At 73.9% G+C, this 45,452-nt stretch carries 46 protein-coding genes and 1 pseudogene; 22 read left to right on the forward strand and 25 right to left on the reverse strand.

The annotated features are described in order from the left end of the window. Positions 1–323 precede the first annotated feature (323 nt). Positions 324–1,727, forward strand: coding sequence for a cytochrome P450 (locus tag ACFP3V_RS24760; protein WP_380587551.1), 1,404 nt, complete (start codon positions 324–326; stop codon positions 1,725–1,727). Positions 1,728–1,975: 248 nt separating this feature from the next. Here ACFP3V_RS24760 and ACFP3V_RS24765 read toward each other — a convergent pair. Next, a pseudogene (locus tag ACFP3V_RS24765) lies at positions 1,976–2,305 on the reverse strand (amidase family protein); the annotation flags it as partial. A gap of 147 nt (positions 2,306–2,452) precedes the next feature. On the opposite strand from ACFP3V_RS24765, the gene ACFP3V_RS24770 reads away from it, so the two are divergent. Beyond that, entirely contained in the window at positions 2,453–3,091 is a 639-nt protein-coding gene (locus tag ACFP3V_RS24770; RefSeq protein ID WP_380587554.1) for a hypothetical protein, read from the forward strand. A 142-nt stretch (positions 3,092–3,233) separates the two neighbouring features. Here ACFP3V_RS24770 and ACFP3V_RS24775 read toward each other — a convergent pair whose 3' ends face one another. Then, positions 3,234–3,389, reverse strand: a complete 156-nt coding sequence (locus ACFP3V_RS24775; protein ID WP_380587557.1) for a DUF6131 family protein — start codon at positions 3,387–3,389, stop codon at positions 3,234–3,236. Between the two features lie 293 nt (positions 3,390–3,682). Here ACFP3V_RS24775 and ACFP3V_RS24780 point away from each other — a divergent pair, with 293 nt between their 5' ends. Next, positions 3,683–3,868: a hypothetical protein gene (locus ACFP3V_RS24780; protein ID WP_380587560.1), complete on the forward strand. Its 186-nt coding sequence runs from the start codon at positions 3,683–3,685 to the stop codon at positions 3,866–3,868. Between the two features lie 58 nt (positions 3,869–3,926). Further along, a complete protein-coding gene (locus ACFP3V_RS24785) occupies positions 3,927–4,130 on the forward strand; it encodes a hypothetical protein (RefSeq protein ID WP_380587563.1) in 204 nt (67 codons plus the stop codon). Between the two features lie 333 nt (positions 4,131–4,463). Here the strand turns inward: ACFP3V_RS24785 and ACFP3V_RS24790 are convergent, their stop codons facing one another. From ACFP3V_RS24790 to ACFP3V_RS24800, 3 genes are read right to left on the reverse strand one after another with little or no spacing between them, the layout of a single operon-like run. Then, positions 4,464–5,219, reverse strand: a complete 756-nt coding sequence (locus ACFP3V_RS24790; protein WP_380587566.1) for a polysaccharide deacetylase family protein — start codon at positions 5,217–5,219, stop codon at positions 4,464–4,466. Then, positions 5,210–6,202, reverse strand: a complete 993-nt coding sequence (locus tag ACFP3V_RS24795) for a DMT family transporter (RefSeq protein WP_380587568.1) — start codon at positions 6,200–6,202, stop codon at positions 5,210–5,212. The genes ACFP3V_RS24790 and ACFP3V_RS24795 overlap by 10 nt, the downstream gene beginning before the upstream one ends. 12 nt (positions 6,203–6,214) lie before the next feature. Next, positions 6,215–7,021 carry an SDR family NAD(P)-dependent oxidoreductase gene (locus ACFP3V_RS24800; RefSeq protein WP_380587572.1) on the reverse strand — a complete coding sequence of 269 codons (807 nt, stop codon included), beginning with the start codon at positions 7,019–7,021 and terminating at the stop codon, positions 6,215–6,217. Positions 7,022–7,201: 180 nt separating this feature from the next. Here ACFP3V_RS24800 and ACFP3V_RS24805 point away from each other — a divergent pair, with 180 nt between their 5' ends. Further along, on the forward strand, positions 7,202–8,287 hold the full coding sequence (locus ACFP3V_RS24805; RefSeq protein WP_380587574.1) for an MGDG synthase family glycosyltransferase: 1,086 nt from the start codon (positions 7,202–7,204) through the stop codon (positions 8,285–8,287). A 137-nt stretch (positions 8,288–8,424) separates the two neighbouring features. Further along, positions 8,425–9,210 (forward strand): universal stress protein, encoded by a 786-nt coding sequence (locus ACFP3V_RS24810; protein WP_380587577.1) that lies wholly within the window; start codon positions 8,425–8,427, stop codon positions 9,208–9,210. Positions 9,211–9,404: 194 nt separating this feature from the next. Here ACFP3V_RS24810 and ACFP3V_RS24815 read toward each other — a convergent pair whose 3' ends face one another. Next, the gene (locus ACFP3V_RS24815) at positions 9,405–11,579 is read right to left on the reverse strand and encodes a SpoIIE family protein phosphatase (RefSeq protein WP_380587580.1); all 2,175 of its coding nucleotides are present in this window, start codon (positions 11,577–11,579) and stop codon (positions 9,405–9,407) included. Positions 11,580–11,732: 153 nt separating this feature from the next. On the opposite strand from ACFP3V_RS24815, the gene ACFP3V_RS24820 reads away from it, so the two are divergent. Further along, the gene (locus ACFP3V_RS24820; protein ID WP_380587583.1) at positions 11,733–12,395 is read left to right on the forward strand and encodes a TOPRIM nucleotidyl transferase/hydrolase domain-containing protein; all 663 of its coding nucleotides are present in this window, start codon (positions 11,733–11,735) and stop codon (positions 12,393–12,395) included. A 109-nt stretch (positions 12,396–12,504) separates the two neighbouring features. On the opposite strand, the gene ACFP3V_RS24825 is transcribed toward ACFP3V_RS24820, so the two are convergent. Both ACFP3V_RS24825 and ACFP3V_RS24830 read right to left on the reverse strand, forming a co-directional pair. After that, entirely contained in the window at positions 12,505–13,071 is a 567-nt protein-coding gene (locus ACFP3V_RS24825) for a dihydrofolate reductase family protein (protein WP_380587586.1), read from the reverse strand. A gap of 118 nt (positions 13,072–13,189) precedes the next feature. After that, positions 13,190–13,588 (reverse strand): winged helix-turn-helix transcriptional regulator, encoded by a 399-nt coding sequence (locus tag ACFP3V_RS24830; protein WP_380587589.1) that lies wholly within the window; start codon positions 13,586–13,588, stop codon positions 13,190–13,192. 86 nt (positions 13,589–13,674) lie between these two features. Between ACFP3V_RS24830 and ACFP3V_RS24835 the strand changes: the two genes are divergently transcribed. After that, positions 13,675–14,250 carry a flavodoxin family protein gene (locus tag ACFP3V_RS24835; RefSeq protein WP_380587592.1) on the forward strand — a complete coding sequence of 192 codons (576 nt, stop codon included), beginning with the start codon at positions 13,675–13,677 and terminating at the stop codon, positions 14,248–14,250. Positions 14,251–14,450: 200 nt separating this feature from the next. Here the strand turns inward: ACFP3V_RS24835 and ACFP3V_RS24840 are convergent, their stop codons facing one another. The 3 genes from ACFP3V_RS24840 to ACFP3V_RS24850 form a co-directional block, all read right to left on the reverse strand. Continuing rightward, on the reverse strand, positions 14,451–15,020 hold the full coding sequence (locus ACFP3V_RS24840; RefSeq protein WP_380587595.1) for a hypothetical protein: 570 nt from the start codon (positions 15,018–15,020) through the stop codon (positions 14,451–14,453). A gap of 196 nt (positions 15,021–15,216) precedes the next feature. After that, entirely contained in the window at positions 15,217–15,906 is a 690-nt protein-coding gene (locus ACFP3V_RS24845; protein WP_380587598.1) for a response regulator transcription factor, read from the reverse strand. After that, complete coding sequence (locus ACFP3V_RS24850; RefSeq protein WP_380587600.1) at positions 15,903–17,645, reverse strand: ATP-binding protein; 1,743 nt, start codon at positions 17,643–17,645, stop codon at positions 15,903–15,905. The genes ACFP3V_RS24845 and ACFP3V_RS24850 overlap by 4 nt, the downstream gene beginning before the upstream one ends. Before the next feature lie 444 nt (positions 17,646–18,089). Here ACFP3V_RS24850 and ACFP3V_RS24855 point away from each other — a divergent pair, with 444 nt between their 5' ends. Beyond that, on the forward strand, positions 18,090–18,302 hold the full coding sequence (locus ACFP3V_RS24855) for a hypothetical protein (protein ID WP_380587603.1): 213 nt from the start codon (positions 18,090–18,092) through the stop codon (positions 18,300–18,302). A 99-nt stretch (positions 18,303–18,401) separates the two neighbouring features. Here the strand turns inward: ACFP3V_RS24855 and ACFP3V_RS24860 are convergent, their stop codons facing one another. From ACFP3V_RS24860 to ACFP3V_RS24870, 3 genes are all read right to left on the reverse strand, one after another. Continuing rightward, on the reverse strand, positions 18,402–20,042 hold the full coding sequence (locus ACFP3V_RS24860; protein WP_380587605.1) for a multicopper oxidase family protein: 1,641 nt from the start codon (positions 20,040–20,042) through the stop codon (positions 18,402–18,404). 110 nt (positions 20,043–20,152) lie between these two features. Further along, positions 20,153–20,566, reverse strand: coding sequence for a hypothetical protein (locus ACFP3V_RS24865; protein WP_380587607.1), 414 nt, complete (start codon positions 20,564–20,566; stop codon positions 20,153–20,155). A gap of 132 nt (positions 20,567–20,698) precedes the next feature. Continuing rightward, positions 20,699–21,220 carry an AAA family ATPase gene (locus ACFP3V_RS24870; RefSeq protein ID WP_380587609.1) on the reverse strand — a complete coding sequence of 174 codons (522 nt, stop codon included), beginning with the start codon at positions 21,218–21,220 and terminating at the stop codon, positions 20,699–20,701. A 276-nt stretch (positions 21,221–21,496) separates the two neighbouring features. Here ACFP3V_RS24870 and ACFP3V_RS24875 point away from each other — a divergent pair, with 276 nt between their 5' ends. From ACFP3V_RS24875 to ACFP3V_RS24890, 4 genes are all read left to right on the forward strand, one after another. Continuing rightward, entirely contained in the window at positions 21,497–21,754 is a 258-nt protein-coding gene (locus ACFP3V_RS24875) for an amphi-Trp domain-containing protein (protein WP_380587612.1), read from the forward strand. A 79-nt stretch (positions 21,755–21,833) separates the two neighbouring features. Further along, positions 21,834–23,117, forward strand: coding sequence for a hypothetical protein (locus ACFP3V_RS24880; protein ID WP_380587614.1), 1,284 nt, complete (start codon positions 21,834–21,836; stop codon positions 23,115–23,117). A 154-nt stretch (positions 23,118–23,271) separates the two neighbouring features. Beyond that, entirely contained in the window at positions 23,272–23,424 is a 153-nt protein-coding gene (locus tag ACFP3V_RS24885; RefSeq protein ID WP_380587617.1) for a hypothetical protein, read from the forward strand. Between the two features lie 241 nt (positions 23,425–23,665). After that, a complete protein-coding gene (locus tag ACFP3V_RS24890; protein WP_380587619.1) occupies positions 23,666–23,791 on the forward strand; it encodes a hypothetical protein in 126 nt (41 codons plus the stop codon). A 28-nt stretch (positions 23,792–23,819) separates the two neighbouring features. On the opposite strand, the gene ACFP3V_RS24895 is transcribed toward ACFP3V_RS24890, so the two are convergent. The 4 genes from ACFP3V_RS24895 to ACFP3V_RS24910 form a co-directional block, all read right to left on the reverse strand. Next, entirely contained in the window at positions 23,820–25,226 is a 1,407-nt protein-coding gene (locus tag ACFP3V_RS24895) for an MFS transporter (RefSeq protein ID WP_380587622.1), read from the reverse strand. Continuing rightward, positions 25,223–25,732, reverse strand: a complete 510-nt coding sequence (locus ACFP3V_RS24900) for a DUF7144 family membrane protein (protein ID WP_380587625.1) — start codon at positions 25,730–25,732, stop codon at positions 25,223–25,225. Before ACFP3V_RS24900 ends, ACFP3V_RS24895 begins: the two co-directional genes overlap by 4 nt. Further along, positions 25,729–27,057 carry a DUF2252 domain-containing protein gene (locus ACFP3V_RS24905; protein ID WP_380587628.1) on the reverse strand — a complete coding sequence of 443 codons (1,329 nt, stop codon included), beginning with the start codon at positions 27,055–27,057 and terminating at the stop codon, positions 25,729–25,731. Before ACFP3V_RS24905 ends, ACFP3V_RS24900 begins: the two co-directional genes overlap by 4 nt. Before the next feature lie 81 nt (positions 27,058–27,138). After that, the gene (locus ACFP3V_RS24910) at positions 27,139–28,968 is read right to left on the reverse strand and encodes a glycoside hydrolase family 15 protein (RefSeq protein ID WP_380587631.1); all 1,830 of its coding nucleotides are present in this window, start codon (positions 28,966–28,968) and stop codon (positions 27,139–27,141) included. 214 nt (positions 28,969–29,182) lie between these two features. Here ACFP3V_RS24910 and ACFP3V_RS24915 point away from each other — a divergent pair, with 214 nt between their 5' ends. After that, on the forward strand, positions 29,183–29,383 hold the full coding sequence (locus ACFP3V_RS24915; RefSeq protein WP_380587633.1) for a hypothetical protein: 201 nt from the start codon (positions 29,183–29,185) through the stop codon (positions 29,381–29,383). A gap of 12 nt (positions 29,384–29,395) precedes the next feature. Here the strand turns inward: ACFP3V_RS24915 and ACFP3V_RS24920 are convergent, their stop codons facing one another. Then, positions 29,396–32,080 carry a winged helix-turn-helix domain-containing protein gene (locus ACFP3V_RS24920; RefSeq protein ID WP_380587635.1) on the reverse strand — a complete coding sequence of 895 codons (2,685 nt, stop codon included), beginning with the start codon at positions 32,078–32,080 and terminating at the stop codon, positions 29,396–29,398. Positions 32,081–32,349: 269 nt separating this feature from the next. On the opposite strand from ACFP3V_RS24920, the gene ACFP3V_RS24925 reads away from it, so the two are divergent. The 4 genes from ACFP3V_RS24925 (at position 32,350) to ACFP3V_RS24940 (ending at position 36,221) form a co-directional block, all read left to right on the forward strand. Beyond that, complete coding sequence (locus ACFP3V_RS24925) at positions 32,350–32,883, forward strand: hypothetical protein (RefSeq protein WP_380587638.1); 534 nt, start codon at positions 32,350–32,352, stop codon at positions 32,881–32,883. A gap of 116 nt (positions 32,884–32,999) precedes the next feature. Next, entirely contained in the window at positions 33,000–33,398 is a 399-nt protein-coding gene (locus tag ACFP3V_RS24930) for an SHOCT domain-containing protein (RefSeq protein ID WP_380587674.1), read from the forward strand. Positions 33,399–33,460: 62 nt separating this feature from the next. After that, complete coding sequence (locus ACFP3V_RS24935; RefSeq protein WP_380587641.1) at positions 33,461–33,922, forward strand: DUF7144 family membrane protein; 462 nt, start codon at positions 33,461–33,463, stop codon at positions 33,920–33,922. Between the two features lie 415 nt (positions 33,923–34,337). Next, the gene (locus ACFP3V_RS24940) at positions 34,338–36,221 is read left to right on the forward strand and encodes a SpoIIE family protein phosphatase (protein WP_380587644.1); all 1,884 of its coding nucleotides are present in this window, start codon (positions 34,338–34,340) and stop codon (positions 36,219–36,221) included. A gap of 87 nt (positions 36,222–36,308) precedes the next feature. Here ACFP3V_RS24940 and ACFP3V_RS24945 read toward each other — a convergent pair whose 3' ends face one another. The 3 genes from ACFP3V_RS24945 to ACFP3V_RS24955 are packed head-to-tail and all read right to left on the reverse strand — an operon-like array spanning position 36,309 to position 38,026. Then, entirely contained in the window at positions 36,309–37,172 is an 864-nt protein-coding gene (locus ACFP3V_RS24945) for a class II glutamine amidotransferase (RefSeq protein WP_380587647.1), read from the reverse strand. Between the two features lie 50 nt (positions 37,173–37,222). Further along, the gene (locus ACFP3V_RS24950) at positions 37,223–37,507 is read right to left on the reverse strand and encodes an SHOCT domain-containing protein (protein WP_380587650.1); all 285 of its coding nucleotides are present in this window, start codon (positions 37,505–37,507) and stop codon (positions 37,223–37,225) included. Positions 37,508–37,543: 36 nt separating this feature from the next. Next, a complete protein-coding gene (locus ACFP3V_RS24955; RefSeq protein WP_380587653.1) occupies positions 37,544–38,026 on the reverse strand; it encodes a DUF6325 family protein in 483 nt (160 codons plus the stop codon). Between the two features lie 291 nt (positions 38,027–38,317). Between ACFP3V_RS24955 and ACFP3V_RS24960 the strand changes: the two genes are divergently transcribed. Next, positions 38,318–39,031 (forward strand): alpha/beta fold hydrolase, encoded by a 714-nt coding sequence (locus tag ACFP3V_RS24960; RefSeq protein ID WP_380587656.1) that lies wholly within the window; start codon positions 38,318–38,320, stop codon positions 39,029–39,031. A 195-nt stretch (positions 39,032–39,226) separates the two neighbouring features. On the opposite strand, the gene ACFP3V_RS24965 is transcribed toward ACFP3V_RS24960, so the two are convergent. Both ACFP3V_RS24965 and ACFP3V_RS24970 read right to left on the reverse strand, forming a co-directional pair. Then, positions 39,227–39,865: a carbonic anhydrase gene (locus ACFP3V_RS24965; protein WP_380587677.1), complete on the reverse strand. Its 639-nt coding sequence runs from the start codon at positions 39,863–39,865 to the stop codon at positions 39,227–39,229. Positions 39,866–39,938: 73 nt separating this feature from the next. Further along, complete coding sequence (locus ACFP3V_RS24970) at positions 39,939–41,195, reverse strand: threonine/serine exporter family protein (RefSeq protein ID WP_380587659.1); 1,257 nt, start codon at positions 41,193–41,195, stop codon at positions 39,939–39,941. 204 nt (positions 41,196–41,399) lie between these two features. Between ACFP3V_RS24970 and ACFP3V_RS24975 the strand changes: the two genes are divergently transcribed. Together ACFP3V_RS24975 and ACFP3V_RS24980 are read left to right on the forward strand one after the other, a co-directional pair. Next, complete coding sequence (locus ACFP3V_RS24975) at positions 41,400–41,759, forward strand: DoxX family protein (RefSeq protein ID WP_380587662.1); 360 nt, start codon at positions 41,400–41,402, stop codon at positions 41,757–41,759. A 392-nt stretch (positions 41,760–42,151) separates the two neighbouring features. After that, positions 42,152–42,823 (forward strand): FadR/GntR family transcriptional regulator, encoded by a 672-nt coding sequence (locus ACFP3V_RS24980; RefSeq protein ID WP_380587665.1) that lies wholly within the window; start codon positions 42,152–42,154, stop codon positions 42,821–42,823. 432 nt (positions 42,824–43,255) lie between these two features. Here the strand turns inward: ACFP3V_RS24980 and ACFP3V_RS24985 are convergent, their stop codons facing one another. Next, positions 43,256–44,521, reverse strand: coding sequence for a phosphodiester glycosidase family protein (locus ACFP3V_RS24985; protein ID WP_380587668.1), 1,266 nt, complete (start codon positions 44,519–44,521; stop codon positions 43,256–43,258). Positions 44,522–44,720: 199 nt separating this feature from the next. Here ACFP3V_RS24985 and ACFP3V_RS24990 point away from each other — a divergent pair, with 199 nt between their 5' ends. Further along, entirely contained in the window at positions 44,721–45,197 is a 477-nt protein-coding gene (locus ACFP3V_RS24990; protein WP_380587671.1) for a GtrA family protein, read from the forward strand. Positions 45,198–45,452: the final 255 nt, after the last annotated feature.

Consider the following 45,452-nt stretch of genomic DNA (forward strand, 5'->3'; position numbering starts at 1 on the left):
CCCGCCGATGGCCGCCACCGCGCCGGCCGCGGCCGCTGCCGCGGCCGGCGTGCCCGCCGCGTCGGTCGCGCGGCCGGTTCGGCGTGAGCCCTGGTGGCGCCGCCTGCTGCGGCTGCGCTGACGCGAGTCCGCTGCCGCTTCCGGCACACGCGTGTCCCCGAGGCCCGTCCCGCGTCCGAACCGCGGTACGGGCCTCGCGCGTTGGCCGAGAGGGCGTTCTTGACGGGGACGTGCGTGCGGGGTCACAGTGACCGGGCATATTTCATGATCGCAGCCCGGCAGGACCGTGCAGCCGCACGTCCTCGACGAAGGGGGCTCCTCCCGTGCCTGACGTCGCGTCACTGCCCGCGCCCCCCGGCCGGCTTCCGCTGATCGGGCACGTGGCCAAGCTCGGCCGCGACCCGCTCGGCTTCCTCAAGAGCCTCGGCCCCCTGGGCGACGCCGCGTGCGTCCGCATCGGCACCCTGCCCGTCGTCTTCCTGAACACGCCCGACCTGGTGCACGAGGTTCTGGTCACCCAGGCCCGGAGTTTCCACAAGGGGCGCTTCTTCGACCGGCTGAGGGACCTGGTCGGCAACGGCCTGCCCAACTCCGACGGTCCCACCCACCTGCGCAACCGCCGCCTGATGCAGCCCGCCTTCCACCACACCCGCATCGCCGGGTACGGCGCCGTCATGTCCGAGCACGCCTCCGCCCTCGCCGACTCCTGGCACGAGGGCCAGGTCCTGGACGTGGACCGGCTGATGGGCCGGCTGGTCACCTCGACGCTCGCCGAGACGATGTTCTCCCGGGGACTGGGCAGCCGCGCCATCGACACCGTCCAGCGCAACGTCCCGGTGATCATCGAGAACCTGCTGCTGCGCACAGTCGCGCCCAAGGCGCTCGACCGGCTGCCCATCCCGGCGAACCGGCGCTTCGACGCCGCGACGCGGGAACTGCTGGAGGTCATCGACGACGTCGTCGCGGCCGCCCGGGCGGCGGGTCCCGCCGGCGGCGCGGACCTGCTCTCGGTGCTGCTGGAGGCGCAGGACGCCGAGACGGGGGAGTCCCTGACGGACAGTGAGATCCGCGACGAGCTGGGGTCCATCCTGTTCGCCGGCGTGGAGACCTCGGCCACCGCACTCACCTGGGCACTGCACGAGATCGCCGGCGACCGGGAGGTGGAGCGCCGGCTGCTCGACGAACTCGACTCGGTCCTGCGCGGCCGCGCGCCGTCCTGGGAGGACGTGCCCCGCCTGCCCTACCTGCGCCAGGTGCTGAACGAGACACTGCGGCTGCACGGGGTGACCCTGCTGATGCGCCGCGCCGTCGAACCCGTCACGGTCGGCGGCATCGACCTGCCGGCGGGCGCGGAGGTGGCGTTCAGCCTCTACGCGCTCCAGGTGGACCCGCGCACCTTCGCCGACCCCGGGCGGTTCGACCCCGACCGCTGGCTGCCGGAGCGGGCGGCCGAGCTGCCGCGCCACGCGTTCATTCCCTTCGGGGCGGGGACGCGCAAGTGCATCGGGGAGGGTTGGGCCTGGACCGAGATGACGATCGCGCTGGCCACCCTGCTCTCGCGCTGGCGGTTCCGCCCCGCCCCCGGCCCGCGCCCCCGGGAGGTCGCCGCCGCCGTGCCGCACCCCGACCGGCTGCGGATGACGGTCAACCGCCGCGAGCCGCGCCCGGCGGACGGCGACGGCACCGGCCCCGCCCGGCAGGCCGCGCAGCCGCATCCTGCGGCCTGAGCGGAGGAGGGCCCGGAGGCGGCGCGGCAGTCCTGCGGTACAGCCGCGCCCTGCCTCGGGGCGGCCTGTCAGCGGGCGGCCGCGCCCCCGTTGACGCGCCGTCGCGCGGATGGCGGGCGCAGGCGGCCTCGCCGGTCGGACCCCGGCCGCCGGGGCCGCCGGGCCGGTGACGACGCCGCCCTGCGCCGCTGCGAGGCGCAGGGCAGGCGCCTGATGCTCCCTCACCTAGCAGCTGAGCAGGGCTGGTTGAGCCGTGCCACCTGCACCGCGTCCTCGGCGGGCAGGTGATCCCGGTGCGCCGGGATGCCCCAGGTCGCGGGCAGCCCGGCGATGTCGTAGGACTCCTTCACCGTCACGGGAATGCCGAGCAGCGGCCGGTCCTCCCCCCGGGCGCGCGCCGCGTCGGCGCTGCGCGCGGCGGCCCTGGCCCGGTCGAAGTCCGGCACGCAGATCGCGTTGACCGTCTTGTCGTCCCGTTCGAAGCGGGCGATGGCCTCGTCGGTCAGCTCCACCGAGGACACGTCGCCGGCCCGTAGGGCAGCGGCGAGTTCCTCGGCCGTCGGAAAAATCGACTCCATGGCGGGGACCGTACCGACCCTGCGGCACGGGCCGCGAAATGCCGATCCGCGCCAGGGAATTCGGCCGATCCGAGCCCAGCCGGCGGCCCGGACCGGACGCCGGCTCGCTACACTCCGGCCGGAACCGGTCGGGGAAGGGGGAGAGTCATGCATCCGCTGCGCGCTCGTCCGGCGCCGGTCGCCCTGTCCCTGGGGGCGGGTCTGGTGCTGGGCCTGGCAGGGCCGGTGGCCGGGAAGTCGGACAGCGCCGTGTGCGTCGCGCTGAGTGCCGTCTTCTCCGGTGGCTGGCCGTGGGCCGGCTACGCCTTCGCCGTGGGGTGGCTCCGGCGGTCAAGGATCGAGTCGGCCCTGCTGGCGTCCGTGGGGCTGGCCGTGGCCGTCGTCGCCTACTACATGTTCAAGGACGTGAGCCCTGCCATCCCTGATGGGGCGGTTCCCGCGGGCACGGTTGCCGGGGCGTCTGGCGGAGGGGTCCCGTCCGGGGTGGTGGCGTGGGGAACAGCCGCCTTCGTTCTCGGAGCGCCGCTCGGGCTCCTGGGCAACCTTGCGCGGATGGCGGGCGCAGGCGGCCTCGCGTGTCGGCTGGTGGTTCCGCTCGTGGCGCTCTTCGAGACGTCCCTGCGGCTGCACACGGAGGTTGCGGCGGATCCCGTCGTCGTCCTGACGTGGAAGGTCACCCGGTTCGCCGTCGGCCTCGTCGCGCTGGCTCTCGTCGGCCATGCGGTCCGGAGCCGGTGGCGCGGGCGACGGGCCCGGGTGCGCTCGGACGAGGTGGTCCGCAGCTGAAAACCGTCCCCGTTGCCGGGTCGGAGGTGATCGATGAAGGGGCGCCCACGTGCTGGGCCCCGGACGCGCCGCGGGGGGACGTGGGCGCGTGAGGGGCCTCAACTCGCCGCGGTGGGCGGCTGGTTGGCCGCGTCGTGGGCGGTCAGTAGTAGTGGTGACGGCCGCCGACGGCGTGGCCGAGCGCGCCGGCCACCCACAGGATCAGGCCGATCACCGCGAGGATGATGCCGATGGTCCACAGGATCGAGATCCCGGTGACAAAACCGATGATGAGCAGGATGACGCCGACGATGATCACTGGGGCCTCCGGGTGGGGTGGGGTGGAACGGTGCGAACCACCCCGGCGGTCGCCATGAGCCAGGGAGCCGGAGTCCGCAGAGATTGGGCTGGGCTGCCTTGCCTGTGACAGGCGTCTTCCGCCGATCCGGCGTTGCAAACCCCTGGTGGGGCACCGGTCGCGGACGGACCCGCGTCCGGGTCGGCGGAACGTTCGCCCATTCGTGTGGACGGTGGGCGGAAGCGTTTCCCCCCTCGCCATCACGGTGACGCGAACGGCGGAAGTGCGACACCGTTCCCAGGGGAGGCCGTGCCATGACCACCATTCCGATCCGACCGGCTCTTGGACGTGAACTCGGCACGGCGTGGCACGAGCTCAACCGCTGCTGGCAGGAGCCGGCCACCGTGACCACGGTGCAGGACATGCTCACCGCGCTGCAGCGGATGACGGAGCTGGTCGAGCAGATCGCCGCCGAACTCGAGGCGGATGCCCTGCCCTGAACGGGCCGGGGAGGCTCGCCGCGGGGCGATGATGGAGGTGAGACCCCGGGAGCAACCCATGATCCGTGAGCCCACGTACCAGGTCGGCGACATCATCGAGACGCGTGACGGGCGGCAGCTCGAAGTGCTGTCGGTGGGGGCGGAGGCCTACGTCCTGCGCCCGCTCGGCGGCGACGGAGCCGGCGGATCGGAGGGGGTCCCGTGGGACATCGCCGAGTGCGAGGACGCCACCTGGCTCGTCGAGGAGGGGCGCCGGGGCTGAGGTCCCGCGGCCTGTCCGGCGGATCCTCCCGGGCCCGCGGCGCTCCCGCGCCCTTCGGGCGGGAGGTGCCCCGTGCCCCCAGGCACGGCCTTCCCCAGTCTTCGGCCGGGCGCTGCGCCCAGGCACGGCCTTCCCCAGTCTTCGGCCGGGCGCTGCCCCCAGGCACGGCCTCCCCCAGCTTTCCGACGGGCGCTGCCCCCACCCTGCGTCGGCGAAGAGTACATCCAGTCGGAGGGCGCTCCGCGGCCTTGGAGCCGGCCGCACCTGGGGGCATTTCCCACCCGAAGGGTGCGGGAACGACACGGGCTGATTCGGAGATCCACCGGACAGGCCCTAAGCGTGGATCGGGGCGCGGGCCGCGACGTCCGCGGTGGTGAGGCCGTGCTCGGACAGGGGGCCGACCTGCCAGCCGGAGGCGCGGCAGGCGGTGACCAGGGTGGGCAGCGCGGCCAGGGTGGCGCGCCAGCAGTCGGGCGTCGCGGCGTGGTCGGAGTCGTGGAGCAACAGCGTTGCGCCGCCGTGCAGTTGGCCGAGCGCGATGGCCGTGACGGACTCGGCCGTCGCGTCGGGGGGCCAGTCCCGGGCCCACGCGGACCAGAGCACCGGGCGCAGCCCGGCGTGGCGGGCGGCGTGCCAGCGGGTGGCGGTGAGGACCCCGAACGGCGGCCGGTACCACTCCGGGGCGGTGCCGGTGGCGTCCTGCACGGCCTCGGTGGCACGGGCGAGCTCGTGCCGGTCGCGCCAGGGGGTGAGCCAGGGCCAGGAGTGGGCCCAGCCGTGTACGGCGGTCTCGTGGCCGCGAGAGCTGATCTCCCGTGTCAGCGAGGGGAACTGACGGGCCCGGGCACCGAGGAGGAAGAACGTCGCGCGCACGCCCAGCCGGTCCAGCGCGTCCAGGAAGAGGGGCGTGGACGCGGGGTCCGGGCCGTCGTCCAGGGTCAGCGCCACATGTCCGGGATCGCCCAGCCCGGCGAGCCCGGGGAGCCAGCGGCGGCGTGGTCCGGGGAGCCAGCTGCCGGCGGGGACGATCTGGATGGCCGCCGCGAGGAGCAGGCCCGCGCCCGCGGCGCGGGCGGGCTTCACGTCCATGTCGAACCCCCGCCCTGGGACGCGCCGTTGGCATCGCCGTCCCCCTCGCCGTTCCTGTGGGCGTCCGCGTCGTCGTCCCGGTCGTCGGCGGTCGCCCAGGGAGCTGACGGCCGGTCATCATGCTGCCCCTGCGGCGCCTGGTCGTCCCAGGACTCCGCCAGGCCCGGGCCCCGGGACAGTCCGAGCACCCCGGCGGCCACCAGTGCCGCGCCGAGGGCGGCCGGGACCAGTCGGAGGCCGAGGGCCAGGTGCTCCCCGAAGAGCACACGGCCGAGCACGACGCTGAGGAAGGCGTCGCCCAGCGTGAGCGCCGGCTGCGAGGCCCGCAGCGTGCCCGAGCGGATGGTCAGCTGGAGCAGGGCGAACGAGGAGGCGCCGACGGCGGCCGCCGTGTAGAGCGGCCACTGCTGGAAGATCCGGCCCACTCCGTCCGCGGACGCGTCGGTGGTCACCTGCTTGATCAGCGCGGCGGTCAGGGAGAAGCCGGTGGCGGCGGCCAGTCCCAGCGAGGCGGCCCGCAACGAGCCGCGCACCCGCCAGGCCAGCGTGAGCAGGCAGGCGACCAGCACGGCCACGGCGGTGCCCATCCAGCGCCAGCGGCCCCCCGGAGCGGCCGACGCGCCCTCCTGAGGGTCCACAGCGACCAGGAAGACGGCCAGGCCGCAGGCCAGCGCCAGGAACGCCGCCCAGACCCGCCCGCCCGGCGACCGGTGGAACACCAGGCCGCCGATGAGCAGCGTGAACAGCAGCTCCGCCGCGAGCAGCGGCTGCACCAGCGAGAGGCTGCCCACCGCCAGTGCCGCCACCTGGGTGATCCCGGCGACCGCGAGCGCGACACAGCCCAGCCACCAGACCCCGCAGCGCACCAGCCGGGCCAGGCCGCCCTCGCCGCCGGTACGGACGGCGGCCAGGCGCTGGAGCACCGAGACCGTCCCGTTCGCCGCCGCGCAGACCAGCGCGAGCAGCACGGCCAGAGCGCTCATCCGGTGCCCGCCTCAGCCGAACCGGAGTGCGAGGCGTCGGTAGAGCGAGGGAGCCGCGCGGTGCACCACGCCCGGCACCCGAAGCCACGACGGGACGTAGACCTCGTCCCGTCCCTGGGAGACCGCGCGGCAGACGACGTCGGCGACGTGCTCGGGCGGAAGGGGCCGGGGCACGCGTCGCGGATAGGGCGCGCCGCGCCGGGCGAAGAACGGCGTGTCGACCACTCCGGGCAGCACGTGGGTGACCCGCACCGGGGAGCCGTGCAGCTCCAGTCGCAGGGCGTCGGCGAAGACGCCGAGGGCGGCCTTGGCGGCCGAGTACACCGCCTCGTGGCAGACGCCGACGCTGCCCGCGACGGAGCCGATGAGCACGATGTGGCCGTGCTCCGTGGTGAGCATGGACGGCACCACCTGCCGCACCAGCTGGACCGCCGCCCGCAGGTTGACCGCCAGCAACTCGTCGACGACCTCCTCCGGCATGTCCGCGAAGGAGCCCGCCCAGCCGATGCCGGCGCCGTGGACCAGGAGGTCGATCCGCCCGTACGCGCCCAGCACGCCGTCCACGAGGGACCTGGGCCCGTCGGGTTCGGCCAGGTCCGCCGGGAGCGCGAGCGCGGCGGTCCGGTCGGCCACGCGGTCCAGGCGCTCCCGGTCCCGGCCGCTGACGGCCAACTTCCAGGCGCCCTCGGCCGCCAGACGATCCGCCACCGCCGCGCCGATGCCCGACGAGGCCCCGGTGACGAGAGCGACGCCGCCCGGGTCCGCGGTCCTGCGGTGCCAGGCACGACGGTTGACGCCACGAGCAGTCGGTGCGGTCATCGTGGCTCCTCTCGGGCCAGGGTGGTCGACTCGAACGACCCGGCGACGGTCACCCATCCAGCGTCCCCCCACAGCGGATGCCCCGCCGGGCGGAGTTGACGACTGCGGGCTTCGGGCGGGGCTCCCGCCCCAGTCCCGGTGGTGGGCCTACCGTGAAGGGAGACGACGTCCGGAGGCTCCGTGAGCACCTTCCTCCTGCTGAGCGCCAGCATGGGTGACGGGCACGACACCGTCGCCGCCGCCCTCGCCGAGCGGCTGCGGGCCGACGGCCACCAGGCCGTCCGAGCCGACGTCCTGGAACTGCTGCCGGGACGGCTCCTGGGCGCCGGGCTGCGCGGGTCCTACCAGACCTGCATGCGCTACGCGCCCTGGGTGTACGGCGGTGTCCACGCCGCGTTCCTGCGGCCCTCGCGCGGGCCTGGCAGCGCTCCGATGGCGGCGGCGGCCGGTCCCGGGCTCCTGGCGCTCGTCGAACAGGCCTCGTGCGACGCGGTCGTCAGCGTCTTCCACCTGGCCGCGCAGACGGCGGGCCGGCTGCGGAGCAGCGGCCGGCTGCGGGTTCCCAGCGCGGTGGTGGTCACCGACTTCGCCCTGCACCAGCAGTGGCTGCACCCGGGCAACGACCTGCACCTGTGCCTCACGCCGCAGATCGCCGACGAGGTCGCGGCCGCCACCGGCCGCCCTGCCGTCGCCACCGGCGCGATTCTCGGCACCCGCGTCCTGGCCGCCCGGAAGGCCCCGCAGCAGGCAGGCTCCGCAGCGCAGGCCGGCGTCCCCGTGGAGCGGCCACGGGTGCTCGTCTCCGCCGGGGCCTGGGGGGTCGGCTCGCGGTTCGCCGACACCGCACGCGCCCTGACGGCAGCCGGCTTCGCGCCGGCCGTGCTGTGCGGCCGCAACGAGCGGCTGCGCCGGCGGCTCTCGCTGCTGCCCGGCGTCGAGGCGCTGGGCTGGCAGGAGGACCTGCCCGCGGTGCTGGCCTCGTCGTCCGCGCTGGTCGACAACGCCGCGGGACAGACCGCGCTGGAGGCCCTGGCGCTGGGACTGCCCGTCGTCGGCTTCCGGCCCATCCCCGGCCACGGACGCCAAGGGGTGCTGGCGATGGCCGAGTTGGGGCTCACCCGGGTCGCCGCGACGCCGCACGAGCTGGTGCGGGAGCTGGCCGATCTGATCCACGGCCCGGCCCGCCCGGTGGACCCCGCCCTCTTCGACGGGGACCCGGCCGCCGAACTCGCGCGTCTCGTCGGCGCCCCGGGGCGGGGAGCGTAGGCGACCGGCCGCCCCTTCGGGGACGGGCCGGTCCGGTCGGCCCTATCCAGGAGGACGCGGATCCGTCAGGCTGGTCCCATCCACGGGGTCGGACGCGGTTCGGTCGGCGGCACGGGCGAGACCGAGGAGGACGAGCGATGGCCGGGTTCCTGGTGGCAGGTGTGGACGGCTCGCCGGCCGGCGAGCGCGCGGCGCGGTGGGCGGCCGAGGAAGCGATGGGACGGGGCTGCGATCTGAGACTGGTCGCCTCCCATCCGCGGGCGGAGCGGGCCCTCGACCTGACGGGCGAGCAACTGCGTCAGGCGCTGCCCGCGCTTTCCGTCCAGGTCTCGCGGCGGTGGGTGGAGCAGCCGGGCACGGGTGTGGAGGAGGTGGCGCCGTCCGACGCGGTGATGACCGTCCTGGGCTGCGGCCACGGTCTGCCCGACGCGACGGTCCGTCAGGTGACCACGCATGCGGCCTGCCCGGTCGTGCTGGCGCGCCGGGGAGGCGACCCCACCGGTCCGGTCGTGGTCGGCGTCAACGCCGAACGGGTCCTCGGCCCCCTGGAGTTCGCCCTGCAGCACGCGCGCGCCCGAGGCGCCGCGGTGGTGGCCCTGCACGCGTGGTCCGCGTCGCAGCAGACCTCGTACTTCGCGGAGCCCGCGTCGGAGACGGACACGGCGGAACGCTGCGGGGAACTGCGCGAGGAGCTGGCGCTGCTGTTCGCTCCGCTCCTCGACGGCTACGGCGACGTGCCCACCACGCTCACGGTCCGGCACGGGGGAGCGGCCGGCCTGCTGCTGGAAGCGGGGGAGAAGGCGTCCCTGCTGGTGCTGGGGCGGACGGCGGTCGGGCCGCGCTGGCGTCCGCACCTGGGGACGGTGCCCTACAGCGTGATCCCGCTGGCCGCGTGCTCGGTCGCCGTCGTCCCCCACGACTGACGCCGCGGCGAGGGACGGCGCCCCGGTTCCGGTAGGAGCCGGGCCGAGCGCTGTTCCCCTCAGGCCGGTCGCGTGCCCGGCGGCGGGGCCGCTGCCTGCGGCGCACGGCGACTCGGTCGAGCGAGGTCGGGCGAGAGGGCGTGCGCTCAGCCGGGCCGGCCGAACTGACCGACTGCGTACAGGTGTTGAGGCGGTCACGCGCTGCCGCGCCGCGCCGCTCGGCCGGTGTCGCGGTGGCCTGTCCCGTCCAAGCGGAGCAGCAGCACCGCGACGTCGTCCGTGTGCTCGCCGGTGGGCCACAGGCGGTGGACCATGCCGTCGATGGTCAGGTCCAGGTCGGTGACGGCGGCGTGGGCGAGGTAGTCGGTGAGCACGGCGGTGGTCCGGTCGAGGTCCGTGCCGGGGACTTCGAGCAGGCCGTCGGTGAACAGCGCGAGGACCGCACCCTGCGGCACGGTCACCGAGGTGACCGGGTAGCGCTCCTCCGCGTCGATGCCGAGCAGCGGGCCCGGCTCCAGCGGCACGCTCCCGGCCCTGCGGTCCGGGCGGCGCAGCAGCGGCGGGAGGTGGCCGGCGCTGGCCAGGGTCAGTTGACACCGGCTCAGGTCCAGATGGGCGTAGAGGCAGGAGACGAGGAGGTCCGACTCCACGTCGGCGAGCAGGCGGTTGGTGCGGGCCAGTACCTGGTCCGGGGCGGCGCCCGCGGTGGCGTGGGCGCGCACCGCCGTGCGCACCTGGCCCATCAGCGCGGCGGAGGAGGCGTCGTGGCCCTGGACGTCGCCGATGACGGCGGCCACGCTGCGGTCGTCGAGTCGGATGAGGTCGTAGAAGTCGCCGCCCACATCCAGACCGCGGACCGCGGGCAGGTAGCGGGCCGCCACCTCCAGGCCGTCGGGGGCGAGGAGGGAGCGGGGCAGCAGGGACCGCTGCAGGCTGTAGGCGAGTTCGTGCTTCGCGTCGTAGAGCCGGGCGCGGTCCAGGGCCTGGGCGATCAGGCCGGCGAGCGAGGTGAGCACGGCCCGCTCGTCGGCGCCGAACTCGTGCGGATGGTCGTAGGAGAGGATGCAGCAGCCGACCGGGCGGCCGGAGAGCACCAGGGGCAGGAAGGCCCACGCCTGCTTCCTGCTGATGCCCAGGGCCCGCGGGTAGAGCCGGCCCATCTCCGTCCGGTCGCGGAAGAACGCGGGCGCCCCCGTGAGCAGGACCTGGCCGGCCGGGGTGAGGTCGGTGTGCAGCGGCAGCCCGTCCAGCTTCCGTACCTCCTCGTGGGCGTAGCCCTGATGGCCGATGATCTTCAGACGACCGGCCTCGGCCACGTTGAGCACCAGGCCCTCGGCGTCGAACGCGGGCAGCACCTGCCCGGCCACCAGGTCGACGACGTCCCGCACCCCGACGCTCTCGGTGAACGCGGCCGCCAGATGGACGAGTTGGTACAGCCGGCCGGTCGGCTCGTGCGCCGCCCCGGTGCGCGGACCGGTGCGGACCGACCGCGATCCGGGCCGGGTGCTGCTCGGCGCGGGCGTGATCCGGACGCTGATGCCGCTCCCGTCCGGGTACAGCTCGAAGGACAGCCACTGGTCCGGTGGTCGCAGCGCGGTGAACGCCACCGGCTCGCGGCTGATCAGGGCGGTGCGGTAGTGGTCCTCGGGCACGGGATCGTCCAGCCAGGGCAGCGCCCGCCACGGCAGGGTGCCCAGCAGCTCGTCCGCGCCGCGGCCGAGGAGCCGGGCGGCGGTGGCGCTGCAGAAGGTGATCCGGCCGCCGAGGTCCAGGGCCACCGCCCCCTCCGGGAGCCGCTCGGCCCAGTCCGCCGCCGCGAGCGCGGTCTGCGAGGGCTGCGGCATCGCCGAAGCGTACGCGACGACGCGCGGCTGCGCGGGCAGGGACGGCGGCCGCGGCGCGGTGTCGAGCAGGCGGCTCAAACGGCGGGCGGCGGTGGCCAGATGGGTGCGCTCGCGGCGGGTGGGCCGGGCGCGGCGCGGGGCCGGCCAGAGCAGCAGCAGGGCGCCCCAGGTCCGCCGTTCCCCTCGCAACGGCACGGCGGCCAGGGCGAGTTGGTAGGGCAGGGAGACGGCCGTGCGCGGGTAGCGGCGGGCGAGGTCCTCCTGGCAGCCCACCCACACCAGCTGGTTCCGGCGGACCGCCTCGGCCACCGGAGCCGTGCCCGCCAGTGGGACCCGACGCCACGGTGTGGCGAACTCGACCGGTATGCCGCAGACCGCCGCCAGGTGCAGCGTCGGCTCCCCGGCCGACAGCAGGAAGAGGGCTCCCGCCGACGCCCCCGCGGACCGCAGGGTCGTGGCCAGGGTCTCGTCCAGGGCGACGTCCACCGGCCCCGTGGCCTGCTCTGCCTCAGCTGTCCGGGACATGGCGCATCCCCGACGTCCTTCGTGCCCGCGGCCCTGCCGCTGCCGCAGGCTCTCCTGGGGCGGCACCGCACCGCCCCCTCAGGTGGACGGCTACCCAGCGCGGCGCGAGACACCCGGAAACTCCCGCACGACCGGCCCGGTCCCCGTGTCAGGATGGCGCGGGGAAAGCGAGGTGGCGTGGAGGACTTGGGACGGTTCCGCCGCGCGGTGTCCGCGTGGGCGGTCGGCGGCGGGGCGGCGGAGGCCGTGGACGAGGCGTCCGGGCTGGCAGGCGGCGTGCGGATGGTCGTGCTCGTCGAGGGCACCAGCGACCAGGTGGCCCTGGAGACCCTGGCCGCGCGCCAGGGCCGCGACCTCGGGGCGGAGGGTGTGGCCGTGGTCCCGATGGGCGGCGCGACCAACATCGGCCGTTTCCTGGACGTGTGCGGGCCGCCGGGTCTGGGCCTGGCCCTGGCGGGGCTGTGCGACGTGGGGGAGGAGCGGCACTTCCGGCGGCACCTGGAGCGGGTCGGCCTGACGGACGGCGACCTGGAGGGCCTCGGCTTCCACGTCTGCCGCGCCGATCTGGAGGACGAGCTGATCCGCGCGCTCGGGCCGGAGGGCGTGCGGCAGGTGATCGAGGCCCAGGGGGAGCTGCGTCCGTTCCTGACCTTCCAGGGCCAGCCGGCGCAGCGCGGGCGGCCGGTCGAGCACCAGATGCGGCGGTTCCTGGGCACGCACAGCGGCCGCAAGGCCCTCTACGCGCAGGCGCTGGTCGGGGCGCTGGCTCTCGATCGCGTCCCCCGGCCGCTGGAGCGGCTGCTCGCGCACGTCTGAGCGGTCCGAGCGGAGGGCCGGCACCCGCCGGCCACCGGAAGTCTGCGGCTGCCCCGCGGCTGTGCGGCTCAGCTCGTCGAGTCGCCTCCAGGCCGCCGCGGCACCTGCTTCAGGGGCGCGACACGCGATGGCGGAGGTGGACGACCCCCGAGCCGAAGGTGCGGGTCTCGAGGAGCTGGAGGTCGACGTGGCGCGCGTGATGCGGAAGGTAGGGAATGCCACCCCCGACGAGCACGGGATGGATCCGGGGCCGGTACTCGTCGATCAGATCCAGCTCGGCCGCCTCGGCGGCGAGCGTCGCCCCGCCGAGGGCGACGGCGCCGTCCTCCGTGCCGGCGCGCAGGCGGGCGATCTCGTCCGCCAGGCTGCCGGACGCCAGGCGGGCGTTGCCCTGGACCGAGGTCAGGGTCGTGGAGAAGACCACCTTCGGCAGTGCCTTCCAGAGCCGGGCCCACTCGCGCATGGCGCCGTCGAGTGAGGGGTCCTGGTCGGCGGTCTCCCAGTACAGCATCGTCTCGTAGAGGCGTCGGCCCAGGACGTACACGCCGACCTGCCGGATCTCGTCGGTGACGAACTCGAAGAGCTCCGCGTCCGGCCCGGTCCAGGCGAATCCGCCGTCCGGTCCGACGATGTAGCCGTCGAGCGACATGCCCATCGAATAGATCACGCTGCGCACCGGCGGTCCTCCTCCGCGACAGCCTCGACGCTACGCCGGCCGGTGGCCGCGGGGGGCCCATGACGCGCGCGGCCGACGGCCGGGGTGCGCGTGGGCGGCGACGCGACGGGCGGGCGGGTCAGTCGGCGGTACCGGCGTCGTACTGGTCCTGCGCCGCCAGGATCGCGGGCATGGCGTGGTGCAGGTGCTCGATCAGGTCCAGCAGCTTGGCAGCCGTCTGCTCGCCGAGCGGGGTGAGGCGGTACTCGACGTGCGGGGGCATCGCCGCGACGACGGTGCGCCGGGCGAAGCCGTCGCGCTCCAGCGTGTGCAGGGTCTGCGACAGCATCTTCTCGCTGATCCCGTCGACCTTGCGGCGGACCTCCCCGAAGCGCGCCACCCCGAGCTCCCGCAGCGCGGCCAGCACCAGCACGCCCCAGCGCCCGGTGATGTGCTCCAGCGCGGGGCGCGACGGGCAGGAGCGCGCGAAGACGTCGAACCGCTCGGCGTCCTGGGTGGGGGTCGGCGCGTCAGTCATGGGTCCATGGTAGGCGCAGTGCTTACGAATGCGAAGCACTAACTCATGGTTTGCGCTTTCTTTGAGTTAGTGCCATGGTGGTCGGCATGACCAACCCCGTGATCTCCATCGCCTTCCATTCCGGCTACGGCCACACCGCCGTCCTCGCCGAGGCCGTCCGCACCGGAGCCGCCGAGGCCGGCGCGACCGTCCACCTGATCCCCGTCGACACCATCACCGACGAGCAGTGGGCGCTGCTCGACGCCTCCGACGCCATCGTCTTCGGCTCCCCGACCTACATGGGCACGGCGTCCGCCGCGTTCCACGCCTTCGCGGAGGCGTCGTCGAAGCGCTGGTTCGGCTCGGAGTGGAAGGACAAGCTGGCCGCCGGCTTCACCAACTCCGGCTCCAAGAGCGGCGACAAGCTGAACACCCTGCAGTTCTTCACCGTCCTGGCCGCGCAGCACGGCATGCACTGGGTCAACCTGGGCCTGCTGCCCGGCTGGAACAGCAGCGAGGCCTCGGAGCACGACCTCAACCGCCTCGGGTTCTTCCTGGGCGCCGCCGCCCAGACCAACGTGGACGAGGGCCCGGACGCCGTCCACAAGGCCGACGTCGCCACGGCGGAGCACCTCGGCCGCCGCGTCGCCGAGACGGCGAAGCGGTTCGCCCCGGCGGCCTGATCCCGCCGGTACCCCTCGGTTCACCGGCCGGGGGAGCCGTACCTTGCGACCGCACGAGCGGGTTGCCTCACGCGTGTGAGGCAACCCGCTCGTGCGGCGTCCCGGGTGCGAGTGGCGGGGCCTGAAGGGTCGTCAGGTGTCGCGTGCGCCTGGGGCCTGGATCGCAGACGGCCGAGGGAGTAGGAGCTGCGGGGGGCGGGTCACCACCGCGACGCGGCGCGCTCGTACAGTTCCTGGACGGCGCCTTCGTCGAGACCCAGGTCTCGGCTGAGGGAGTCCCAGGAGGCGCCCTGGCGGCGGGCGGAGACGATGGCGTCCAACCGGTGCGCCTCCGCGTCCGCGAGGAGCTTGCGCAGCAGGCGCAGCGCGGCGCGCGGCTGCTGAGCGGTCAACTCCCGCAGGGCGAGGTTCTGTTCGCCCCACCGGATGGTGTGCCACGGGGGCACGACGGGGTCGGCGACCGCCGTCACGTGCCCGTCCCAGGCGTCCCGCAGGGCGGTGACGCCCTCCTCGGGCAGCGCCCAGTCGTCGTCACCCGCAGGGACGAGCTGACCCCCGCAGGGGATGGGATCGCCCTGCCACCCGCAACTGCACTCGGGCTGTACGTGGAGAATCCGCCGCTCCTCGACGCCGCCCGGTCCGGGCCGGCCCGGCTCCGCGAGGAACGCGAACTGCCCGGCCCGGTACGTGAAACCGGCCCCGTCGACGAGCCGCCCCTCGGCCGACCCCCGGTGCCCCTCCACGTCCGCTCCCACGCCGTCCCACACCATCCCGGCCCGTCTCCTGTGCTCGGTACCTGCGGCACCGCCCATGCGCGTGCCGGTCCGGATCCTACGGACCTCGGGACCCGAGATCCACGCCGACGCATCCCGAGGGAGGGCGGGCATCTCCGGCAGCCGGGGCATCGGTCGACTTCCGGGAGCGCAAGGGGAGTTGGCGCGACTACATCCGCCCCGAAACCCGGCGTCATCTCGCCGGGCGGTAGCGGTGTTCCGGGCGGCCGGTGGCGCCGTAGCGGAGGTCGAGGTGGGCCGAGCCCTGGCGGACCAGGTAGGAGAGGTAGCGCTGGGCGGTGGCGCGGGAGACGCCGGTGAGTGCGGCGACCTCCGCCGCCGAGAGGTCGGGTCGGGCCTGGCCCAGGGCCGCGCGGACCAGGGCCAGGGTGGGGGCGGAGTGGCCCTTGGGGGGCAGCGGCGGCGGGGTGGTCGGGCGGCCCGCGCTGAAGATGGCGTCCACGGTGGCCTGGTCGGTGTCGGAGCCCGGGGCGAAGGTGTCCACGCGGTGCCGCAACGCCTGGTAGGCGTGCAGGCGTTCGGCCAGTTCACGGAAGCCGAAGGGCTTGACGAGGTAGCCGACCGCGCCGAGTTTCATCGCGGCCCGGACCGAGGCGATGTCCCGGGCGGCGGTGATGACGATGGCGTCCGGCCCGGCCGGGACGGCGTCCTGCGCGAGTCGGCGCAGGACGTCGAGGCCGCTGCCGTCGGGGAGGTAGAGGTCCAGCAGGAGCAGGTCGGGCCGCAGGGAGCGCACGGCGTCGACGGCGGCGGCCACCGTCCGTACCTCGGCGGCGACTTCGAAGCCTTCCACCTTGCTCACGAACGCCGCGTGGATGGCGCTCACCCGGAAGTCGTCGTCCACGACGACGGTCCTGATCACCAGCGCTCACCGCCCCCCGCCGGTTCGATGTCGCCGGAAGGCGGATACGGCGCCGCGCCGTCCGAGATGACCGACCCCAGCGGGCTGGCGGGATCGGTGTCGGGGAGGGGGAGTCGGACGGTGAAGACCGCGCCCGGCCCGGTGCTGACCTCGATGGTGCCGCAGTGGCGCTGCACCAGCCGGTGGACCAGGGCCAGCCCGAGCCCGCGGCGCGCCGTGCCCCGGTCGGGGCGGGTGGACCAGCCGTCCTCGAAGATCCGCTCGACGTGCTCGGGCGGGATGCCGGGACCGGAGTCGGCGACGCGCACCAGCACGTGATCGGTCTCCTCGACGAGGAGCAGGTGCACCTCGGCACCGGTGGCCGGCGGCGGGTCGACGGAGGCGGCGGCGTCGATGCCGTTGTCCAGCAGGTTGCCGACGATGGTGAGCAGTCGGCGCAGGTGCGGCGGCTGCTCACCCAGCCGGGAGTCCTCGTCCAGCACCACCCGCACCCCCCGCTCGGCCGCGACCGTCGTCTTGGCCACGATCAGGCCCACCAGCAGCGCGTTGCCGATCCGTTCGCGCACCGACTCGGCGAGCGCGGGCTCCGCCCCGGCGGACTCCAGGGCGTAGTCGAGGGCCGCGTCGAACTCCTCGAGCTCCAGCAGGCCGGCGAGGGTGTGCATGCGGTTGCTGAACTCGTGCTGCTGCGCGCGGAGCGCGTCGGTGAGCCCGCGCATGGAGTCGAGCTCGCGCATCATCCCGACCAGCTCGGTCCGGTCGCGGACGGTCACCACCGCGCCCAACTCCCGCCCGTGCAGGGCGACCGGCATCCGGTTGACGGTCAGGCAGTGGCTGTCGGTCAGCACGGTGAGGTCGCCGCCGGTGAGGGTGCCGTCGAGCACCCGGCGCAGCCGGCCGTCGGGGACCACCTCGTCGAGCCGGGCCCCGCGGACATCCGTGGCGGTCAGGCCGAGCAGCTGCCGCGCCTCGCGGTTGATCACCGTGATCCGTCCGGCCGGGTCGAAGGCGATGACACCCTCGCGGATGCCGTGCAACATGGCCTCCCGGTCCTGCAGCAGCCCGGCGATCTCCTCCAGTTCGAGACCGAAGGTGATCCGCTTGAGCCTGCGCGCCAGCAGCAGCGACGCAGTCAGGCCCGCGGCCAGCGCGAAGCCGGCGTAGAGGCCGAACGTCGGCAGCTCACGCCAGAGTTCACTGGTGACCTGGGTCTCCGGGATGCCCGCGGAGACCTCTCCCACGAGCGTTCCGTCCGGGCCGTACAGCGGGGCCTTGCCATTGGCGGACCGGCCGGTCGCGCCCACGTCGATGCCCGCGTGCGTCCGGCCGTCGGTCACCGCGATCGGCTCGGCGACCTGCCGTCCGATCAGGCCCGGGTCCGGGTGCGAGTACCGGACCCGGTCGAGGCCGATGACGACGACGTACGAGGCACCCGACGCCGCCCTGACCCGCTCCGCCACCTGCTGGACGACGCCGGTGGGCGTGGCCTCGGGGCGGGCGGCCATGGCGGCGCGGATCTGCGGTTCGGACGCCGCGGTCCGCGCGATCGCCACCGCGCGCTGCTCGAAGGTGTGGTCGAGTTCGGCCCGCTGCGCGATTCCCAGCAGGGAAAAGCCGATCAGACCCGTCACCGCGAGGATGGCCAGCTGGGACGCGAGAATCCGCGTGGAAAGGCGGCGGCTGCGCGGGTGCCGCACGCGTCGCCAGAACCGGGGGAGACCCGTTCCCCATCCGGACACGTCGCCGCTCCGCCCCGGCGTCACGGAGACACTGTGCCGTCGTGCCGCCGCTCTGCCGTCTCCTCGTCGGGTCCGGGCGCCGTCGCCGGGACCGCTGAGTGCATTATCGCTGGTCGAAAACGCCTTGCCCAGCGTTTCGGCGGGCGGTGAGCACAATGAGCAGAAACTGCTCAACGCGGAAAAGTGCCGGAATGCGGAGAAGAATGCCGGCGCTTCATTCCGCCGTCTACCGTCGACGCATCCCCCAGGAAAGGAGAGGGGGAATGCGCCAGTCACAGGTCCAGCGGTCCGCTCCCCGGCCCTCCCGGCCCGAGCCGGACCTCCGGACACCGTCCGGGTCGGTACTGCCCTACTGACCGCCCGTGCAGACCGCCACCGCTTCCCGCTACCGCTTCCCGTCGCCACGACGCAGCAAGAGACACAGCCCGAGAAAAGGCCGGCACCATGCCCGACAACGCCGCCCACGCCGAGATCCGCCGCCTGGCGGCACTGCTCCGCGAGGCCGAGGACGAGATCGCCCAACTGCGATGCGAGAACGCCCGGTTGCGTGCCCGGCAGGTCGCCACGGTGGTGCTGCCCGATCGGACCGTCGCGCAGGGCCCGATGGCGTCCGACCTGCGGGCGGGCTTCGAGCCCCTCGCGCTGCACGGCCACTGAGCGCGGCCGACGGCCGCGCGTTCACCTGCACCCGCGCCGGGGGCAGGTGAACGCCGGCAGTGCAGCCCTGCCGTGAGGGCGCGGGACCGTGACGGAGTGTCAGGCGAGGTAACCGAGCAGGCCCATCATGCCGGCCTCGCCGTGGTAGGCGTTGTGGCAGTGGACCAGCCAACGGCCGGGGTTGTCGGCGTCGAAGTCGCAGCTCACCGTCTGCCCCGGCAGGACGAGGGCGGTGTCCTTGCGCGGCCCGGCCGCGCCCAGCCGGAAGGTGTGGCCGTGCAGGTGCATGGGGTGCCACATCGCGGTCCTGTTGACGAACGTCAGCCGCACCCGCCGGCCCTCCCGGACGGTGAACGGGTGCGCGGTCGGGTCGGTCATGTCGAACTTCTGGCCGTCGAGCGACCAGTCGTAGCCCTCCATGCCGCCGGTGAGCCGGATCCGGTGCGTGATATCCGGTTCCCTGGTAGGGAGTTGGACCTCTTCGGCGGCGCGCAGGCGTGACGCGGCGACGATCCTGCCGTCGAGTTCCCCGGGCCGGGCGCCGACGCGCGGGGCAGTGCCGGGACCGGTGCGGACCAGGGCGCGGCCGGCCTGGCCCTTGCCCTCCGCGAGCGCGGTGAGGGGGAACACCCCGGAGCCCAGGGTGACCAGGACGTCGTAGCGCTCGCCGGGGCCGATCAGGACGGCGTCGGCCTGCTGGTGCCGGACCGGGTATCCGTCGGCGTGTGTGACCGTCAACCGGTGGCCGCCGAGGGCGACCCGGTAGGCGGTGTCGCTCCCGGCGTTGACCAACCGGATCCGGATCCGCCGGTTCGGCCTGCCGCGGAAGGTCTCCGGGTCGTGCGCCGGGCGGCCGTTGACCAGGTGGTAGGGATAGCGCACGTCTCCGGCGTCGCCTCCGAGCAGCTCGCTGGTCGCGCCCATGAGCATGAGGCGCGCACCTGAGCCGGCCGGTGCGGACGGGCTGCCCGTGCCGGTGCCGCGCGTGCCCATGGCGCCCGTGTCCCCCGCGCTGTCCATGTGCCCCATGGCCCCTGTGCCCCCCATGCCCGCCGACAGCTCGGCGAGCGCGTCGTCCGGCGTGCCGGTGACCCCGTCGAGCCAGTCGTCCAGAACGACGACCCACTCGTCGTCGTAGGCGAGGGGTTCCCGGGGGTCCTCCACGATCATCGCCCCGTACAGGCCGCGGTCCAGCTGGACGCCGACGTGGGGGTGGAACCAGTACGTGCCCGGGCGCTCGGCCAGGAACCGGTAGCGGAAGGAGCCGCCCGCCGCGATGGCGCGCTGGGTGACCGGGGGGACGCCGTCCATGTCGTTGCGCAGGGCCAGCCCGTGCCAGTGCACGGCGGTGGGCGCGGGCAGGTGGTTCGCCACCGTGGCGTCCAGGACGTCCCCGGCGGACAGCCGGATCACGGGGCCGGGCAGCCGGTCGTCGAACATCCAGGTCCTCGCCACGGTCCCGGCGAGGTCGACCGTGCCGGAGGCTGCGGTGAGCGAGACCTTCACGGTGCGGCCGCTGCTGCGGCGCTTCGCCTCGACGGCGGCGACGGTGGCACTGTCGGGGGCGATCAGGCGGGCGGTCGCGCTGCTGGGGGCGCTGGTGCCGCCGTGGCTCATGCCGGGCATGTCGCCCATGCCGCTGCCGCCGGCGCCGCTGCTCGTGCAGGCGGACAGGGGGCCCGCGACCGCGACGCCGAGGCCGGCGGCGAGGAGCGAGCGGCGGGTGATGCGCGTATTCATCTGTGCTGGGGTCCTTCGCGGTTGGGGCATGCCGGGGACGGCGGTGCCCGGAACGTGGTCGCGGATCGGCGGCACGGCCGACGGAGTCGGCGCGTGCGGTGATCCGCGACCTATATGCGAAGGACCGTGGTGTGGTCGGGCGGCGCCGACGGCGGTCCGGTGGCCGGCGCGAGGGTGAAGCGCGGTGGCTCCGGCGGCAGCACGGGCTCGGCGGGGACGGCGGCCGGGACGACCGGCGCGAAGGCGTGGCCGACGCCCTGCGCGGCGCACATCTGTCCGTCCAGCGCGCAGGAGTGGCCGCTGTGACCGCCGGATTCGCCCGGCATGTGGGGGGACGCGACGCGGGACGTCGCCTGTGCCCTGGGCATGTCGGCCGCGACCGCCATCCCCGCGTGCGCACCCGCCGCTCGGGCGGCGGGGGAGCCCGTGAGGTCGTGGTGCACCAGGACCGCGAGCGCGGCGAGCAGCACCAGCAGCGGGCCGAGGGCCCTGCGGGCTGCGGCGGTTCCGCGACCGGGGGCCATCCTGGGTGCCTCCTCTCGCCGGCGGCCGCTCCGGGCGCTCCGGTCGGACTGGGTCCGCTCAGCCTATCCCGTGGCTGCTCACGCGCCGTCAACAGGACCGGCGCGGACGGGCGAAGGCGCGCTGACGTGTCGTCAACCGGTGACGGCGGCCGCGATCCGCCGCGCGGCCTGGGCGGGGGTGAGGTGGGTGGTGTCCACCACCTCGGCCTCGGCGTGGAGCCAGGTGCGCGCCGCCTCGGCGTAGGGCTCCAGATAGGCGAGGCGGAAGGTGGAGGGACCGAGCACCTTGTCCCCCTCGATGCGCCCGCGCAGCGTGTCCTGGTCGGCATGGAGCACGAAATGCCGTACCGGGATCGCGTGTTCGGCCAGACCCGCGCTGATCTCGCGCCAGTACCGCTCGACCAGGACGGTCATCGGGACCACCAGGGTGCCGCCGGTGTAGTCGAGCACGCGCCGTGCGGTCTCGACGACGAGCTGGCGCCAGGGCGGCCAGTGCTGGAAGTTGTCCGTCTCGGGCAGCCCTGGCCGGATGTCCATGAGGGTCTCGCCGACCTTCTCGGCGTCGAACACCCGGGAGTCCGGGATCAGCGGCTGCACCAGGGCGCTGGTCGTCGTCTTGCCCGCTCCGTGGGTGCCGTTCAGCCATACGATCATGGCGCCCGATGCTAACGCCTGCGCGGGCCCGGCCGCCTGGCCGCCGCCTGGCCGCCGCCTGGCCGCCCGCCTCGCCGCCCGGACGCCGCCTGGCCGCCCGGACGCCGCCGGGGCGGGCGGCTCACCCCTGGCGGGGGATGCCGCGGACGGGTTCCGGCCCACAGGANCCCGGACGCCGCCGGGGCGGGCGGCTCACCCCTGGCGGGGGATGCCGCGGACGGGTTCCGGCCCACAGGATCGGCGGTGTGATGCCGGAGCGGCTGCCGGAGGTGGGCGGTGAAGGATCTGAAGTTCGAGCAGAAGGGCGTCCTCTCGCGCGGGGAGGTCGCCGACCTCTTCAAGACGCTGGCGGAGGCGTTCGCCGACGACGGCCGGGTGGAGCTGGAGTTCGGGCCCGGTGTGCTGAGCGTGCGCGTGCCGGACCGACTGCGCAGCGAGGTGGAAGTGGAAACGGGCGACGGGGAGGTCGAGATCGAGATCGAGCTCACCTGGGCCGCGAACCAGCCCGCCACCACGGGGGCCGACGGCTCGTGAGCCCTGATGCGGCGACACGGCGGGCGGTGGTCGGCCGCCGTGCCGCCGAACGGCCCACCGGCAACCTTGGAGGTCTGCGATGACGGTGAGCAGCGAGGTCGAGGTCGCGCGGCTTCGGCAGCAGGTACGGGAACTGTCGCGTCCCCGAAGCAGATTGCGTACGGTCGCCGCCTCCGGGTTGCTCGTGATCGTCCTGGTGCTGACGCCCCTGGCGATCGTGGCGGCCTGGACGTCGAGCATCCTCGGGGACACCGGCCGCTACGTGGCGACGGTGGGGCCGCTGGTGACCAAGCCCGCGGTGCAGGGCGCGATCGCCGACCGGGTGGCCAACGAGGTCGGTCAGCGCGTGGACGTCAACGCGCTGCTCCAGCAGGTGACTCCGCAGCAGCGGCCGGCGGTCAAGCTGCTGCTTCCCCGGGTGGGCAACGCCCTGGACAACGCCCTGACCAGCTTCGTGCAGAAGCAGACGCTGGCGGTGGTGTCCAGCGCCTGGTTCGCGACGTTCTGGACCCAGGCGAACGAGCGCATCCACAGCAGCATGGTCAAGGCCCTGACGGGCCAGGGCGGCGGGGCGGTCCAGCTGACGAACAACGCCGTCACCATCGATCTGGCCCCGGTGATCGACCAGGTCAAGACGCGGCTGGTGGACTCGGGGCTGTCCGTCGCCGCCAAGATCCCGGTGGTGCACACCTCGTTCACCGTCGCCCAGTCGGAGAACATCGGCGCGGCGAAGACCGGCTTCCGGCTGCTGCAGCTGGTGGGCAACTGGCTGCCGGTCCTGGTGGTGCTGCTGGCGGCGCTCGCGGTGTGGCTGGCGCGGGTCCGTCGGCGGGCCGTGGGCGTCGCGGCCGGTGTCATCGCGGCCGGTGCGCTGCTGCTGGCGGTCGGGTTGGTCGTGGCTCGGGCGCTGTACCTCGACAAGCTGCCCGCCGGGGTGAACTCCGACGCCGCCGCGGCGGTGTTCGACCAACTGGTGCGGTTCCTGCGGGTCACGCTGCGCTCGGTGGCCGTGCTGGGCATCGCCGTGATGCTGGGCGCGTGGCTCGCCGGCCCCGGCCGGCGTGCGGCACAGGTACGCGGCCTGTGGCAGGCCGGGGTGAGCGCGACGCGGCATGCGGCGGACTCCTACGGCATGCGGCTGGGGCCGGTGGACTCCTTCGTCCACCGGTGGAAGCGATGGTTCGTCTGGGGCGTGCTCGGTGCGGGCGGTCTGACGATCGCGCTCTGGCCGTACCCGACGCCCTGGGTCATCGTCGGTACCGTGCTCTCCTCGCTGTTCGCCCTGACGGTGGTGCAGTTCCTGGACGCGGTTCCCGCCCCCGCGCCGACGGAGACACCGGTGGGTCCGGTCGGCGCCAGATGAGCCGATGAGGGATCCAGCCCGGCGGGGGCCGACAGGCCCCCGCCGGGCTCTGTTCGGCCCGGTGCCCGGGGATGCGCTGATGTGCACCCGGACATTCCGGGGGCGGCGCGCTGCGGGGTCCGGAGAGCTGTGGCGTGACTCCACACGGCGGGAGTTGATGCAGCGGTCGGTGGCCTTCGCCGCGCCGGCCCTGGTGACGCCGGTCCCGCTGCCGCTGGTCGCCGGGCACTTCGACCCCTTCCCTCGGCGGTTCCCCGAGTGGATCGCCGACGGGACGGGCCTTCCCGTCGACACGCCCGTCCGGTGAAGCGGTGGTGCGCCGGACCGGCGCAGGCGCAGGTTCAGGGCGCGGCGGGAGTCGTGGGCTGCGTCGCCCTGGTGTTGGTCGGGGTGTCGTTCGCCTCGGCGGTGCCGAACGTCGATGCCGCATACGGGGGGCGGCCGGTGGGGTCCTGGCAGGAGAGCCGGTGGCGGCAGCCGGCCTGGCTCGCCGTGCTGGTCCGCTTCCTCACCGCCGTGGTGGAGACCGGCGCCCTGCTGCGTCACGGGTGGGGGACTATCCGTGGACGGCGCTCTGCGTCGTGGTCGTCATCGCGCCGTGGCTCAAGGGAGCGGCGTTCGTCTGCTACGGCGGGGCGCTGATCAGCCGTCAGCCGCGGGCACGTCGGACCTGAGCCCGCGCGGTCGGCGCGGGCGGGAGGGTCAGCGCTTCGAGGGTTCGGCCGCCCTTGTCGTCCCCGGTGTCTCGCGGGGGAGCAGCAGTGCCGACACGAGGCCCAGCACGCCGATGAGGGCGAGGGCGGCCATGGCTGCCGCGTAGCCGTTCTTCGTCAGCTCCGAGACGAGGATGGTGCCGGCGATGGCCGTGCCCAGGGAGGACCCGAGGTTGGAGACGCTGCGGGAGAGTCCGGAGATCTCGCCCTGCTGGCTGTCGGGGAAGGCGGACTGCACGACGTTGACCGACGGCGTGAGCATCAGGCCGATGCCGAGGCCGATGAGCAGCAGCCCGGGGGTGAACGCCCAGACGTTGCTGAAGGCGCGCACGAGCAGCAGCAGCACGACGATGCCGACCACGGTGACGGCGAAGCCGGCGACGATCAGGGTGCGCTGGGCGCGGCGCTTGGCCAGACGCTCGGCGGAGAGCGACGAGACGAGGAGGCCGACCGTCGCGGCGGTGAACACCCCACCGGTGGCGATGGCGCTGTAGTGGCGGACGACCTGCAGATAGGCGCCGACGGTGAAGGAGACGCCCATGAGCACGAGCCACTGGGCGTTCTGGGTGACCAGCCCGAGGTTCGAGGTGCGGTTGCGGAACAGGCTGGTGGGGAGCAGGGGTTGACGACCCGTGCGCTCCCGCTTGCGGATCCACCAGAAGAAGCCGCTCAGCACGGCGACTCCGGCCAGCAGCAGGCCGAGCATCAGCCAGGTGTTGTTGTCGGCGGCCAGGATGCCGGTCACCAGCAGAACGAGTCCGACGGCGGACAGGACGGCGCCGACGGTGTCGAAGACGGCGTGCGGATCCGGCGCGCGCGGGTCCTCCAGGCTCCTGGTGAGGAACAGGATGGCGATGATGACCAGGACCTGGAACCCGAAGTTGGCCCGCCAGCTGATAGCGGTGGTGAGCAGCCCGCCGATGAGCGGTCCGGCGGCCGCGCCGATCCCGCCCAGGGCCATGATGGCGCCGAAGGCGCGGGCCCGGGCGGCGGTTCCGGTGAACAGCAGGGTGGTGAGCACGTACACCGGGGGGATCAGCAGGGCCGTGCCGACGCCTTCGAGGATCGAGTTGCCGAGGATGAGGACGCCCAGGCCGGGGGCGGCCGCGCTGAGCAGGGCGCCGACCCCGTAGACGGCCAGTCCGCCCATCAGGCAGCGCTTGCGGCCCCAGCGGTCGGTGAGCTTGCCGCCGGGGATCATCAGCGCTGCCATCACCAACAGGAAGACGGTGATGGCGACTTGGATGCCTTGGACGGTGGTGTCCAGGTCCCGGCTCATGTCGTTGATCATCACGTTCATGCTGGAGCCGGCGAAGCTGCAGATGAACTGGGCCAGCGCGAGCGGGATCAGGACCCGTCGTGCGGCCACCGTGGGGGCGGGGAGTGTGCTGGTCATCGCTGCCTCCCGGCGGAGGGGAATGCGTCTGGGACCACGGCGTCCTGCTCGCCCGGGGCCGCGTCCGGGAGCGACCCGGCGGGAGGGGGCGACGGGCTGGTGACCACCGCGTAGAGCGCTGCGAGGTCGACGGCGATGACCGTCAACGACCAGGCCGGATAGGTGGGCAGGAACGCGAACTGCGTGAAGGCGTTGAGGCCGAGTACCACGCCGGCGAACCAGCGGGCCCAGGTGCTCCCCGTCAACAGGGCGACGCCGGCCAGGCCTTGGGCGACGGCGAGTGCGAGCAGCGCCCACCCGGCGCTGTGCAGGTCGCCGAAGACGTACCGGTGGGTGGCGGTGATCACGGGCGAGTCCGTGAGCGCCGCCATGGCGTCGAGTCCGTTGAACAGGGCGAGGAGGACGAGTGCCACCGAGGCGAAGGGCAGCAGGTTCCGGCGCCGGACGGGGGGCCGGGCGGCGGCGGCCGTGCTCCCCGCGAGCGGCGTTGCGGGCCTCGCGGTCATGTCGTGACCGGCAGGCGGCCGTCCCGGGTCGCCTGGGTGAAGGCGGCGTAGTCGTCGCGCGTCTGCCGGGCGTAGGCCAGCGCGAAGGCGGCCATCGCGTCGTCGAAGGAGGTGCCGCCGCCCAGGTAGGCGGCGATGGCCGCCCGGTTCCCGGAGCGGGCGTGGCCGCGGGCCAGGGCCCGCCCGCACAGGCCGGCGTACTGGAGCATCAGGCGGTCGGGCATGTCCTCGGTGCTGGCGGAGCCCTTCATGTCCAGCAGCTGCCGCCAGTAGAAGTGGCGTCCGGCGGGTCCGGTGGACCAGCCGAGGAAGATGTCGCCGAAGGCCTGCAGCAGGTGCTGGCCCTCGACCACGCGCTGCCCCTCGTGCGCGACCGGCGCGTCCACATAGGGGGCGAGTACGGAGGGTTCGGCCTCCTTGACCTGGAGCACGAACAGCTCGCCGACGGTGCGCCCTTGGAGCAGCACGACGAAGCAGCGGGTGCCGACGCTGCCGACGCCGACCACCTTGCGGGCGGCGTCGAGGATGCGGAAGCGGTCCAGCAACTGCGCCTGCGCGCGGGGGAGGCTGGCCCGGTAGTCGGCGAAGACCTGCTCCACCACCGTGCGGTCCTCCTCCCCGGCCGGCTCGATCATCGGCGGGTCGTGGACGAAGCGGGGCGTGCCGTCGGGGCCCGGCTCGGTGAGCTTGGCGACGGCCTTGCCGCTGTCGGTGCGGCGGGCCTTGTCCAGCGTGCGGCGCACCCGCGCCCGGTGCAGGGAGCTGCCGATCTCCTGCAGCAGGTCGTCGGCGGCGATGTGCGCGTACCAGACGGCGAGTTCGGGGGCTCCGGCGAGTTCGCGCAGGTGGGTGCGGTAGCTGCGGGCGGCCTCGGCGGCGGTGTCGCGCGCGGTCCGCTCGCCCGCGTGGTTGTCGAGGGAGGCGACGGCGAAGCTGGCCGCGAGCCGCTTGACGTCCCACTCGAACGGGCCGGGCAGTGTCTCGTCGAAGTCGTTGAGGTCGAACACGAGTCGGCGCTCGGGGGAGGCGAAGAGCCCGAAGTTGGACAGGTGGGCGTCGCCGCACAACTGCACGGTGAGCCCGGAGTCGGGCAGGCCGGCCAGGTCGGCCGCCATGACGGCCGGGGTGCCGCGGTAGAAGGCGAAGAGAGAGCCGGCCATGCGGGCGTAGCGGATCGGCATCAGTTCGGGCACCCGCGGCTCGGCCTCCTTCTCCAGGATGTCCACGGGGTCGCGGCGCTCCGGGGCGGGTGCCCACTCGCCGTGTGCCGAGCGGGGAAGGCGCTTGCGTGCGGCTTTGCCGGTGTCGGCCAGGTCGTCGTTCACGGTGGTCCTCCGGGTCGCGCGGGCGGTCACGTGGGCGAGGGCGAGGGTGTCGGATTGACGGGGCGTCAGGGTGACGGGACGTCAGCCGATGCCCTGGCGTTCGATCTCCTCGTCGAGGGCGAGGGCGGCGTCGATGAGCGCGAGGTGGGTGAACGCCTGCGGGAAGTTGCCCAGTTGCTCACCCGAGGGACCGATCTCCTCGGCGAACAGCCCGACGTGGTTGGCGTAGGTGAGCATCTTGTCGAAGGCGTACCGGGCCTGCGGGACCCGGCCGGCCCGGGCCAGGGCCTCGACGTAGAGGAAGGAGCACAGGTTGAAGGTGCCCTCCGAGCCGGCCAGCCCGTCCGGGGAGGCGGCCGGGTCGTAGCGGTAGACGAGGCTGTCGCTGACCAGTTCGCCGTCCATCGCGTCCAGGGTGGACAGCCACGCCGGGTCGGTCGGGGACAGGAAGCCCACCTTGGGCATGAGCAGCAGCGAGGCGTCCAACACGTCGGTGGCGTAGTGCTGGACGAAGGCCTCGCGCTTGGCGCTCCAGCCGCGCCGGACCACCTGGCGCAGGATCTCGTCACGGGCTGCGGTCCAGCGGACCAGGTCCGCTGGGCGGGCGTACTTCTGGGCGACCCGGATCGCCCGGTCGAAGGCCACCCAGCACATCAGGCGGCTGTAGGTGAAGTCCTGGCGTCCGCCGCGGGTCTCCCAGATGCCCTCGTCGGGCCGGTCCCAGTGGTCGGCGAGCCAGTCCACGAGCCGGCCGAACGCGTCCCAGCCACGCAGCGCGCCCATGTCGCCGTCGCCGGTGGCGAAGGCGTAGGCGGCCTCGCCGTAGATGTCGAGCTGCAGTTGGTCGGCGGCCGCGTTCCCGGCGCGCACGGGGTAGGAGCCGAGGTAGCCCTCCCAGCCGGCCAGCGTCTCCTCGCTCAGATGCGGGTCGCCGTCGATGCGGTACATGATCTGCAGCGGTTCGCCCTCGCCGTCGGCCTGCTCGATGCGGTCGCGGACCCAGTGGCGGAAGGCCAGGGCCTCGTCCTCGAAGCCGAGGCTGATCAGGGTGTGCACGGACAGGGACGCGTCGCGGATCCAGGTGTACCGGTAGTCCCAGTTGCGCTCTCCGCCGACCTGTTCGGGCAGGCCCATGGTGGCGGCGGCGATCAGGGCCCCGGTGGGGTGGTAGCTGAGCAGCTTGAGCGTGATCGCCGACCGGTGCACGATCTCGGTCCAACGTCCCTGGTAGCGCGAGGACTTGAGCCAGCGGTACCAGAACAGGCGGCAGCGGTCGAAGGCCGCGAGGGTGTCGGCGTCGCTGGGCGGGGCGGGCAGCGGGGCGCCCGGCGGCTGCGTGGTGAGGACCACGGTCGCCATCTCGCCGGCGTCCAGGGTGAACCGGGCGATGAGGTCGTCGCCGTCGGGGTGCAGCACGACCGGGTCGGTGGCCTGCACGCACAGCTCCTGCTCCGGGCCCTGCAGCCGGGCGGAGCGCTCGTCCGCGACGGTGATCCGGTGGGGCGCGCGGCCGTAGTCGAAGCGCGGGCGGCACTCGAGGACGAAGGGCACCCGGCCGCGCACCACCCGTGCCACGCGGATCAGTTGGTGCTGCTCGCTCGGCGTCGGCGAGGTGTCCGGCAGCATGAAGTCGACGACCTCGGCCACCCCCTCCGGAGCGAGGAACCGCGTCACGACGACGGCGGTGTCCGCCAGGTACAGCTGCTTGACAAGGACGCCCGGGACGGCCTCGCGGTCCACGGCGAGTCGGCAGTGGCCGCCCTTGGCCTGGTCGAGCAGGGAGGCGAACAGGCTGGCGGAGTCGAACCGCGGGGTGCACCACCAGTCGATGTCGCCGCTGGTCGAGACGAGGGCCGCGGTCTGCAGGTCGCCGACGACGCCGTGGTCGGCGATCGGGGGGTAAGGGCTCATGGCGCGCTCCTGGGGCGGGCGGGGACTGTGCCTGCGCGGCCACCGTAGGAAGGGCGTCCCCGGCGGCGGATCACCCGGCATGGGTGAACGCGGCCGCCGCCGCCCGGTCTTCGGGGGAGGTGGGCGCCGTCGAACCGTCACCTGCGGCGGGTGATGCGGCGCTGCCTGGCGGGGGACACGCTGGACACGGCATCGAGGCGAAGGGAGCCGGCTCGTGCGCTACGAGATCCGCGTGTCCGGCGTGCTCCAGGAGACGACGCGTCGGGAGGGCTTTCCGGAACTGGACAGCGTGGTCGTGTCCGGTCAGACGGTGCTGTTCGGCGACGTCGTCGACGAGGCCCACCTCTACGGTCTGCTGAACCGGTTCCAGGCCCTCGGCCTGACGGTGACGGAGATGCGCCAACTGCCCGAGTGAACCCGCCCGAGGTCAGCTCTCGTCGAGCAGGCGCAGCCGCCGGGCCCGGCGGACGGCGTCGCGGCGGTTGGCCGTCCCCAGCTTGCGGTTGATGCTCTTCAGATGCGTCTTGACCGTGTTCGCGGACACGAACAGGTCCTCGGCGATCTCCTCGGTCGACATCATCCGGCCGGCCCGGACGAGAACGGCGCACTCCCGGGCGGTCAGCGTCTCGACTGGCGGCACGTCGTCGCCCGGATCCGCGGCCTTCGGGGCGGGTGGCAGGAGATCGTCGGGGAGCCACGCATGCCCCTGCGCCAGACGCGGATGCCGGCGCAGTTGGTGGCGCACCCACCGGGCGGACTCGCGGAACGGGCGCCGCAGTTGCTCCGCCCGGGCGGTGGCCAGCGCCTGCACCAGGAGGCGCTCGCTGTTCGCGTCGTCGCGGGCCTCATCGGCCTGCGCCAGGAGCAGCAGGGCACGGGTTCGGGTGGCGCTGCCGACGGCCGGGTTGCTCTGTAGCGCCTGCAGAGCGCGCACCGAACTCTCGGCGTCGCGGTCCGCGGCGAGGCGGACCTGGGCCGCCGTGACGACCGAATCCGGAGCCCTGGTCTGCACCCCTTCCAGCTCGGCCGCTGCGGCTTGCGGCCGGCCGGCCGCCAGCTGCGCGGCGGACTGGGTCACGGCCAGGCGCTCGTCGCCCCACTCGGAGGTGCGGTCCGCCAGATCGCGGCTCCGGGTCTCCTCCAGAACCGCCAGCGCGGCCTCCGGACGCCCCAGGGCCAGGTGCAGCTTGGCGCGGATGACCGCGCAGCCTAGGGCGACGACGGGATCACCGTGCCCGGACCCGCTGGGCGCCATGCGGTTCAGGGCCGCCTGGGCGGCCTTCACCTCGTCGCGTTCCAAGGCGGTCGCCGCGAGGACCAGGTCCCTTACGTCGGTACGGCTGCTGAGGGGAAGGCTGAAGCGGTCGGCGTCCTCGTCTGCTTGGCGCACCCGGTGTTCCGCCCGGCCCGGCCAGCCGTGCAGGTAGTCGATGAGGGCGAGCCGGCACTGCGCGTCGTGGCGCAGTCGCGCGGTCGACGGGGACAGCGGTGCCTGCGCGGCCGCGTCCAGCGCCTTGCCGGCCTCGTCGAGGCGGCCGTGCCACAGCAGCGCCGACCCGAGGTCGGCATCCACCAGGGACAGCAGCTCCGGGTGCTGGCCCAGCGGACCCGGCGGGGCCTTCGGCTCCAGCTCGTGTGCGGTGCGGGCGGCGCTGTCCGCGACGACATCCGAACCGAGCAGCCGGCCGGCGCCCGCCTGCACGAGTGCGGCGGTCAGCTGGACCGGGACATCCTCGGACGGCAGCCGCTCCTCCATGCGCCGCAGCAGGCGCAGCGCGCTCTCGCCGTCCCCGTCGGCCAAGTGCAGGACCGCACGGACCAGTTCGGCCGCCGGGGTGTGCACGGACGGCGGCATGCCGGTGAACAGGCGGCGCAACCGGGAGGTGTCGCGGCCGGCCAGCAGCTCGCCCACGGCGAGCTCGTCGACCAGGACCTGTGCGGCGAACCACCAGGCCCCGGCCTCGGCGGCGTGCTCCACCGCCTCCTGGTAATGGCCGTGGTCCGCAAGCCAGTTGGCGGCACGCAGGTGCAGCTCCTCGTAGGACTCGGGGGCGACGGCCCTGAGGTGGAGCCGCAGGATGCCGGCGAACATCGGATGGAGCCGGTACCAGTCGTGGGCCAGGTACTCGGTGAAGGCGTTGGCCTCGTGGAGCCGGCTCAGGATCCGTTGCCCGTCCCGGCGGCCGGTGAGGGCGTCGGCCAGGCCGGGATGGATCCGGCTGAGGATGCTGCAGCGCAGCAACAGGTCCTGCGTGGCCGGGGGCTGGGTGTTCAGCACCTCGGCGAGGAGGAAGTCGGACACGGCCGCGTGCTCGGCGTCGATCCGCTTGAGGTAGGTGTCTGTGTCCTCGGCGTCCTGCGCGGCGAGCGCGAGCAGCCGGATGCCCGCAGTCCAGCCGGACAGGGTGCGGTGGACCGCGGCGACGGTCGACTCGCTGGGACGCAGTCCGTGGCGTTCCAGCAGGGCCCCCGTCTCGGGGCAGCTGAGCGCCAGGTCGGCGGCGCGGATCTCCGCGAGTTCGCCCGCGGCACGGTAGCGGTGCAGGGGCAGCGGCGGCTCGGTGCGGCTGATCAGCACCAGCCGCAGCCGGCCCGCGGTGTGGCGGACCAGGTCGTGCAACTGCTGGACCACGTCGGGGTCGTCGATGTGCTCGAACTCGTCCAGGACCAGCAGCGCCGGCTCCTGCTGCTCGTTGATCCACGCCGCCAGCCTGACGAGCAGTGAGGATTCGACGTGCTCGGCCTGTGCGGGGACGCCGAGGTCCGCGGGCATGGCGGTGAGGCTGCCGCGCAGTGCCTCCCGGACGTAGGCCCAGAAGTTCCCCGGTTGGTTGTCCCCCGCTTCGAGGGTGAGCCAGGCCGCCGGGCCGGGAAGACGCCCGCAGTCGAGCCAGTGCGCGACCAGCAGGGTCTTGCCGGCTCCGGCCGGTCCGTTGACCAGGGTGACCGGTAGCCGCACCGCTTCGTCGAGTCGGGTCAGCAAGCGGTCGCGGCGGAGGAACTCGCCCGGCAGGACCGGCGGTTGGAGGCGGGTGACGAGCAGGGGATCGCCGTTGGGCAGCCCGGACAGGGATGCGGGGGGACCCTCGGCCTTCTCAGGGATGTGCGCCATCATGCCACCGCCGGGTGCTTCGGCCGCATCCGTCCCGCGGCGCGTCGGGAAGGTCCATGGATCGGTGCCGGCAGGCCACGGAGCCTTGGGCCGCTCGAGGACACGTCTACGACGGTAGTCGCGGCGCGCCCGCGGCGCGATCGGAGCTGAGGCCGGGCTCCGGATGGCTGCTCACCTGCGAGGGGTGACGCCGCCGTGCGCAGGGGCGGGGGACCATCGCGGAAGGGCGGCCCACCGGCCGCCGAACTGCGTGGGCCGCGGGAGGCGTCATGACCGTGCCGGGACCGGCGTACCGCAAGCGGGCCCCCTCCGAGCCCGCCGTCGCCGGCGAGGAGCGGAGGGGACGCACCGACTACGCCGGCGCCGTCTACGGGTCCCTGCTGGCCGCCTCCGTGATCGCCGCCTCCGGCGTGCACGGGGAGCATCCGCGGCTGTCCCTGATCGTCCTGCTCCTGGTCACCGGCGTCGTCTTCTGGGCGGCCCACGTCTACGCCCGCGTCGCCGGCGAGCGCGAGGCCGGGCGTGACGTCAGCTGGCGGCAGGTGCGCGCGGTGGGCCGCCACGAGTGGTCCATCGTCGAGGCCGCCGCCCTGCCGGCCCTGGCCGTCCTGGTCAGTCCGTGGCTGGGGACGGGGGAGAACGCCTGGCTCGCGCTCGGCGTCGCCGTGGCGCAACAGGTGGCGTGGGCGACCCTCGGTGCGCGGCGGGCGGGCGCCTCGCCGCGGCAGATCCTCGTCGAGGGCTCGGTCAACCTGGTCCTCGGCCTGCTCATCGTGGTGGCCAAGGCGGCGGTCGGGCACTGAATCACCCGCTCCGGGTGGTGTCCGGACGAGGCGGGACCGGGATAAGTGGTGCTTGGTAGGACCGTGCCGCCACGGCAGCACCGCGGCGGACGCAGACGAACCGAGAGGTGAGCGCCGTGAACTACCCGCTGCTCAACATCTTCCTGACCACGATGTGGATCTTTCTCTGGGTCCTGTGGATCTTCCTGCTGGTCCGGGTCTTCATGGACCTGTTCCGCGACCGGGACCTGAGCGGCTGGGCCAAGGCCGGCTGGTCGGTGTTCCTGATCGTGCTGCCGTTCCTCGGAGTCTTCGTCTACATGATCGCGCGCGGCCGGGGCATGGCCGAACGCCAGGTCAAGGAGGCTGAGGAGGCGGAGTCCCAGTTCCGGGCCTACGTCCGTGAGGCGGCACACGGCGACGGCGCCGGCGACACCACCGCCGGGCAGCTCGCCCGCCTGGTGGACCTGAAGGACCACGGAGACCTCACGGAGGAGGAGTACCAGCAGGCCAAGTCCAAGCTCCTGGCCGCCTGACATCCCTCACGAGCACGGCCCGGCCCCCTCGTGGCCCGGCCGCTCACGAACTGGAGGCAACCATGACCACCGCAGCCCGACACGAAGCGGACCTCGCGGCCGCGAGGTCCGCCGGAACGAGCCTCGCCAGCCCCGGGCTGGTCACCTTCGCCGGCGTCCTGCTGGTGCTGCTCGGGTTCTTCAACGGGCTGGACGGCATCGCCGCCATCGCCCAGTCGCACGTCTTCGTCGGCAACGTCCACTACGTCTTCGGCGACCTGCGGGCCTGGGGATGGGTGATGCTGTTCCTGGGCGTGCTCCAACTCGCCGCCGCCTTCGGCATTCTGATGGCCCGTGCCGAATGGGCCCGCTGGACCGGCGTCGGCGTCCTGGTCCTCAACGCCTTCTCGCAGATGGCCTTCATCCCCTCGTACCCGCTGTGGTCGCTCACGATCATCGCGGTGGACGTGGTGGCCATCTACGGGCTGACCGCACACGGCCCGCTCGAGCGGACGACGGACACGGCAGGGCAGACGCAGAAGTAACGCACCGACCGACTGGCGACCCGCCTTCCGGTCGGCAGCCGGCTTCCCACAGCTGTCGCCGCGCCGCCGACCGGCGCGCCGGCAGCTGTGGACCGCACTGGGCCCCGACGAGATCCGAGGACCGCAGCGATGACCCGGCGACCCACCGCTTTCCAGGGCGGGGAACTCCCGCTCCCCGCAACAGAGTCCGCAGACGGCGACCGCGCCGGCGCCGCCTACCTCGACGAGCCTCTCGTCCGGTGCGTGCGCGAGCTGGGGCGAGCGTCGGCGCCGTCTACCTCTGCGACACGGAGCCGGACATGTTCCGGCTGGCCGTGCTGATCGGCGTCCCCGTGGACTTCCTGACGCCGTGGCTGCGGGTCCCGCTCGCGGTGTCCACCCCCGGGACCGACGCCATCCGCCGGCAGGAGATGGTGTGGGTGGGAAGCCAGCAGGAGTTGGTCGACTCCTATCCCCGCGTGGCCATCGCCGTGCCTACCCGTTCGTCCTGGCCGCCGCCCCCATCACCGCGGGACGGCCCTGGGGAGCGCTCCTGCTGCTGTGGCCCGCGGTCCACCCCGAGCGTCCGAGCCGCCGCGAGCGGCGCAACATCAGCTCCACCTGCGACCGCCTGGCACGGCTGATCACCGAGCACACCCGGACCCACCGGTACGTGCCCCCGGCCGCACCGCGGGTGCTCCCGGACGCGACGCTCCGCCCTGGGGCGTCACCCCAGGGGCTGGCCGCGGCCGACTTCGCCGCCCGGCTGCCGGAGGGCGGCCTGGCGCTCGACCTGCAGGGCCGGCTCACCTATGTGAGCCCCAGGGCAGCCGAACTCCTGGGCCGCGGCGAGCAGGAACTGGTGGGCACGCTGCCCTGGCAGTCCCTGCCGTGGCTCGACGACCCGCTCTACGAGGATCGCTACCGCGCCGCGGTCATCAGCCGCCAGCCCGTGGCGTTCGCGGCGGTGCGGCCGCCCGACACCCACCTGCACTTCCGCCTGTACCCCGACGCCAGCGGAATCAGTGTGCTCGTCACCCCCCAGGAGGACAGCCGCAACGGCGAACCCCCGCCAGCGCGGGAGTCGCGCCCGCGCCCGCCGCGGGTCGGACGCCTCTACCAGCTGATGCACCTGGCCACGGCCCTGACCGAGGCGGCCACGGTACGGGACGTCGTCGACCTGGTCGCCGATCAGATCGTGCCCGCTTTCGACGCGCAGGGGCTGGTGCTCTACCTGGTCGAGGCCGAACGCCTCAGGGTCGCCGGGCATCGGGGCTACCGGCCGGGGGCGCTGGCCCGACTGGACGGTGCTCCGCTGAACAGCACGTTCACGCCGGCCGCGCAGGCCACCACCATGGGGGTGCCGTTCTTCCTCGGGTCCCCGGAGGACATCGAGCAGCTGTATCCGGGCATGGCCCGGCTGACCGGTCAACAGGCATGGGCCGTACTGCCGCTGACCACCCATCACGAACGGGTGGGCTGCTGCGTGGTGGCCTTCGAGCGGCCGCATCCTTTCAGCGCCGACGAGCGAGCCGTGCTCACCTCGCTGGCCGGTCTGATCGCGCAGGCTCTTGAGCGGGCCCGCCTCTACGACGCGCAGTACGACCTGGCACACGGACTGCAGGAGGCCCTGCTTCCTCGCGGCCTCGCCGAGCTTCCCGGCCTGGAGACCGCGGCGTGCTACCTGCCCGCCACCCGCGGCATGGACATCGGTGGCGACTTCTACGACCTGATCCGACTGTCGCCCACGTCGGCCGCGGCAGTGATCGGCGACGTCCAGGGCCACAACGTGGCAGCGGCCGCCCTCATGGGGCAGATCCGCACCGCCATCCGCGCGCACGCCTCCGTGACGGCCAACCCCGCGGACATCCTCGCGCGCACCAACCGCCTGCTGCTGGAACTGGACTCCGACCTGATCGCCAGCTGCATGTGTGTGCAGCTGGACCTGGACCGGCATCAGGCGCTGCTGGCCAGTGCAGGCCACCTTCCCCCGCTGCTGGCGCGGCCCGGAGAACGTGCGCAGGTGCTGGAGGTCCATCCCGGGCCCCTGCTGGGTGTGACCTCGGGCGCCGACTATCCGGCGGATGCCGTGGAGTTCCCGGCCGGAACCCTGCTGGCCCTGTACACGGACGGCCTGGTGGAAGCCCCGGGCGACGACCTCGACCAGGCACTGATGGCACATGCCCGACAGCTGGACCGGGACCCCCGACCGTGCGGAGCACAACTGGGCGGACTGGTCGACGACCTGCTGCGGACGGTCCCCCCAACCGGCCCGCGCACCGATGACATCGCCGTCCTGCTGCTGCACTCCGTCGGCTGACCCGCCCCCGGCGGGCGGTGTGGTCGGTGCGCGTACGTGGTGGAGCCCGCCCTGCGGGGGCGGGCTCCACCACGCGGCGGGACGGGGTCACCTCCTGGCCGCGGCCAGGTACGGCTGGAGCGGCAGCAGCTCGTCCTGGCCGCTCTGCACCACCCCGAAGCAGGATTCCGGCACCTCGTTCCAGGCACCCTCCCTCGGGCCCAGCGGCTCGGACACGACGATCCGGGTCTCCGGATCCAGCGTCGACATCACCGGATCGTCGGGGTAGAGGCGGCCCAACGTCTCCACGTCGGTGCTGAAGAACAGGGTCCGCGACCGGCGCGCCGTCGAGTAGCGGAACACCCACATCCGGTCCCCGTCGCTCGTCGCCACCGTCATCTGCAGCGCGTCGGGGACGCCGTGCTTGGCGGCCGTCTCCTCCACCTGGCAGATCATGCGGGCGACGGCCGCCGGAGGGTCCTCCTCCAGCCCGAAGCCGAGCGCGAGGTGGAACATCAGCTCCGAGTCGGTCGACCCCAGGATGTCCGGCAGCAGCGCCGGCTCGACCGCCAGCAGGAGATCCCGCTTCAGCTCGTGGAAGGAGGCGATCGCGCCGTTGTGCATCCACAACCACCGTCCGTGCCGGAAGGGATGACAGTTCGTCTGCTGCACCGGCGTCCCCGTGGAGGCGCGGATGTGGGCGAAGAACAGCGGCGAACGGACGTGGGCCGCGAGGTCCTGCAGGTTCATGTCCCCCCACGCCGGTCCGGTCGACCGGAACAGCGCCGGGGTGGACGGGGAGCCGTCGGCGCCCGAGAGGTCGGGGTACCAGCCCACGCCCACCCCGTCCCCGTTGAGGGTCTCGACGCCCATCCGGGCGTGCCGGCTCTGGTCGATCAGCGAGTGCTCCGGCTTGTAGAGGAGCTCGTCGAGGAGGATCGGCGAGCCGTAGTAGGCGAGCCATCGACACATGGCCAGGCTCCTTTCCACGCCGTCGGCGGCGCGGTGTGCTCGGTGTGGGTTCAGCCGGCGAGGATCCGCTGCTTCTGCGCGGCGAACTCGGCGTCGGTGAGCACCCCTTGGTCCCGCAGCTGCCCCAACTGCTGCAGCTGGGCGATCTTCGCGTCCATGTCCGTCCCGGCGGGGGCGGGCGGGGGAGCGGCGGGAGCGGGAGCGGCCTGCGCCGCGGCCGCGGCGTCCTGCTCGGCCCAGCGGCCCGCCTGTCGGCGGGAGACCCGGTTCGAGACGGCGGTGGCGGTGCCGGCGACCACGGCGGTGCGTGCCATTCCGCGCAACAGTCCAGGCATGGCGTGCGCTCCTTTCGGTCGATTCGGTCGATTCGGTCAGGCGGCGTGCGTGCCGGTGTCGGACCGGTCGAGCTGGTCGAGTTGGTCGAGCTCGTCGAGCGAGCGCAGCAGGTCCTGCACCGGCACGCGGCCGCTCGCGACCAGACGTGCCCCGCCCCGGCGCAGGGCCGCGGCGAACGGGCCGGCCCAGGTGTTCTCGTAGACGAGCACCCCGGCGGAGTTGCCCGGCTCGATGACCCCGGCGGCCTCGCCCAGGTCGTCGGCGCCGACCAGCCCGGAGGACGCGCCCTGGAAGACGGCCAGGTCGAGGGTCCCGTCGCCGTCGAAGTCGGCCAGCTCCATGGCGGTGACCGTGCCGTCGGTGTCCTTGCGCACGAAGGCGAAGTCCAGGATGCGGATGATGCCCCGGTCCACGAGGTCGATCAGCAGCGGCAGCCCCTCCCCGGTCATCCGGTTGCCGGGGAACTCGACCACCAGGTAGTCGACGGGGCCCATCTCGGTGAAGGCGTCGTCCGCCATGGCGTGCTCCTTTCGCCCGCCCCGGCCCACCGTCGGCCGGGACACAGCGACGACGCTAGGAGCACGCCGCAGTCGGGGGATCACCTCCCAGGGGTGAGCCGGGAGGCCCTACGAGCGCGGGCACTGCGGGCAGCGGAGTACCGGGCGTCGGTGCGTGGTCGAGCCGGCGGATCGTAGCGATACGAAGCCATGCCGCCGACCGGTGACACTTCAGCCATGTCCCGTGGTCCTGGTCGTGCCTCGCGCCGACCGCATCGGGACGGCTGCGGCTCGAAGGAGGAGGAGAGACACATGGCGACGTTCGTCCTGGTACCCGGCGGCTGGAAGGGCTCCTGGGCCTACGAGGCGGTGGTTCCGCTGCTGGAGCGTGCCGGTCACGCGGTTCACGCCCTGACCCTGACCGGTCTGCGGCCGGACGACGACCGCGCGACGGTCGCGGGCGCCAACCTGGACACGCATGCGGACGACGTCCTGCGGCTCCTGGACCGCGAGGGCGTCACCGACGCGACGCTGGTCGGCCACAGTTACGCCGGAATGGTGATCGCCGCGGCCGCCGACCGCGCGGGCGGCCGGGTCTCGCGACTGGTGCACCTGGACGCGTTCGTGCCGCGCGACGGCGAGTCGTGCTGGTCGGCGGCGAACGACCACTTCCGGCAGTTGTTCACGGCCGGGGCCGCGGCCACCGGCTACTCCGTCCGTCCGCCCGAGGGCGGCGATCCGCGCCGGCGTCCCCATCCGCTCGCCGCGTTCCTGCAGACGATCCGGCTCTCGGGCGCGTTCGAGCGGGTGCAGCGACGGGAGTTCGTCTACTGCGCGGGATGGGAGGACCGGACGCCGTTCGCCGGACTCCGCGCCCGCCTCGCGGCTGATCCCGCGTGGCGGGTCCACGACCTGCCGACCGGCCACGACGCGATGCGCGAAGCCCCGCGGGCGGTCGCCGCGCTGCTGCTCGGGGAGCGGGCCCCGGTGTCGGCGGGGCGGGCGGTGGACCGGCGTCCCGCCTGAGCCGGGGGCTGCGGCGTGGGCGGAACAGCCCGCCGAGCGTGCAGGGGCTGACCTGGCGTCAGGGACGGAAGCCGTGCGCGGGGCCGGAACGGCCCCGCAGGCATGCCGCGGCTGACGTGGCGTCAAGGAGCCGCCCGGCGCTTCGCGCGCGGCGACGCGCAGGAAGGGCGGCCGGGAACGAGATGCGCCTGCCGGTCAGACGACCGGGGCGGGCACCTCGATGCCACGGGCGGTGACCAGCTGGGCGGTGCCGTCGACCAGGCGGTAGGCGAGGCCCACCACGGCCGTGCGGCCCGCCGCCACCGCGTCGGAGACGACGCGCGAGCGGTCCATGAGCAGGTTGACGGTGTGCTCTATCTGGGCGGCGATGAAGTCCGCGTCCTCGGTCCGGCCCGCCGCGTTGGTGGCCAGCACGCTGGGGGTCACCTTCTCGATCACGTCGCTGACGTAGCCCTCGGCGGTGCTGCCGTCGGCGACGGCGGCCCGTGCCGCCGCAACGGCGCCGCAGGAGTCGTGGCCGAGGACGACGACCAGCGGGCAGCCGAGGATGCTGACGCCGTACTCGATGCTGCCCATCACCTCCGGGCCCATCACATGACCGGCGGTGCGGACGACGAAGAGGTCGCCCAGACCGCGGTCGAAGATGATCTCGGCGGCCAGGCGGGAGTCGGAGCAGCCGAACAGCACGGCGAAGGGGTTCTGCCCGGGGGCGACCTCGGTGCGGCGGGCGGCGTCCTGGTTCGGGTGGTCCGGGACCCCGCTGGTGAACCTGCGGTTGCCGGCCAGCAGCAGTTCGAACGCTTCTTGGGGAGTCAAGGTGTCCGTCACGGTCAGCAGCTTACGGGGGCGCTGATCCGGCCACCCTTCGGGGGCCCGTCCGGACACGCGGACCGGACGTCGCCGGGTCCTAGTGATGCCCGTGCGGGCGCTGGGCGAGGACCGCGCCGAGCAGGAGGCCGGCGGCGATGGCCACCACGATGGTCACCAGCTTGCCCAGGTCCTGGAAGCCGGCGATGACGTAGCCGCCGGCCAGCGCGGTCAGGCCGCGCATGCCCAGGGAGCCGACGGTGAGGGTGAAGAACCCGGGCAGGAGCAGCAACAGCCGTGGCGGCTGCCCGGGGCGTCGCGCCAGCAGCGTGGCGGCCAGGCCGAGCACGACCGCGCCGACGAAGGTGCCGCCCACCTCGCCGATCAGCTTGGTGGCCGCCGTCTGCACGCCGACCGTCAGGTAGACCAGGAGCAGCAGCCGTGTCAGCAGGCGCCAGGGCATGGCGAAGGCGAGCACGGTGCCGACGGTGAAGACGATCCAGGCGAGGAACAGCGCCCAGCGCGGCAGGTCGCCGTGCGCCGCGACGTCGAACAGGGCATGCCGGGAGCGGCCGGTGATCAGGAGGCCGATCACCACGCCGACGTAGAGCTGGAGCAGCAGGAAGACGGCGTAGACGAGTCGGACGGCCCCGGTGCTCAGGAAGCCGGCGGCCAGTTCGGCGGTGGCGGCGCTGAGGTAGTCGCCCGGGACGTAGAAGAACAGGGCGGGCAGCATCAGCAGCACCGGGCCGCCGTGTGCGGGGGTGCGCGCGAAGGCCTCCAGGGTGACCAGGGAGACCGTGATCGAGGCGATCAGCGGCAGCACGGCCGCCAGGCGCGGCAGGCGCTCGGAGGCCACGGCGAGGCCGCCGCCGATCGAGGCGAGGACCGCGGTGGTCCACACCTCGTACCAGGTGGGCTGCATCAGGGGAGCGAAGCCGACGCAGAAGAGCACGATGCCGGCGAACTTGAGCCACCAGGGGTAGGGGGCGGGCGCCCGCTCGACGGCCGCGAGCCGCCGGTCGGCCTCGCGGAGGGTGGTGCGGCCGTTCTCGACGTCCTCCAACAGGGGCTTCAGCGCTGCGAGTTGGTCGAGGCGGAACACCTCGGGGAAGGCACGGACGTTGACCGTGGAGTTGCGGCCGTGGGAGCTGACGGCGACCGAGGCCGCTTCGGGCAGCACGACGAGGTCGGCGGTGGCGCCGAAGGCGCGGGCGGCGGTGCGGACGGCGCTCTCGACCTGTTCGGCGCCCTCGCCGCTGTTGCGCAGCAGCAGTTGGGCCAGCCGGCCGAGGAAGGCGGTCAGCACCTCGTGCGTGTCGGCGGCCCCGGCCGGTGATCCGACGTCCACGCTCATGCCGGGCTCCTCTCACCGTCCGTTCGCACCACGACAGCAACAGCCTGAGCGAGGTCCGGGGTCGCCGCACCCCGCGAGGCGCCCCGATCCGGGACCGGGGCGGAGCCGGGTGTGATCGTCGTCGCAGTCGTGGCGACGGACCGCCGCCGGGAAGCTACCGGCCGGTAAAGTACCGGCACTACCGCCGCCCTCCCTGGAGTCGCCATGCCGCGCAAGGCCGCCCTCTCCCTCGCCGCCCTGCTGGCGACGGCGGGAACCGCGCACTTCGTCCGGCCGCGCCCGTTCGACGACCTGATCCCGGATGCGCTGCCGGGCACCCCCCGGGCCTGGACCTACGCCAGCGGGGCGGCCGAACTCGCCCTCGCGGCCGGGCTGTTGGTCCCCGCGACGCGCAGGCGCAGTGCGCTCGCGGCCGCCGCCTTCTTCGTCGCGGTGTTCCCCGGCAACGTCACCATGGCGTACCGGTGGCGGAACCGGCCGCTGCCGCAGCGTGCGCTCGCGTACGGCCGGCTGCCGCTGCAGGTGCCGCTCGTGGCGTGGGCACGGAGCGCGACCCGCGCCTGACGGCGGCCGCGCCGCCGGTCGGTCCGCCCGGTCGAGGCCGGGGCGCAGCTGGTATGAACGACCGTGAGGGGCCGACGGAGGGAGAGGCGTGTGCGCGGAGCGAGCCGGTGGCGGGCGCTGGCCGTCGTGCTGGCCGTAGGGGTGACCGCCGGGCCGGTGCTCTGGTCGGCGGACCCGTCCGGAGCCGGGGCTCCCGCGGGGGCGGTCGGGACCGATGCCCAGGAACCACTGCCGCCCGGATGGATCGCCGCCCATCCGGTCGTCGAGCCGTTCGGCCCGCCGGCGGCGCCGGGCCGGTCTCCGGGGCGGCCTCCGGGGCCGCGCTGAACCGGCCCTGTCCGGACACGGCACTAGCATGGCCGCCAGACATCCGACCAATGGGAGGCGGGACCGTGTCGGTTACCGACGAGGCGATCGAGAAGATCAAGGAGATGATCGTCTCCGGCGAGCTGGCTCCGGGGGACAGGCTGCCCAGGGAGGCCGACCTGGCCGGCGCGCTCGGGCTCTCCCGCAACTCGCTGCGGGAGGCCGTCAAGGCCCTCTCCCTGCTCAACGTGCTGGACGTGCGGCAGGGTGACGGCACCTACGTCACCAGCCTCGAAGCCCCGCTGCTGCTGGAGACGTTGAGCTTCATCCTGGATCTGCACCGCGACGACGACGTGCTCCAGGTCTTCCAGGTGCGGTCCATCCTCGAACCCGCGGCCACCGGCCTGGCCGCCCAGCACGCGGACGACGAGGCCATCGCGGAGCTGCGGGAGATCGTCGCGGCGGCGGGGGAGGCGTCGACGGTGACCGAACTGGTCGCCTCCGACATCCGGTTCCACGTGCGCATCGCCGAGGCGGCCGGCAACCCGCTGCTCGCCTCGTTGATCGAGTCGCTCTCGGCCCGCAGCGCGAGAGCGCGGATCTGGCGCGGCCTGACCCAGCAGCACGCCGTGGAACAGACGGTGGCGGAGCACCAGGCCATCCTGGACGCCGTGGACGCGGGCGAGACGGAGCTGGCCCGCTCCCTGGCGACCGTGCACATCGCGGGCGTCACCCAGTGGGTGCGCGGCGCGCTCTGACCCGACGGAACCGCCCCAGGGTCAAGGGACCTGCCGCCAGCGGTGGTTGACGGTCGCTGTGCCTGGGCTGAGCGGCACCGAGCCGTCTGCGGGCCGTAGGTCGCGTCGACCACCGCGTGGATGCCCCACGCGGGGGGCGGAGCCCGCGCTTGCGGCGGCCCCCGGCGGGCGCGCACCCGGCGGTGCCGCCCTGGGCGGCTGCGCCGCCGTGGACGACCCCGGCGGCCGCGCCAGGAGCGCCGGGCTCGCCGCGCCGGTCCGTCCGCTTTCGTGCCGGCTGCTGTCGCGCCGACGCAGACGGCCACGGGGGAACCGGCGAGCAGAACGCCGGTGGTCGTCCGCCGGGCCGGGCGGACCGGCGGGAGTGGGCAGCCGCGCGGTCGCCGTCGTTCGCCTGACCGCTCCGCCCTGGGATGCCGGGGCCGCCCGCATTCAGGGGCGGGCGTAGACGGCGACGAAGTCGCGGCTCGACGGCTGGTAGTAACGGTCCGCCGGGCGAACGAAGTTGACGAGGTTGTGCGGCGTCGGGTCGGCCGGGTCCGCCGTGCCGTCGTAGGAGATGAACGACGGCCAGCTCAGGTTGATGTCGAGCATCATGGCGCGGACCGCTCCCGCCCGCTGCAGCAGCACCGCCAGTGTCTGCACCGACAGCACCCGGCCGCCCACATAGAGGATGTCGCCGTTGCGGTCGATGCCGACGCCGGAGCGGGCCACGAAGGGCATGCCCTTGTCGGTGGCCCCCCAGACCGCGGTGCCGCCGGTCGTGACCTGGGGGGTGATCCGGCCGTCGTCGACCAGCAGCGCCAGGCACTGCCGCACACCGACGACGTCCGGCGTCATCCGCACGTCGCGCCCCCACAGGCCGATCCGCAACGAGCCGTCGCGGTAGAACACTTCGGACGCGGCGCCGTCGCGCAGCGACCGGGCCGTCCTGCCGTCGAGGTAGAAGCCGCCGTGGGAGTCGCCGTTGCTCACCTTGAAGCCGCCGTTGTAGGTGGCGACCAGCCCGCGCCGGTGGCCGGGACCGATGCTGTCCGGGACCGCCCAGCGGCCGCCGGGCTCCTGGAACCCCGGGTGGAGCTGAAAGGTCAGCGCGCGCTGCTTCATCCACACCACGCCGACCGGGAACGAGGTGTACTGCGTGTCCGGTCGCATGGTGGCGCTCTGCACGACGGGCTCGCCGTGCTCCTCCACGAGCGGAACGAAGTCGCCCTCGCCCGGCAGCGCTGGGCTGACCAGCGGCCGGATCGGCGCGTGCAGCCGAACGGCGGAACGTGCCGCGGACTGCTGCCGCTGGGCGGCCCGCATCCGGGCCAGCGCGTCCGGAGGTACCGCGCCCCCGGCGGCGGGCGGTGAATACGTCTGCACCTCAAGCCAGTTCACGGCCCAGTCCAGGCCGTGGTCGCGGCCCCACTCGGCCAGCCGGGCCGAGGTGCTGTCGGTGCCCGGCGCCGCCAGGGCGCCGTAGACGGACCAGCCGACCCACAGGCAGCACACCAGTACCACCGCGAGGACGCCGCGCAGCACCCGCCGCACCACCGTGCGCCGGTGACTCTCCGTCAGCCGGCGGGCCCGGCGGGCGGCCCGTCGGCGTCCCCACCAGGACGCCGGGGCCGGCGGGGGAGTCGGCTCGGGGCCGGGTCCGCTCGGCTCGCCCTGCTCGCTGCCCGACGCGTCGGGCTCGTGTATCGCGCTCACCCGGCCATCGAAACCGCTCACCGTCCCCGGCGCCATCCGACGTCCCCCGGGTGCCGGGCCGGCGGGGTGGTGCGAGAAAGGACCCGTGGTGCACTCCCGGCGGTCGCGGCCGCCCCACAGCGTCCGCCCCGTCACGAGCGCCGACCGCCTCGGACCGGGGGGACGCCTGCGCGCGCTCGGTCCGGAAGCCGGACGGTTCGTGACCGTGGGCCTGTGCGGACTGGCGACCAACATGCTCGGCTTCAACCTGCTCAACCGGCCCTGGTCCGGCCTTGGCGTGGTGTCCGCGGGCATGCTGGCCACCCTGGCCGGAGTCCTGGTCACCTATGTCGGCAACCGCTGGTGGACGTACCGCGGACGGGTGACGGACGGCACCAGAGGCGTCTTCCTTCGCTTCCTGGCGTTCAGCTGCGTCGGACTGCTGATCGAGAACGGTGTCCTCGCGCTCGGCCACTACGGCCTGGGCGCGGACACCCGATTGGCGGACAACGCCTTCAAACTCCTGGGCCTGGTGCTGGGGACCGCGTTCCGCTTCGTGTCCTACCGGTCCTGGGTGTTCCGGGGGCCCGCCGCCGGGGCCGCGGCCCACCGGCCTGACCGTCGCTCAACTGCCGCAGGCCGGGCGGCCCTTGACAGCCCCTCCGCTCGAGGTGCCGACCGCGCGGGCCGCGGTTAGCGTGGCGCTGCCGAAGCGTCCCCTGCCCCGAACCTGTGGGAAGGACTGCACGTGAGCGACTTCCGGCTGTTCCCGTCTCCCGGCGGGCCGCGCACGACCGCCACCGGCGGCACCTGCGCCGGGCTGCCCGCCTCGTCGGCCGGGTGCCGGCGCCCCGCGATCCCGGCGGCCGGTGCCCCTGCGGCCGGCCGAACCCGGTGAGCGCCGCGCCGGCGGGGCCCGAGCCCGAGCCGCTGCCCGTCACGGCTCCCGGTC

The organism is Streptacidiphilus monticola (genome assembly GCF_042658505.1).
GTDB lineage: Bacteria > Actinomycetota > Actinomycetes > Streptomycetales > Streptomycetaceae > Streptacidiphilus > Streptacidiphilus monticola.

Coding starts and splice junctions, on each gene's coding strand:
- ACFP3V_RS24855 (WP_380587603.1), top strand. CDS start 18,090: ATGCCCGACAACGCCGCCCACGCCGAGATCCGCCGCCTGGCGGCACTG.
- ACFP3V_RS24955 (WP_380587653.1), bottom strand. CDS start 38,026: ATGGCGGACGACGCCTTCACCGAGATGGGCCCCGTCGACTACCTGGTG.
- ACFP3V_RS24925 (WP_380587638.1), top strand. CDS start 32,350: ATGACCGTGCCGGGACCGGCGTACCGCAAGCGGGCCCCCTCCGAGCCC.
- ACFP3V_RS24865 (WP_380587607.1), bottom strand. CDS start 20,566: ATGGCCCCCGGTCGCGGAACCGCCGCAGCCCGCAGGGCCCTCGGCCCG.
- ACFP3V_RS24790 (WP_380587566.1), bottom strand. CDS start 5,219: ATGGACGTGAAGCCCGCCCGCGCCGCGGGCGCGGGCCTGCTCCTCGCG.
- ACFP3V_RS24960 (WP_380587656.1), top strand. CDS start 38,318: ATGGCGACGTTCGTCCTGGTACCCGGCGGCTGGAAGGGCTCCTGGGCC.
- ACFP3V_RS24780 (WP_380587560.1), top strand. CDS start 3,683: ATGACCACCATTCCGATCCGACCGGCTCTTGGACGTGAACTCGGCACG.
- ACFP3V_RS24860 (WP_380587605.1), bottom strand. CDS start 20,042: ATGAATACGCGCATCACCCGCCGCTCGCTCCTCGCCGCCGGCCTCGGC.
- ACFP3V_RS24815 (WP_380587580.1), bottom strand. CDS start 11,579: ATGTCCCGGACAGCTGAGGCAGAGCAGGCCACGGGGCCGGTGGACGTC.
- ACFP3V_RS24800 (WP_380587572.1), bottom strand. CDS start 7,021: ATGACCGCACCGACTGCTCGTGGCGTCAACCGTCGTGCCTGGCACCGC.
- ACFP3V_RS24950 (WP_380587650.1), bottom strand. CDS start 37,507: ATGCCTGGACTGTTGCGCGGAATGGCACGCACCGCCGTGGTCGCCGGC.
- ACFP3V_RS24820 (WP_380587583.1), top strand. CDS start 11,733: ATGGCGCGGGGAAAGCGAGGTGGCGTGGAGGACTTGGGACGGTTCCGC.
- ACFP3V_RS24945 (WP_380587647.1), bottom strand. CDS start 37,172: ATGTGTCGATGGCTCGCCTACTACGGCTCGCCGATCCTCCTCGACGAG.
- ACFP3V_RS24970 (WP_380587659.1), bottom strand. CDS start 41,195: ATGAGCGTGGACGTCGGATCACCGGCCGGGGCCGCCGACACGCACGAG.
- ACFP3V_RS24835 (WP_380587592.1), top strand. CDS start 13,675: ATGACCAACCCCGTGATCTCCATCGCCTTCCATTCCGGCTACGGCCAC.
- ACFP3V_RS24975 (WP_380587662.1), top strand. CDS start 41,400: ATGCCGCGCAAGGCCGCCCTCTCCCTCGCCGCCCTGCTGGCGACGGCG.
- ACFP3V_RS24920 (WP_380587635.1), bottom strand. CDS start 32,080: ATGGCGCACATCCCTGAGAAGGCCGAGGGTCCCCCCGCATCCCTGTCC.
- ACFP3V_RS24795 (WP_380587568.1), bottom strand. CDS start 6,202: ATGAGCGCTCTGGCCGTGCTGCTCGCGCTGGTCTGCGCGGCGGCGAAC.
- ACFP3V_RS24870 (WP_380587609.1), bottom strand. CDS start 21,220: ATGATCGTATGGCTGAACGGCACCCACGGAGCGGGCAAGACGACGACC.
- ACFP3V_RS24910 (WP_380587631.1), bottom strand. CDS start 28,968: ATGAGCCCTTACCCCCCGATCGCCGACCACGGCGTCGTCGGCGACCTG.
- ACFP3V_RS24785 (WP_380587563.1), top strand. CDS start 3,927: ATGATCCGTGAGCCCACGTACCAGGTCGGCGACATCATCGAGACGCGT.
- ACFP3V_RS24895 (WP_380587622.1), bottom strand. CDS start 25,226: ATGACCAGCACACTCCCCGCCCCCACGGTGGCCGCACGACGGGTCCTG.
- ACFP3V_RS24935 (WP_380587641.1), top strand. CDS start 33,461: ATGACCACCGCAGCCCGACACGAAGCGGACCTCGCGGCCGCGAGGTCC.
- ACFP3V_RS24810 (WP_380587577.1), top strand. CDS start 8,425: ATGGCCGGGTTCCTGGTGGCAGGTGTGGACGGCTCGCCGGCCGGCGAG.
- ACFP3V_RS24900 (WP_380587625.1), bottom strand. CDS start 25,732: ATGACCGCGAGGCCCGCAACGCCGCTCGCGGGGAGCACGGCCGCCGCC.
- ACFP3V_RS24830 (WP_380587589.1), bottom strand. CDS start 13,588: ATGACTGACGCGCCGACCCCCACCCAGGACGCCGAGCGGTTCGACGTC.
- ACFP3V_RS24770 (WP_380587554.1), top strand. CDS start 2,453: ATGCATCCGCTGCGCGCTCGTCCGGCGCCGGTCGCCCTGTCCCTGGGG.
- ACFP3V_RS24880 (WP_380587614.1), top strand. CDS start 21,834: ATGACGGTGAGCAGCGAGGTCGAGGTCGCGCGGCTTCGGCAGCAGGTA.
- ACFP3V_RS24840 (WP_380587595.1), bottom strand. CDS start 15,020: ATGGTGTGGGACGGCGTGGGAGCGGACGTGGAGGGGCACCGGGGGTCG.